At 70.3% G+C, this 57,671-nt stretch carries 47 protein-coding genes and 6 pseudogenes (1 of these 53 running past the window's edge); 31 read left to right on the forward strand and 22 right to left on the reverse strand.

Annotated features, from left to right (window positions below; translation table 11 throughout):
* Positions 1-82: 82 nt before the first annotated feature.
* Positions 83-556, reverse strand: a complete 474-nt coding sequence (locus AB0R04_RS31340) for a winged helix-turn-helix domain-containing protein (RefSeq protein WP_363377027.1) — start codon at positions 554-556, stop codon at positions 83-85.
* A gap of 71 nt (positions 557-627) precedes the next feature.
* Complete coding sequence (locus AB0R04_RS31345) at positions 628-789, reverse strand: hypothetical protein (protein ID WP_363377028.1); 162 nt, start codon at positions 787-789, stop codon at positions 628-630.
* Positions 790-803: 14 nt separating this feature from the next.
* On the opposite strand from AB0R04_RS31345, the gene AB0R04_RS31350 reads away from it, so the two are divergent.
* Positions 804-2,570 carry an IS1182 family transposase gene (locus tag AB0R04_RS31350; protein WP_363377029.1) on the forward strand — a complete coding sequence of 589 codons (1,767 nt, stop codon included), beginning with the start codon at positions 804-806 and terminating at the stop codon, positions 2,568-2,570.
* On the opposite strand, the pseudogene AB0R04_RS31355 reads toward AB0R04_RS31350, so the two are convergent.
* A pseudogene (locus AB0R04_RS31355) lies at positions 2,538-2,783 on the reverse strand (integrase core domain-containing protein); the annotation flags it as partial. The gene AB0R04_RS31350 and the pseudogene AB0R04_RS31355 overlap by 33 nt on opposite strands.
* 47 nt (positions 2,784-2,830) lie before the next feature.
* On the opposite strand from AB0R04_RS31355, the pseudogene AB0R04_RS31360 reads away from it, so the two are divergent.
* The 3 genes and pseudogenes from AB0R04_RS31360 to AB0R04_RS31370 all read left to right on the forward strand — a co-directional run bounded on the left by AB0R04_RS31360 (position 2,831) and on the right by AB0R04_RS31370 (position 5,595).
* Positions 2,831-4,229 (forward strand): annotated as a pseudogene (locus AB0R04_RS31360) (IS30 family transposase).
* Positions 4,230-4,269: 40 nt separating this feature from the next.
* On the forward strand, positions 4,270-4,566 hold the full coding sequence (locus tag AB0R04_RS31365; RefSeq protein WP_363377030.1) for an IS3 family transposase: 297 nt from the start codon (positions 4,270-4,272) through the stop codon (positions 4,564-4,566).
* A gap of 33 nt (positions 4,567-4,599) precedes the next feature.
* Positions 4,600-5,595: an IS4 family transposase gene (locus AB0R04_RS31370; protein ID WP_363377031.1), complete on the forward strand. Its 996-nt coding sequence runs from the start codon at positions 4,600-4,602 to the stop codon at positions 5,593-5,595.
* Positions 5,596-5,835: 240 nt separating this feature from the next.
* Here the strand turns inward: AB0R04_RS31370 and AB0R04_RS31375 are convergent, their stop codons facing one another.
* Complete coding sequence (locus AB0R04_RS31375; protein ID WP_363377032.1) at positions 5,836-7,299, reverse strand: transposase; 1,464 nt, start codon at positions 7,297-7,299, stop codon at positions 5,836-5,838.
* Between the two features lie 325 nt (positions 7,300-7,624).
* On the opposite strand from AB0R04_RS31375, the pseudogene AB0R04_RS31380 reads away from it, so the two are divergent.
* The 14 genes and pseudogenes from AB0R04_RS31380 to AB0R04_RS31445 form a co-directional block, all read left to right on the forward strand.
* Positions 7,625-7,828 (forward strand): annotated as a pseudogene (locus tag AB0R04_RS31380) (IS630 family transposase); the annotation flags it as partial.
* A 1,034-nt stretch (positions 7,829-8,862) separates the two neighbouring features.
* Positions 8,863-9,006, forward strand: a complete 144-nt coding sequence (locus AB0R04_RS31385) for a hypothetical protein (protein ID WP_363377033.1) — start codon at positions 8,863-8,865, stop codon at positions 9,004-9,006.
* A 91-nt stretch (positions 9,007-9,097) separates the two neighbouring features.
* The gene (locus tag AB0R04_RS31390) at positions 9,098-10,318 is read left to right on the forward strand and encodes a hypothetical protein (protein ID WP_363377034.1); all 1,221 of its coding nucleotides are present in this window, start codon (positions 9,098-9,100) and stop codon (positions 10,316-10,318) included.
* Positions 10,308-11,696, forward strand: a complete 1,389-nt coding sequence (locus tag AB0R04_RS31395; RefSeq protein ID WP_363377035.1) for an MATE family efflux transporter — start codon at positions 10,308-10,310, stop codon at positions 11,694-11,696. The genes AB0R04_RS31390 and AB0R04_RS31395 overlap by 11 nt, the downstream gene beginning before the upstream one ends.
* The gene (locus tag AB0R04_RS31400; RefSeq protein WP_363377036.1) at positions 11,693-12,889 is read left to right on the forward strand and encodes a PQQ-binding-like beta-propeller repeat protein; all 1,197 of its coding nucleotides are present in this window, start codon (positions 11,693-11,695) and stop codon (positions 12,887-12,889) included. The genes AB0R04_RS31395 and AB0R04_RS31400 overlap by 4 nt, the downstream gene beginning before the upstream one ends.
* A complete protein-coding gene (locus AB0R04_RS31405; RefSeq protein WP_363377037.1) occupies positions 12,886-14,664 on the forward strand; it encodes a M3 family metallopeptidase in 1,779 nt (592 codons plus the stop codon). Before AB0R04_RS31400 ends, AB0R04_RS31405 begins: the two co-directional genes overlap by 4 nt.
* A 36-nt stretch (positions 14,665-14,700) precedes the next feature.
* Entirely contained in the window at positions 14,701-15,345 is a 645-nt protein-coding gene (locus AB0R04_RS31410) for an O-methyltransferase (protein ID WP_363377038.1), read from the forward strand.
* A gap of 8 nt (positions 15,346-15,353) precedes the next feature.
* Positions 15,354-16,109, forward strand: coding sequence for an SDR family oxidoreductase (locus AB0R04_RS31415; protein ID WP_363377039.1), 756 nt, complete (start codon positions 15,354-15,356; stop codon positions 16,107-16,109).
* A 13-nt stretch (positions 16,110-16,122) separates the two neighbouring features.
* A complete protein-coding gene (locus tag AB0R04_RS31420; RefSeq protein ID WP_363377040.1) occupies positions 16,123-17,202 on the forward strand; it encodes an aldo/keto reductase in 1,080 nt (359 codons plus the stop codon).
* Positions 17,199-17,699: a hypothetical protein gene (locus AB0R04_RS31425; RefSeq protein WP_363377041.1), complete on the forward strand. Its 501-nt coding sequence runs from the start codon at positions 17,199-17,201 to the stop codon at positions 17,697-17,699. The genes AB0R04_RS31420 and AB0R04_RS31425 overlap by 4 nt, the downstream gene beginning before the upstream one ends.
* Before the next feature lie 28 nt (positions 17,700-17,727).
* Positions 17,728-18,372: a DUF6445 family protein gene (locus tag AB0R04_RS31430; RefSeq protein ID WP_363377042.1), complete on the forward strand. Its 645-nt coding sequence runs from the start codon at positions 17,728-17,730 to the stop codon at positions 18,370-18,372.
* A gap of 16 nt (positions 18,373-18,388) precedes the next feature.
* Positions 18,389-19,048 carry a pentapeptide repeat-containing protein gene (locus AB0R04_RS31435; RefSeq protein WP_363377043.1) on the forward strand — a complete coding sequence of 220 codons (660 nt, stop codon included), beginning with the start codon at positions 18,389-18,391 and terminating at the stop codon, positions 19,046-19,048.
* Between the two features lie 180 nt (positions 19,049-19,228).
* Positions 19,229-19,624: pseudogene (locus AB0R04_RS31440) on the forward strand (3-isopropylmalate dehydratase small subunit); the annotation flags it as partial.
* Positions 19,625-20,560: 936 nt separating this feature from the next.
* Positions 20,561-21,724: a protein-L-isoaspartate O-methyltransferase gene (locus tag AB0R04_RS31445; protein WP_363377044.1), complete on the forward strand. Its 1,164-nt coding sequence runs from the start codon at positions 20,561-20,563 to the stop codon at positions 21,722-21,724.
* A gap of 142 nt (positions 21,725-21,866) precedes the next feature.
* Here AB0R04_RS31445 and AB0R04_RS31450 read toward each other — a convergent pair whose 3' ends face one another.
* Positions 21,867-22,166: a hypothetical protein gene (locus tag AB0R04_RS31450; RefSeq protein WP_363377045.1), complete on the reverse strand. Its 300-nt coding sequence runs from the start codon at positions 22,164-22,166 to the stop codon at positions 21,867-21,869.
* A 364-nt stretch (positions 22,167-22,530) separates the two neighbouring features.
* On the opposite strand from AB0R04_RS31450, the gene AB0R04_RS31455 reads away from it, so the two are divergent.
* Both AB0R04_RS31455 and AB0R04_RS31460 read left to right on the forward strand, forming a co-directional pair.
* Positions 22,531-23,004 carry a hypothetical protein gene (locus AB0R04_RS31455; protein ID WP_363377046.1) on the forward strand — a complete coding sequence of 158 codons (474 nt, stop codon included), beginning with the start codon at positions 22,531-22,533 and terminating at the stop codon, positions 23,002-23,004.
* 224 nt (positions 23,005-23,228) lie between these two features.
* On the forward strand, positions 23,229-24,938 hold the full coding sequence (locus AB0R04_RS31460) for an FAD-dependent oxidoreductase (protein WP_363377047.1): 1,710 nt from the start codon (positions 23,229-23,231) through the stop codon (positions 24,936-24,938).
* Here AB0R04_RS31460 and AB0R04_RS31465 read toward each other — a convergent pair.
* Together AB0R04_RS31465 and AB0R04_RS31470 are read right to left on the reverse strand one after the other, a co-directional pair.
* On the reverse strand, positions 24,922-25,962 hold the full coding sequence (locus AB0R04_RS31465) for a polyprenyl synthetase family protein (protein WP_363377048.1): 1,041 nt from the start codon (positions 25,960-25,962) through the stop codon (positions 24,922-24,924). The genes AB0R04_RS31460 and AB0R04_RS31465 overlap by 17 nt on opposite strands.
* A 151-nt stretch (positions 25,963-26,113) precedes the next feature.
* On the reverse strand, positions 26,114-27,094 hold the full coding sequence (locus tag AB0R04_RS31470) for a helix-turn-helix domain-containing protein (protein ID WP_363377049.1): 981 nt from the start codon (positions 27,092-27,094) through the stop codon (positions 26,114-26,116).
* A gap of 71 nt (positions 27,095-27,165) precedes the next feature.
* Between AB0R04_RS31470 and AB0R04_RS31475 the strand changes: the two genes are divergently transcribed.
* The gene (locus AB0R04_RS31475) at positions 27,166-27,840 is read left to right on the forward strand and encodes an HD domain-containing protein (RefSeq protein WP_363377050.1); all 675 of its coding nucleotides are present in this window, start codon (positions 27,166-27,168) and stop codon (positions 27,838-27,840) included.
* 68 nt (positions 27,841-27,908) lie between these two features.
* A complete protein-coding gene (locus AB0R04_RS31480) occupies positions 27,909-28,331 on the forward strand; it encodes a RidA family protein (protein ID WP_063351808.1) in 423 nt (140 codons plus the stop codon).
* A 407-nt stretch (positions 28,332-28,738) separates the two neighbouring features.
* Here AB0R04_RS31480 and AB0R04_RS31485 read toward each other — a convergent pair whose 3' ends face one another.
* A complete protein-coding gene (locus AB0R04_RS31485; protein ID WP_363377051.1) occupies positions 28,739-29,287 on the reverse strand; it encodes a YceI family protein in 549 nt (182 codons plus the stop codon).
* Between the two features lie 253 nt (positions 29,288-29,540).
* On the reverse strand, positions 29,541-30,188 hold the full coding sequence (locus AB0R04_RS31490) for an NAD(P)H-dependent oxidoreductase (RefSeq protein WP_363377052.1): 648 nt from the start codon (positions 30,186-30,188) through the stop codon (positions 29,541-29,543).
* A gap of 101 nt (positions 30,189-30,289) precedes the next feature.
* Here AB0R04_RS31490 and AB0R04_RS31495 point away from each other — a divergent pair, with 101 nt between their 5' ends.
* The 3 genes from AB0R04_RS31495 (at position 30,290) to AB0R04_RS31505 (ending at position 32,708) form a co-directional block, all read left to right on the forward strand.
* The gene (locus AB0R04_RS31495) at positions 30,290-30,697 is read left to right on the forward strand and encodes a helix-turn-helix domain-containing protein (RefSeq protein ID WP_063351805.1); all 408 of its coding nucleotides are present in this window, start codon (positions 30,290-30,292) and stop codon (positions 30,695-30,697) included.
* A 575-nt stretch (positions 30,698-31,272) separates the two neighbouring features.
* Positions 31,273-32,481 carry a cytochrome P450 gene (locus AB0R04_RS31500; protein WP_363377053.1) on the forward strand — a complete coding sequence of 403 codons (1,209 nt, stop codon included), beginning with the start codon at positions 31,273-31,275 and terminating at the stop codon, positions 32,479-32,481.
* Complete coding sequence (locus AB0R04_RS31505) at positions 32,478-32,708, forward strand: ferredoxin (RefSeq protein WP_363377054.1); 231 nt, start codon at positions 32,478-32,480, stop codon at positions 32,706-32,708. The genes AB0R04_RS31500 and AB0R04_RS31505 overlap by 4 nt, the downstream gene beginning before the upstream one ends.
* 65 nt (positions 32,709-32,773) lie before the next feature.
* On the opposite strand, the gene AB0R04_RS31510 is transcribed toward AB0R04_RS31505, so the two are convergent.
* The 5 genes and pseudogenes from AB0R04_RS31510 to AB0R04_RS31530 form a co-directional block, all read right to left on the reverse strand.
* Positions 32,774-33,388 carry a TetR family transcriptional regulator gene (locus AB0R04_RS31510; protein ID WP_363377055.1) on the reverse strand — a complete coding sequence of 205 codons (615 nt, stop codon included), beginning with the start codon at positions 33,386-33,388 and terminating at the stop codon, positions 32,774-32,776.
* Between the two features lie 127 nt (positions 33,389-33,515).
* Positions 33,516-35,144, reverse strand: coding sequence for a thiamine pyrophosphate-binding protein (locus tag AB0R04_RS31515; RefSeq protein ID WP_363377056.1), 1,629 nt, complete (start codon positions 35,142-35,144; stop codon positions 33,516-33,518).
* A 131-nt stretch (positions 35,145-35,275) separates the two neighbouring features.
* Positions 35,276-36,253 (reverse strand): annotated as a pseudogene (gene speB / locus AB0R04_RS31520) (agmatinase); the annotation flags it as partial.
* 114 nt (positions 36,254-36,367) lie between these two features.
* Positions 36,368-37,192, reverse strand: coding sequence for a class II aldolase/adducin family protein (locus AB0R04_RS31525; protein ID WP_363377057.1), 825 nt, complete (start codon positions 37,190-37,192; stop codon positions 36,368-36,370).
* A gap of 11 nt (positions 37,193-37,203) precedes the next feature.
* Positions 37,204-38,688, reverse strand: a complete 1,485-nt coding sequence (locus AB0R04_RS31530) for a sodium:solute symporter (RefSeq protein ID WP_363377058.1) — start codon at positions 38,686-38,688, stop codon at positions 37,204-37,206.
* 254 nt (positions 38,689-38,942) lie between these two features.
* Here AB0R04_RS31530 and AB0R04_RS31535 point away from each other — a divergent pair, with 254 nt between their 5' ends.
* The gene (locus AB0R04_RS31535) at positions 38,943-40,505 is read left to right on the forward strand and encodes a PucR family transcriptional regulator (RefSeq protein ID WP_363377059.1); all 1,563 of its coding nucleotides are present in this window, start codon (positions 38,943-38,945) and stop codon (positions 40,503-40,505) included.
* Between the two features lie 50 nt (positions 40,506-40,555).
* Here AB0R04_RS31535 and AB0R04_RS31540 read toward each other — a convergent pair whose 3' ends face one another.
* The 8 genes and pseudogenes from AB0R04_RS31540 to AB0R04_RS31575 form a co-directional block, all read right to left on the reverse strand.
* Positions 40,556-41,233, reverse strand: a complete 678-nt coding sequence (locus tag AB0R04_RS31540) for a hypothetical protein (protein ID WP_363377060.1) — start codon at positions 41,231-41,233, stop codon at positions 40,556-40,558.
* Complete coding sequence (locus AB0R04_RS31545) at positions 41,221-41,505, reverse strand: HAD-IA family hydrolase (protein ID WP_363377061.1); 285 nt, start codon at positions 41,503-41,505, stop codon at positions 41,221-41,223. The genes AB0R04_RS31540 and AB0R04_RS31545 overlap by 13 nt, the downstream gene beginning before the upstream one ends.
* Positions 41,506-41,536: 31 nt before the next feature.
* Positions 41,537-41,872: pseudogene (locus tag AB0R04_RS31550) on the reverse strand (HAD hydrolase-like protein); the annotation flags it as partial.
* 752 nt (positions 41,873-42,624) lie between these two features.
* Positions 42,625-43,407 (reverse strand): helix-turn-helix domain-containing protein, encoded by a 783-nt coding sequence (locus tag AB0R04_RS31555; protein ID WP_363377062.1) that lies wholly within the window; start codon positions 43,405-43,407, stop codon positions 42,625-42,627.
* Positions 43,408-43,873: 466 nt separating this feature from the next.
* The gene (locus tag AB0R04_RS31560) at positions 43,874-45,229 is read right to left on the reverse strand and encodes an AAA domain-containing protein (RefSeq protein WP_363377063.1); all 1,356 of its coding nucleotides are present in this window, start codon (positions 45,227-45,229) and stop codon (positions 43,874-43,876) included.
* On the reverse strand, positions 45,219-46,730 hold the full coding sequence (locus AB0R04_RS31565) for a hypothetical protein (protein ID WP_363377064.1): 1,512 nt from the start codon (positions 46,728-46,730) through the stop codon (positions 45,219-45,221). The genes AB0R04_RS31560 and AB0R04_RS31565 overlap by 11 nt, the downstream gene beginning before the upstream one ends.
* Positions 46,727-47,866, reverse strand: coding sequence for a hypothetical protein (locus tag AB0R04_RS31570; RefSeq protein ID WP_363377065.1), 1,140 nt, complete (start codon positions 47,864-47,866; stop codon positions 46,727-46,729). Before AB0R04_RS31570 ends, AB0R04_RS31565 begins: the two co-directional genes overlap by 4 nt.
* A 44-nt stretch (positions 47,867-47,910) precedes the next feature.
* Positions 47,911-48,744 (reverse strand): hypothetical protein, encoded by an 834-nt coding sequence (locus AB0R04_RS31575; protein WP_363377066.1) that lies wholly within the window; start codon positions 48,742-48,744, stop codon positions 47,911-47,913.
* Positions 48,745-48,881: 137 nt separating this feature from the next.
* Here AB0R04_RS31575 and AB0R04_RS31580 point away from each other — a divergent pair, with 137 nt between their 5' ends.
* The 5 genes from AB0R04_RS31580 to AB0R04_RS31600 form a co-directional block, all read left to right on the forward strand.
* On the forward strand, positions 48,882-50,204 hold the full coding sequence (locus AB0R04_RS31580) for an exonuclease SbcCD subunit D (RefSeq protein WP_363377067.1): 1,323 nt from the start codon (positions 48,882-48,884) through the stop codon (positions 50,202-50,204).
* Positions 50,201-53,404, forward strand: coding sequence for an SMC family ATPase (locus tag AB0R04_RS31585; protein WP_363377068.1), 3,204 nt, complete (start codon positions 50,201-50,203; stop codon positions 53,402-53,404). Before AB0R04_RS31580 ends, AB0R04_RS31585 begins: the two co-directional genes overlap by 4 nt.
* A 745-nt stretch (positions 53,405-54,149) precedes the next feature.
* Positions 54,150-55,784: a DUF2397 family protein gene (locus AB0R04_RS31590; RefSeq protein ID WP_363377069.1), complete on the forward strand. Its 1,635-nt coding sequence runs from the start codon at positions 54,150-54,152 to the stop codon at positions 55,782-55,784.
* Positions 55,781-57,166 (forward strand): DUF2398 family protein, encoded by a 1,386-nt coding sequence (locus tag AB0R04_RS31595; RefSeq protein WP_363377070.1) that lies wholly within the window; start codon positions 55,781-55,783, stop codon positions 57,164-57,166. The genes AB0R04_RS31590 and AB0R04_RS31595 overlap by 4 nt, the downstream gene beginning before the upstream one ends.
* On the forward strand, positions 57,163-57,671 hold the start of the coding sequence (locus AB0R04_RS31600) for an SbcC/MukB-like Walker B domain-containing protein (protein WP_363377071.1). The gene runs 3,724 nt beyond the window's last position; 509 of the gene's 4,233 nt are visible here — the first part of the coding sequence; it begins with the start codon at positions 57,163-57,165; the stop codon falls past the right edge of the window. The genes AB0R04_RS31595 and AB0R04_RS31600 overlap by 4 nt, the downstream gene beginning before the upstream one ends.

Below are 57,671 nucleotides of genomic sequence, written 5' to 3' on the forward strand. Positions count from 1 at the left end.
GCCGGGTAAGCGTGCTGTGGGCCCTCCTGCGCGACAACCGGACCTTCACTCCCGATCCAGTTGCGCAGACGGCTTGACTCGGTCATTGAGACTCCCTCCACGCGGTCACAACCTGCTCGTCGCGCTCGGCGGCCCGCCGCGTGGGGACCTGCGGCGTGAAGCCGAGCCGGCGCATCAACCGCGTGGCCCCCGAGACGCTGTACGACACGTGGAACTTACGGCCGATCAGCGTCGCCACCCGCGCACCGGTCCACACCTGGTCCTCGTCCCAGCCGTGCACGGCCGGCCCCTGCTCGAGGCATTCGGCCAGCTTCTCCTGGCACCGTGCCGACAGCTTGCACCGCTGCCCACCCGGTCCCCGTGAGGCCAGCGCGCCGACCCCGCCCTCCCGCCAGGCCAGCTGCCACTGGTAGGCCGATTTCACGGTCACCCGCAACCTGCTGGCAACTTCCCTCGGCGGGACACCCTCGTCGAACAACGCGGCGGCCTCCAGCCGCACCGCCTCGCGGCGCTGACGTGCCTTCGCCGTCAGTCCGCCCCCATCCGCATAGCGCATACCAACGGCATAGCGCGCAAATGACCGCCAGTCAGCTACACAAACAGGCCAATCACCTCGAAGCGCCAAGGTCAGTAGCTGGTCAGGACGGGTTCGGGTGGTTGGACGGCCACTGGTTCGGCGGTCGCCTGGTCGGCGTAGTGCTTCGCCTCGTACTCGTCGGGGCTGAGCCAGCCGAGGCGCTTTTGGATGCGGGGGGTGTTGTACCAGCCGTCGATGACCCGGTTGCCCAATTGGGTGAACCTGCGTGATCTCGCTGCCGCGCGGCCGCGGTGAGCCGGAGCATTCGTGTCAGCGGCCGGGGTTTCAGGTCCGTCGTGCGGCCGCGGGACGGGGTGGAGAGATGTCGATGGGTGGCGGTTCGGGCCGGGAGGTTCCCGAGGAGACGCGGGTGGTCGCTTGCGCGGCGTTTCCTAAGGGGTGTCTGGCGATGCGGGTTCGGGACTCGCTCGGCCCGCTGTTCGAAGACGAGGTCTTCAGGTCCGCGTTCGGTGTTCGCGGCCGTCCGGGGATCTCGCCCGGGCAGTTGGCGCTGGTGTGTGTGCTGCAGTTCGCTGAGAACCTGACCGACCGCCAGGCCGCGCACGCGGTGCGGGCAAGGATCGACTGGAAGTACCTGTTGGGCCTCGAACTTGCGGATCCAGGCTTCGACTTCACTGTACTGACTGGGTTCCGGGACCGGCTCCTGGCGCACGGTTTGGAGGAGAAGGTTCTGGATCTCCTGCTGGGGCGGCTGATCGAGTTGAAACTGGTGGACTCCGGGAGCCGGCAGCGCACCGACTCCACCCATGTCCTCGCTGCGGTAAGGAACTTGAACCGTCTTGAGTTTGTGGGCGAGACGCTTCGGGCGGCGTTGGAGGCGATCGCCGTGTTGGCGCCCGGGTGGCTCGTCGCGTGGATGGATCCCTCGTGGCAGGAACGCTATGGGGCCAGGGTGGACTCCTACCGGCTGCCGAGCGAGGAGGACAAGCGGGTCCAGCTCACCCAGCGCATCGCGGCTGACGGATACATTCTGCTCGAAGCGGTGGTTTCCCCCGCGGCTCCGGGCTGGCTGCGGGAGGTCTCCGCCGTCGCCACTTTGCGGATGGTGTGGCTGCAGCAGTTCAAGCGCACGGTGATCGACGGGGTGCAGGAGGTGGCCTGGCGGGGGAAGGACGATCTTCCGCCCAGCAGAGTCAGGATCACCTCGCCGTACGACCCGGACTCCCGCAACGCGCTGAAGCGCGGATCGGTCTGGGACGGCTACAAAGTCCACTTCAGCGAGACCTGCGACGCACCCGACTCCGGTCGCCCGCACGTGATCACCCATGTGGTCACCACGGACGCCACTGTCGGCGACTCGGTGGTCGTCGACGAGATCCACGACCGCCTCGACGGCAAGGGCCTGCTGCCCTCCGAGCACCTCATGGACGCCGGCTACATCTCCGCCGAGCTCCTGCTGGCCGCTCCGATCGACCATCAGGTCTGTGTCATCGGCCCGGTCAGACCCAATACCACCCGTCAGACGGTCCAGGCCGCCGACTTCGGCAAGTCGTCGTTCGCCATCAACTGGGCTTCACAGCACGCAACTTGTCCGAAAGGGGCTATCAGTCGCTACTGGACCGAGGGCCACGACCACAATCAGCGGTCGGCGATCCGCATCCGCTTCGCCACTGAGACGTGCGCTCCCCGCCCGGTGCGTGACCAGTGCACCAGCTCCACTCGCTACGGTCGCCAGCTCACCGTCCGCCCGCAGGCGCAAGACGCCATCCTCGAGCGCGTCCGAGCAGAGCAGGCCACCGACGAATGGAAGGACCGCTACGCGGTCCGCGCGGGCGTCGAAGGCACGATCCACCAGGCCGTCGCGGCCACCGGCGCCCGCCGGACCCGCTACATCGGCCTGTCGAAGACGCACCTCGCGCACGTCTTCACGGCCACAGCCATCAACCTCATCCGCCTTGATGCCTGGTGTAACGAGAAGCCACTCGCCCGCACCCGGACATCACACCTCGCCGCTCTCGACCTCGCCGCATAGGGCAATTGGGCAACGGGGTCCGTCGATGTAGGCGAACAGCGCCAGGTCGGCGTCCGTGCGGGTCGCGAACGTCGTGCGGCGCACGCACTCGGTCTTCAGGACGCTCCAGAAGTTCTCCGCCAGGGCGTTGTCGAACGAGTCGCCCACGCTTCCCATACTCGGCTCGATTCCTGCCTTCAGCAGGCGGGTTGTGAGCTTGATGGACGTGTACTGGGTGGATTCAATTGATCGTCGCAACACCTTGATCAAGGTGGTGTTGCATGGGACGGCCAGCAAGGTGGATCACGGCGCTGACGGGGCGTCCGGCGATGCGTTCGCCGGGGAGGCCCCCGATCCGGCGCGGCGTGGAGCGGGAGTTCTGGGTGCGGATCGCAGAGGGGATGTCCAGCGAGGAGGCGGGGATCGCGTGCGGTGTCTCGGGCGTGGTCGGCTCGCGATGGTTCCGCGAGAGCGGCGGCATGCCCGCGCTCGGATTGGGGCCGGACTCGGGCCGGTACCTGTCCTTCGCCGAGCGCGAGGAGATCGCGCTGCTGCGAGCTCAGGATGTCGGAGTTCGAGAAATCGCGCGCCAGCTGGGCCGGTCGCCCTCCACGATCTCGAGGGAATTGCGGCGCAACGCGGCCACCCGCGGTGCCCGGCTGGACTACCGGGCCTCGATCGCCCAGTGGAAGGCCGAGTTGGCGGCTCGGCGCCCCAAGATCCCGAAGCTCGTGGCAGACGAACGCCTGCGCGGCTACGTCCAGGACCGATTGTCGGGCGAGGTCCAACTTCCGGATGGGTCAACCGTGTTCGGTCCACAGACCCCGCGGTGGAACGGACGCAACAAACCGCGCCGTGAGGACCGGCGGTGGGTGACGGCCTGGAGCCCTCAGCAGATCGCCAACCGGCTCCCGGTCGACTTCCGGGACGACGACTCCATGCGGATCTCCCACGAGGCGATATACCAGGCGCTCTACATCCAAGGACGCAGAGCGCTCGATCGGGAGCTGGTCACCTGCCTGCGGACCGGACGGGCGCTGCGGGCTCCCCGGGCGCGCTCCCGGCAGCGTGCCGTCGGCCACGTCACCCCCGAGACCGTGATCGCCCAGAGGCCGGCCGAGGCCGACGGCCGAGCCGTTGCCGGCCACTGGGAGGGCGACCTGATCATCGGCACCAACCAGTCCGCGATCGGCACCCTCGTAGAACGCACCACACGGTTCACCATGTTGCTGCACCTTCCCCGCCTTGAGGGCTACGGAGTCGAACAACGCGTCAAGAACGGCCCGGCCCTCGCGGGACACGGTGCCGGAGCCGTCCGCAACGCCATCGCCACCGCGTTCGCGGCTATGCCGGAGCACGTGCGCCGCTCGCTGACCTGGGACCGCGGCAAGGAACTGGCCCAGCACGTGCAACTGAGCGCGGCCACGGGGATGAAGGTTGTTCTTCGCGGACCCGCGCAGCCCCTGGCAGCGCGGCACCAACGAGAACACGAACGGGCTGCTGCGACAGTACTTCCCGAAAGGAACGGATCTGTCCCGATGGACCGCCGACGAAATCAATGCGGTCGCCGCTACCCTCAACGACAGGCCTCGCAAGACCCTCGATTGGCGGACACCTGCCGAAGCCCTCGATGAACAGCTAAAGTCGCCGGTCAGAGCCGGTGTTGCGACGACTGGTTGAACCCAAGCAATACACGTCCATCAAGCTCACAACCCGCCTGGTGCGAGCTGGAGTCGAGGCGTCCATGGGATCCGTCGGGGACTCCTACGACAACGCTCTGGCGGAGAACCTCTGGACGCTGCTCAAGTCCGAGTGCGTGCGGGGCCGCACATTCGTCACCCGGGCCGAGGCGAACCAAACCCTGTTCGAGTACATCGACGGGTTCTACAACACCCGCCGCATCCAGAAACGACTCGGCTGGCTCAGCCCCATCGAGTACGAGGAGAAGTACTACGCCGAACAGGGAACCACCGAACGAACGAACCCGAACACCAACCAACCCACCCTGACCTGCTGATCAGCACCTCCCACCCACCGGGGGAGCCTCAAGGTGGTGCGGCTGCTATCCGAGGGACTGCACCGTGGTGGCTGGGACGTCCCGTGCACCGCGGCGATCAGCCGGGCCCGGGTCCGGCTGGGGCCGGAGCCGTTGCGGGAGCTGTTCGAGCGGGTCTGCCGTCCGGTCGCGACGGCCGAGACGTCCGGCGCGTGGTACCGGCGGTGGCGGCTGGTGGCGATCGACGGGACTGCGCTCGAGGTTCCGGACACGTCGGCGAACGCCGAGCACTTCGGGCGGGCGGTCTCCGACCGCGGCGCGGGGGCATTCCCGCAGGTGCGTCTTGTGGCGTTGGCCGAGTGCGGCACCCATGCCGTGTTCGCTGCGGCGATGGGGCCGTTCACGGTCAGCGAGGTCGCACTGGCGGAACAGCTGTGGGACCGCATGGAACCGGGAGTGCTGGTCCTGGCGGACCGGAACTTCCCGGCCTTCCCACGCTGGCGGGCCGCCAAGGCGGGCGGGGCAGATCTGCTGTGGCGGGTCAAGAGCAACGCCGTCCTGCCGATGTGCAAGCAGTTGGAGGACGGCTCCTACCTCTCACAGATCTTCGCCACCAAGGACTACTGCCAGTGCTCCGACCCGGAACACGTCCGCGTCATCGAGTACACCCTGCAAGGCGGCGACGAGGTCTACCGACTGATCACTACCGTCCTCGACCCCGACCAGGCACCCGCCCGCGAACTCGCAGTGCTCTACCACGAGCGCTGGGAGATCGAATCGTTGCTGGACGAGTTGAAGGTCCACCAATCCGGCGCGGGATCCGTCCTGCGCTCCAAGACGCCGGACGGAGTGACACAGGAAGTGCACGGCATGCTCCTGGTGCACCATGCACTGCGACAACTCGCCCACCAGGCGGCACGATCACGACAGGTCGACCCGGACCGCATCTCGTTCACCCGCACCCTGCACGCCGCCCGCCGACAGGTCCCCGCCCAGGCGGGCTTTTCCCCCCGGACGACTGATCCGGGCGCTGGATCGGGCACTCGCTGAGATCACCCGCCGGCTCCTGCCCGAGCGCCGTGTACGCTCCTGTCCCCGCGTGGTGAAACGGAAAATGTCCCACTGGCTCATGAAACGACCTGAACACCACAACTGGCCACAGAGACCAGCATCGACACCCGACACGGTCACCATCACACCGGCATCCCGAACCACCTCGAAGGCCAAACGCAAACTCCCACAAAGCGCCTAAAGTCAGCAGCATGACTCTGTTGGCGATCTTGTGACGCGTCAGCCAGCGGCCGTGCAGAGGGCGTGGAAATGGCTGGGGGCTCGGCGGGGGCGGGTCGGGTCGGCGATCCAGTCGGTGACGCGGGTGACGTTGCAGGCCAGACCGGTGAGTACGTGCTGGACATGTGTTCTTGGCAGGCCTCGGTAGCGTGTCCGGCGCAGGCCGCAGGTGCGGACGTTCTGGGAGAGGGTGGCTTCGATGCCGGCGCGGATCGCGTATCGGCGCTGCCAGTCCTGGGTGTGCTGGTCGAGGCGGTTGCGTTGCTGGATCTCGTGCAGTTCGCGGGTGGGTAGCAGTGCGAGCGCGCGCGGGCCGCTGGCCGCGTTGGTGCACTGGGGGCGGACGGGGCAGGCCAGGCAGGTGGCTTTGTCGAATTTGACCTGGATGTAGTCGTGGCCGTTGATGTGCAGGGGGCGCCACTCGCGGCTGAGGTTGCCCTGGGGGCAGCTGGCCCGATGGTGGTCCCAGTCGACGGCGAAGGCGGCCTTGTCGAACCCGGCCCCGCTTTTGGCCTGGTGGCTGTGGTCGGGAACGACGGGTCCGAGCAGGGTGATGCCGTGCACCCGGCGGGCGCGTTCGATGTGCGCGGGGCTGGTGTAGGCGGCGTCGACCACGTGCTCGGCCGGGGTCAGGCTGATCGCGGCCAGGTCGTCGTGGATCACGGGGGTGAGTTCGCCGTCCTGTACCGGGGCGATCGTGGTGGCCACGTGCACGACCACCTCCGGCAGCTCTGACGTGCACGTCTCGGTGAAGTGGGCGCGGTAGCCGGACCAGGCGGTGTCACGTTTGACGCAGTAGTGTGCGTCGGTGTCGTACGGGGAGTCGAACCGCAGCGAGGCGGGCGGCAGGGCGTGGCCGTCACGCCAGCGCAGCTGCCCGCAGGCGTCCCAGACGTAGTGGTGGACCCAGACCTGGCGCAGGATCTCCACCTGCGCCAGCGTCCGGAGCCGGGGCGGAGCGTCGGCGGTCCAGGCTGCGGTGAGGATCTTCTGCCCGTCCCGGCCGAAGGTCTCGGTCAGGTCGGTGACCCCGGCCTTCCCGCCGGGGACCCTGCCGATCTCGACCTTGCGACCGTAGCGCTTGTCCCACTCCGGCTCGATCAGCGGCAGCAGCCAGTCCGGGGCCGCCTGGGCGAGCTGTTCGAGTGCGGCGCGCAAGCTCTCGCCTACCAGCTCCAGCCGGCTGAGCGTACGCACGCCTGCGAGCACGTGGGTGGCGTCGGTCCGCTGTCGGCCGCCGGCCTTCAGCAGTCCAACCTCCACGAGCCGACGCAGCATCACCCGCAGCAGCCGGTCTGCCGCGTCGCCCTCGGCCAGCCGGGCCCGGAACTCGCACAGCACAGAGTGGTCGAGCCCGGGATCGTCCAGGTCCAGGCCCAAGGCGTACTTCCAGTCGATCCTGGTGCGGACCGCGTTCGCGGCCGCGCGGTCCGACAGGTTCTCCGCGAACTGCAGCGCCGACACCAGCGCCAACTGTCCGGGTGACAACCCCGGACGACCGTCCTTCGGATACAGGTCGGCGGACGACCGTCCTTCGGATACAGGTCGGCGAACTCCCCGTCCTCGAACACCACATCCAGCCGGTCCCGTATCAGCATCGCTGGCGTGCCCTTCGGGCACGCCGCCCACGCCGTCACCACCGTTCGCCACGGAATGCCCTGGAAACTCCCGACCCGCAAGGACATCTCCGCCCCTCTCCCCGAAACCACCCCGCTCCACTCCAGCGAACCGCCGAACGAACGACCTGTCAGCACCCCACACAAGATCGCCAACAGAGTCGCAGCATTGCGCCTACGCGCCGGACCTGAACCCCGTGGAGTGGCTCTGGGCGCACGTCAAGCACAGCCTGGCCAACCTCTCCTCGGTCGCCGTGGACCGTCTCGAAACCCTCGTCCGCAACCGCCTCAAACGGCTCCAGTACCGCCCCGACATCCTCGACGGCTTCCTCGCCGGGACCGGCCTCTCCCTGGACCTGCCACCACCATCACCTTGAAACGCCGAAGTCAGTAAGTGCTTCATGAACGCCAACGCTTAACTGATCGTTACCCGGACGCGCCTCGGAGATCACCGGGTATCGCCACGACAATCTGACCACCCATCTGCTCGCGGCCGGCCTCAGCGCGATCACCGACCTGGGCTTCGTCGGCCTCGACGACAGCGGCCCGGACGCGGACCTGGAGGTGATCACCGGCTACAAGGCATTCCGCGACCGGCCCCTGCCCCGGGGGCAGAGTCTGTCCAACAAGGCGCTGGCCGCGGTCCGGGCGCCAGTCGAGCACGGCTTCGCGCATCTGAAGAACTGGCGCGCGCTCGGCAAGGTCCGCACCGACCCGAGAGCGGGCGACTGCGCTGGTGCGAGCCCTGCTGGTCCTGACGAACCGGGAAGTCGCCCGCTGACCGGTGATCTTCACCGAAGTCACCCGCCCGCACCCAGCGTGAGCGCCCCAACGCTGGTGCACACCAGGCCCGCAACCTGCTACTTCACGATGCACACCGCTCAATGGTCGCCCACCCGCGGATCGCCGCCAACGACCCCCCGCCTGCACCGCGTCAACCTACTCAAGGAAGTCCTTCGCGCCGTCTACCGCATCGCGAAGGCCGAGGGGTTGGTGGCCGCCGTCGCCGCCCTGCGTTCGCTCGTGTGGGCCCAACACTCCGGCGGTCCTGCCCGGTTGCTACTGATGGCCGGCTGTAGCCGGGGTCACCGAGCCACAGGAAACATCCTCAGGCCCTCGCCGAAGATGAGGCCTGGCCAGCGAAGGTGCCGATGATTAAATTCGGATATGCCATCACCCTCTTGGGCGTAAAGCCCAGAGATGGATTGATCAATTCCATTTTCGCCTACGGAATATTTACATCCACATCCAGCGGGTCGATCCCACTTCAAGGTGCTGTTGACATGACAGGAGAAAGAGAGTTGTACTGGTGGCTCGATCGCCTGCCTGTCGGCTAGTTTGGCAGCAGCCAAGCTGCAGCGGTCCATCCGACGGGAAGGCTCCACTTGTTTCACAAGAAAGGAGTAAAGCGATGGCGAACTACCCGTTCGAGAAGAAGCCCGCCTTCTTCCCCGCACTCAATGCCGAGGTCTTCTTCGAGGCCGAGGCCATGGCAAACGGCCTGTTCGACAACGTCGAGGTCGACGCCGAACTGGACGCGCTGCTGAGCGAGTAACACGCACTGGGGGGTGCGGACTCGTTGCCGCGCCCCCCAGTCTTTGGGTCGTGCAGAATCGCCGGAATGTCTCGCCAAGAATGGAGCCAACATGTCCGATTGGATTGCAGCGCCGTTCGAGAACTCTTTCCAGAGTACGCTGCTCGGCCTCACCTATTCCGCGCACGCGGGGCCGTTGGCCGACCTTTTCTCCCAGGCGTGCGTCAATCAGTTCAACGAAGCGAACTGGTCGTCGTACGGCTACCTATTTACCCAGGTCTTCGAATCCGACGTACTGCGCGAGGCCGCACTTCTCGGCGGCGCCGACCATGCGGCCGTCGCGGATCTCCACAGTCTCCCCACCTCGGCGATGAAGCGGTTGGCGGAGATGCTCGAACACGCCGACGACCTGCCGGTCGTCGGCCGCGTCAATCTGGCTTCGGCCTTGATCAGCGTGTCGCGCTTCGATATCGCGGCCGGGGTGCTGCGGGAGATACCCCCCACGGAGATCGGGTCGCGGGACGCCTTCGAGGTCGGCATGCTCGACTTCATGATCTCGAACCGGCGCGACGACGGGGCCGGCTCGCCACAGGCGTTCTCCCGGATCCGGCACGCCATCGAGGCCGGTTCGATCCCCAGGGACCGTGTCCTGCACGCCTGCACGCAGGCGGTCGTCTGGTACCTGAAACGCCATGAGGCCACGGAGGCCGACTTCCGCTGGTTCGCGTCGACCGGAGTCGCGCTGGCCAGGTCGGACAGGTCCCTCAGCCCGGCTTCGCTCTCCTCGTGGTACCGGGGGATCGCCATGCTGCCCGCGGCGAAGGGCAAGGCCGACGCGACCCGGACCTACATGCGCCGTGCGCGGGAGACCGCGGAGGAGACGATCGCCAAGCGGCCCAGGGCCTTCGAGCGGAACCTCATCAAGACGTACTACGAGTCCACGCTCAAGGAGCACCTCTACCTGACGGGGGATCTGGAGAAAGCGGAACAGGCCGGCCTCGACCTGGTCGAGTTGGACCCCGTCTGGGCTCCGAGCCACGCGGAACTGGCCGAGGTCTACGAACGCTGGGAGCGCATCGAGGACGCCGCGCTATGGTATGAGAAGGCCGCGGCCGCGGGCCCGCCCTACGTCGGTCATCACCTACTGAAGGCGGCCCGCTGCCGCGAGGCGGCGGGCCAACACGATCTCGCCGTTCCGCACTACCAAGTCCTCGCCGCTCTCGCTCCCGCCAACGCGACCGTCCTCCAGGCCGGCCTCCACGCGGCGCGAACGTCCGGGCACGAGGCCACTGTCGACTTCGAGGAAGCACTGAACCTGATACATGTCCAGTAACACCACCACAACTGACGATCAGTCACCCGCCGCCCACACCCGGCTCACCGCGCGGAACTTCAACGGGTACGCCGCCGTGGTATTCATGCTCGGCACGGCAACCGTCGGCTTCGGCGCCGTGGACCTCGCCATGATCGCTCCCAAAGGGGTCGACCACGTCGCGGCCGTGGGGCAGGGGGACCTGCTGATCCTTGGGATCTACTCCTTCTTCCAGGGGGCGGTCGAGGCCTTCAGCAGTCGACTGTCCGTCGCGGAAGGGGCCGAGCGCACCGCACAGCGCCTTCCCGCCCTCCTTGCCGCCCTCCTGACCATCCTGATCATCAGTCAATTCCTGGGCTCCGCAATTGCATACGGCTCCGAGACCGTGATCTCCTGGTTCGGCCAGAGTCCGGACCAGGTACCGCTGGTGGGAGACTACGTCCAGGTGCGGAGTCATGCGGTCGCGCTGGTGATCATCTACTGGATCAGCAACGAGTCCCTGAAGATCTGCGGCGCCCGGAACCTGACGTTCGTCGTCCTGGGACTCGGCTTCGTGATCAACGCGGCCCTGGACTGGCTCTTCCTCTACACAAGTTGGGGTGTGGACCTGTTCGCCACTCCGGAGAGCGCGGTGGCGACCTCCACCGTGGCCGCGCAGGTGGTCATGGCGGCGTGCAGCGCATGGATGTTCGTCCGGCTGCTGCGGAAGCGAGGCATCCCGCTCGCGAAGCCCGAACGGAAACCGGTGTTCGAAGAACTCCGCGGGATGTCCCGCCTCGCGCTCGGCGTGGGAGCGCGGAACGTCAACGACTACACCGGCTCCATCGTCCCCGTGATGCTCATTGGCACCCTCGGCGTGCCGGTGATGGCGGCCTCACTCGTGGCGACCAAGATCTACACCCTGTTCTGCCGGGTCCCCCAGGCCTGCTTCGAAAGCTCCTTTGTCCATTACGGCTACTGGGCGGGAGGCTCCGCGGCCGAGGGACGCTCCGCCGCCGTACGGATCCTGCTGCGCCGCGCCGCGATCCCGACCGCGGTGGCGACGGTGCTCACCGCCCTGGCGTCACCATGGCTGGTCGGCCTGTTCTCCGGTGAGGGCCTCGACCGGACCCTCGCGGTCGTCCTGGTCCTCGCCTACCTGCTCTACGTGCCCCTCTACTTTGCCGAGCAATTCCTCGGCAAGCTCCTCGTGGTTCACCGGCTCGGCGGCGTGCTCTTCGCCGCATCGACGGCGGCGACCTACCTCCTGGTGATTCCCCTAGCCTGGTGCTCCGTGAACCTGCTGCACTCGCCCTTCGCCGCAGTCGCCTGCAAGGGGATCGCCTCGGCGGCACTCACCCTCGTCTTCTACCGCGCCTACCGGCGGTCCTCCCGGGCCATCACGGAGGGCACGGCGTGAACGTCAACCTGCCGGCCCACCGGCACGACCCCCGGAAGAACCTCCTGGTACTGCCCTCGGCGGATCCGCAGGCGGTGTTCTGGGACCGGGAGCCCGTCGTCTGCGGTTTCCGGCGGCTGACCCACCGGCCCGCCGGGCAGTCCCGGGCCATCGAGGTACCGATCAGTTCCAGTCCGGTGGTGGTCAGCGGCGCGGGCGTCGTCCTCGGAGCGAGCGACGGGACGGTCACCTTCTACGACCGGACGCTCGGCAAGGAGTACTGGAGTCAGCGCCTCGACAGCCCGATCTACGCCTCGCTCGTGGCCGATGCCCGGCGACGCAGGGTGATCGTGATCGCCACCAGTGGCCTAGCCGCCTGCTTCGACCTGCGCGGCCGACCGCTCTGGTCAGCACGGGTCGAGGATCCCGTCTACGCCACCCCCTTGGTGCTGCCCAACGCCGACCGGCTCGTCGTGGCCGCGTTCAACAGCCGGTGCACCGGATTGAACCTCGAAACCGGCGCGCGGGTGTTCGATCACCGGCTGCCCGAGCCCTGGCATGCAGCACACGGCGGCTCCGCCGCCCACCGCGACGCCTACGCGAGCCCGGTGGCCACCGGCGAGGGCAACGCCGTAATCGCCTGCGCGGAACACGTGCTCTGCCTGACGCCCGACGGTGAGGAACTATGGCGCACGGAGGTCGGCCACAGCATCAAGGCGTCCCCGGTCGGACTGCACGATCGGCACGAGATATTGGTCGCTCCCGTCGACGGCACCTGCCTCTTCCTCGACAGCCGGACCGGGCAGGTGCTCGCCGCCATCGGACTCGACGCCAAGGTCACGGGGAGCCCGGCCGCCTCCGGCGGACTCGTGGCTGTCGGCACCACCGACGGCACCGTCACCGCCCTGGACGCCCGCTCCCACGGCATCGTATGGCGCTCCGCGCAGGGCGCTCCCCGAGAGTACACCTCCGTGACCACGCTGCCCTCGGGCGACTTCGTTGCCACGGCCGGCAACGGCAACATCGTGTGCCTCGCGCGGGAGGACGGCAAGTTCCTGTGGGAGACCAGCCAGGTCCTCGGCCTGCCCGACCACCGCCCCGCCATGGACATCACGCCGGTAGCCGGAGTCGACGGAAGCATGTACGGCGCCTCGTACTCCGGCACCGCGTATCACTTCCGGTTCCGGCCCCGCGACAAGGAGTCCTTCGGATGACAACGGATCAGGCCCTGAACCCCCGGACCGAGACGCTGGCGACCATGCAGGAATCACTGGCCGGAATGATGGCTCGGCTTCAAGCACTGGTCGGCTGGCCGGCGCTCGGCCAGGACGACCTGGTCGAGATCATCGCCGTGTACAACAACGTCGCGTACCTGTTCCTCTATTTGGAGTCGAACGAACGTCACATCGACTTCCAGCCCCTGCTGCACTGGCGCGACGCGTTCTACGACGACCCGGCCCTGGACGCCGCCCTCAAGGACCGCCTCCAGCACCTACGCTGCTCCGACCCAGAGGCCGAGGAGTCCCGGCTGCTCTTCCTAGCGAAGCTGGAGGAGAAACAGGACGAGACCCGGCGCTCCGGCCAGAAGCGGTTGGACGCCCTCAACGCCGGGGCGAAGTCGCTGATTTCCAGGATCGGCCAAGACCAGCGCGGCCTGTTGCGGCGCCTCGGCATCGACCAGGAGAACGCGTCCCCCCAGGCGGTCTTCTACCGCATCGTCAGCGCGACGGAGGACACCGGCAAACGGGAGAAACTGACCGCCGCGTGGACGGTCCTCCGCGATCGACGCCAGGGCGAGCTGGGCGGGATCGTCGACTCGATGGTCGGTGAGCTGCGGGACCAGAGCCGCGCACGCGGCCACCGTACGGTCCTGGCGGAAACCCTGCAGCGCTGCCGGGTGAGCGAGGACCAGGTGGAGGACTTCCTCGCCCGCTACATGGAACAGTCGATCGTCTCGTACCGGGAGCTCAAGGAGGAGATCGGCGCCGCCGTCGGCGCCTCTGGTGATCTGATTCGCGATCCGATCGACCACTTCGGCTACTACCTGCGCACCGTGATCGGCTCCCGTACGGTGCCCCAACTTCCCCTGGACGGCTGCCTGGAGTTCATCACCGAGATCGTCCGGAAGGTCTTCGGACTGACCTTGAGCCGATCACCGGCCTCGGACCTGACGCTTCTCACCTTCAGGGTCCTCTCCGCCGGCCAAGAGATCGGAACGATCAACTGCGACCTCTGGGACGCGGACGGCAAGGCACTGCGCGCCAACCACACCAAGGGGATACGCAACCGCACGGACTGGTCCGGCATCGTCCAACGGCCCGTCGCCCACGTGTCCTGCCGGTTCACGCGCGACGGATCGGGGGCCGACCGCATCACCTTCCAGAACGCGCACAGCCTCTTCCACGAGCTCGGGCACGCCGTCAACCACCTGCTGATCCGCAAACGGATCTCGAACCAGTCGGGTTTGGACTACCTCCCCCTCGAACGGTTGGAGTACCTAAGCATGTGGTTCGAGAAATGGGTCTTCCACCCCGCGCTGGCCGACCGGCTCGACCTGACCGACGAGGAACGTGACGGGCTGGAACTGTGCCGCACGATCAAGCGGCTCGAATACCGCCGCACCTATCTGGACCGGGCCGTCACCGCAGCCCTCGATTTCGACCTCCACCGCCACACCGAAGGGGGACTGGCCGAATCGTTCGCGCGGCTCGACTCCCGCTTCGGCATCGGCGTCCACTGCGCCCTGGGGGACTTCACCGCCTACTTCACCTGGCCGATGCTCCAGGCCAATCCGGGCGCGTACTTCTCCTACCTGTGGGGTGCCGCGGACAGCGCCGAGAAGTTCGCCGAATTCCATGAGACCGACCTCAACCGGATCCCCACGGCCACCGATGCACCAGACCGCTTCGCGGTCTGCTTCGACTTCGACCTGCCGACCGAGCCCCCGCCCATCCAGCCGGCCTTCGCCTTCTACGACGGCACCCGCTGAACGACCACGGAAGCAGGAAGGTGGTAACAGCGACCGATGACGACTCTGCCGACCTCGTACATGCGCACCATACTCGGACCACGTGACCCCGCACTCGAAGCGGTGCTGCGGGAGTCCCTGCTCGAACGCCACATGCCGACGATCCAGATCGACGACAACGCCGGACGCGTCCTCCAACTGCTCACGACGCTCCGCCGCCCCCGTCGCGCGCTGGAGATCGGCACGCTCTTCGGATACTCGACCGTTCACATCGCACGCGGCCTCCCCGAGGACGGTCGGCTCACCACCCTGGAGATCGATCCGGAGGCCGCCGCACTCGCCCGCCGCAACCTGCGGGCCGTCGGGGTGGAGGACCGGGTGGACGTCGTGGTCGGCGACGCGCTGGAACACCTGGCCACGGTGCCGGAAGCGAGTCTGGGCCTGGTCTTCATCGACGGGGACAAGAAGTCCTATCCGGCCTACCTCAAGGCGGTGTACCCGTTGCTGGAACCGGGCGGACTGGTCATCGCCGACGACGCCTTCGCTGAGGGCGACTTCAGCGCTGAGTCCGAGGCCAGCGCGGACCCCGAACGCGAGGCCAGGGCCATCCACACCTACAACCGCGCGGTCTGCCGAAGCCCTCGACTGTTCTCGGCCTTCATCGGCACGGAGAACGGCCTCCTGGTCAGCTACAAAGGATGAACGCCCCCATGGAACCCAAACGCGCTTTGGTCCTCGGGGCCAGCCAGGGCCTCGGCGCCCACATCGCCGTCCGGCTGGCCGAGGACGGCTGGTCGGTCACCGGTGTGGGACGCCGCCCGCGGCAGGTGACCGCCCTCGACGGGTCCGTCGAGTACCTACAGGCGGACCTGTCCCAGGCCGAGACGCTCGTCGAGCTCCCGAAGCTCGTCGCCGGATGCCCGGACCTGATCGTCCACAGCGCAGTGACCTACCACGACTTCGGCGTCTCGGTCCCCACCCTGGACGAGCTGGAGCAGGTGTTCCGGGTGAACGCGCTGCTCCCGTACCGCCTGCTCCACCAACTGCTGTCGGACAAGCCCGGGGATCGGTTCTGCTCCTGCGTCGTCCTGAACTCCGACGCCATCTTCCACGCACGTCGGCTGTCGGGTATCTACGCGGCGAGCAAGGCGGCCCTGCGGGTCCTAACCACGATGCTCGCCGACACCTTCCGGGCCGACAACGCAAGCGTGTCCACCCTGCTCCTCGGTCCGTTGGCCGACGCCAAGAAGACCGCAGACCTACAACGGATCGCCACGAAGCGCGGCATGTCACCGGAGGAACTCACGAAGGCCTTCCTGCGCCGCTCGAACCCGGACCTCGTCATCGACGAGCTGATCGACTTCGAGAGCTGCTACCTCAGCCTCCGCCACCTCGTCGAGCTCGGCGCGGTGGCCAACGGTTCGCTCTACCGCCTCGACGGCGGCTCCGCCGGCTCGCTGATCTGATCCGGGAGCCGAGATGAACGAGATGAGGTACCGGCAGCTGGGCCGCACGGGACTGCTCGTATCCGCCTACTGCCTCGGCGCAGCGACCTTCGGAACTCGCTGGGGGCCCCGCTGGACGATGGAAGAGAAGGCGGCCGACTCACTCGTCGGCCAGGCGCTCGACCGGGGTGTGAACTTCTTCGACACCGCGAATGTTTACAACGGCGGCGAGAGCGAGATCTGGCTCGGCCGCGCATTGAAGTCCCACTCGGCCCGTGACCGCGTGATCGTGTCCACCAAATTCGGCTACCGCAACGACAGCCGCGACGTCAACAGCGGCGGCGCGACCCGGCGTACGATGCTGGCCTCCGTCGAACGCTCCCTCACCCGGCTCGGCACCGACCGCATCGACCTCTACTACCTGCACCTGTGGGACGGTGTCACACCGGTGGAGGAGACCCTGGCAGCCGCGGCGGACCTCGTTACTGCCGGCAAGATCCGGCACTTCGGACTGAGCAACGTCCCGGGCTGGTACGTCGGCTACGCGGACGCGCTGTGCCGGGAGCGCGGCTGGCCGATGCCGGCCGCCGTGCAGGTCAACTACAACCTGCTGGAGCGGTCGGCCGAGTACGAGTTCCTTGGCTTCGCACGGTACAGCGGCATTGCGGCGATCGGCTGGGGACCGCTGGCCAACGGCCTGCTCGCCGGCCGTTACCGCGTCGACAGCGACCAGCGCTCGGTGCAGGGCCCGGGCAGGCTCACCGAGTCCTTCGGGACCGGCAACGTGGACCCGTTCCGGGAACACGTTCCGCGGGTCCTGGACGCGCTCGACGAGATCTCCGCCCGCACCGGCTGGCCCCCGGCGCAGATCTCCCTCGCCTGGCTGCTGCGTCAACCACATCTGGCCTCCGTGGCGATTGGCGTCTCCGAGGAAAACCAACTGACCGACTGCCTAGCCGCGTTGGACCTGGAGCTGACGGCGGACGACTGCCGTCGCCTCGACCTCGCAGGCCGCCAGCCCGCGCCGTACCCGCACCACTTCCTGGAGCCAAACATGCAGAAACTGGTGCACCAGCACCACGCCGAGAACCAGACCCGCCCGGACAGTCGATGAGGAACAGGACCGTGGAGGTCGTCGACGACTTCCACCCGCGCCCTGACCGCGTGCGGCAGCTGCCAGCCGACGCGGAATGGATGCGCCTCGACGCCACCGGCGAAGGCGCCCTCCGCACTAGGCGGTGCTACCCCTCGGACGAGGCGACCAACGGCCTCACCGCCCTGCTCGGCCGGGCCCCCGAGTTCGAAGCCGGCACCGACGCCTTCGGCTTCTACACATTCGTGCCGGCCGACTCGACGACCCGCATCGAGGCCGAGACGGGAAGCGCGGACCTGGCCGCCGTTCTCTACCTCGCCCCACCACACCTGTGCGCCGGAGGCATCTCCTTCCTGAGAGAGACCCCGACCGGCACCCCGGAGGTGACCATGCAGGTGGCCGTCCGCTTCAACCGTCTGGTGCTGTTCCGCCCCGGCCGCGTGCTCCACCGCGCGGGCGCCGGTTTCGGTGCCGAACCGTCCCACGGACGCCTGGCGCAGGTCTTCCTGTTCAACTGACGCCCCCGGAGGAAGGACCCGGCAGGCAATGCTGCGCAAACTGATCATCGTCGACGACTTCTACGCGGATCCCGACAAGGTCCGTACCAGGGCCCTGTCGACCGACTACGCGGACATCACGCCCACCGACTACCCCGGTCTCCAGAGCCGTTACAGCCTGCGAACCGACGCCCTGGCCCGGGCCTTCAACGAGCTCGTCCAGGCACGCATCTGCTCCGACCCGGCGCGCTTCACGTGGGGGGGCTTCCGCTGTGTCACCGAAGCCAGCGGGCGCGGTACGAAGGTGCACGCGGACATTGCCATCGACTGGGCGGCCATGGTCTACCTCACGCCAGACGCGCCCATGGAGGCCGGAACGGGATTCTTCCGCCACCGGGAGACCGGCGTCGAGGCGCCGCCGACCGACCGCCAGGCACGCGCCCTCGGGTTCCGGGACGCCTCCGATTTCGACGACAAGGTCGTCCGCCGGGACATGGCCGACCTCTCCAAGTGGGAACAGACGGGATGGGTGGGCCCGGTCTACAACCGGCTCGTTCTTTTCCGCGGCAGCGAGGTCTACCACGCACCGCTCGCGGGCTGCGGCAGCGATGCCGCGACCGGGCGGCTGACGCACAACTTCTTCTTCAACGTAGTCACCGACCCCGTCGACGCGGTCCACCGGGTCGAGGTATGACCGCGGAGAGGAGAGCATGATGCGAACACTGCTCGAATGCGCGGTACAGGCGACTCGGGTCCAGCCGCGACCGACACAACGGTTCGCCCTCATTGGAGTCGAAGCAGCCGCCCTGGGCGCCACCGGCGCGCACAGGTTCGTCCGCGCGGCCATCGCCGCGGGCCACACGTACACGTCCGCCAAGGAGCTGGCCGACACCAGCCCGAGCCTGCAGACACTTGCCTTGGCCGCCCTGGCCGGGGTCCAGCAACTCGACACCTTGTGGCTCATCGACGGATGGCGCCTGCTCCGACTCCACGGGGCCGATGTCGACCTGCAGGGGGCTCACTTACGCGGGGCCCAGCTCCAAGGTGCCAATCTCTCCGGCGCGGACCTCAGGGAGGCCGACCTGGTGGGCGCGGATCTGGAGAAGGCTGACCTGTCCGGGGCCAATCTCAGCGGCGCCAATCTGGCTGGCAGCGTCCTCGCTCGGGCGAACCTGAGGGGTTCCGACCTCACCGAAGCCGAACTATGCAGAGCAGATCTTCGTCACTCCGACCTACGCGAGTCCCGATGTATTCGGACCGCCTTCCGCGGTGCCGATCTTTGGGAAGCTGTGACTTTGGGCCTCGATCTCTCCCAAGCCTTCGTCCAGAGCGTAGAGCTTGAACGGGTAGGCAGGTTCTCAGACAGTTAGCCTCCGCGTTTCGGTTGGGGCTGACTGAGCTGGGTTGATCTCCGGGCGGTAGCGCTCGACCTGCCGCGGTGGGATGGACATGCCGAGGGCCCGACGCGCGGTCAGGTGCTCCTTGGTCCTCGGGTCGTGGGCGGTCAGCGGTGACTTCGTCGAGTCAGGTCACCGGGCGGCAGCTCGCGCGAGACCGCGGTCTGGGCCCTGCGGGACTTCGGCATCCGCGCCGTCATCGCCCCCTCCTTCGGCTCGATCTTCGAGACCAACTGCCTGCGCAACGGCCTGCTGCCACTGCCCCTGCCGCCCGCCGAACACCGGCAACTCGTCGAGGCGGCCTTCGCCCCCGCGGCGAGCGCGCGCCTGCGCATCGACCTGGACACCTGCCGACTCACCACCGCGACCGGCCCCCAGCCCACCTTCACCACCGGTTTCACCATCGACGAACGCTCCCGCCAACAGCTCCTCAACGGTCTGGACCCCATCGGCGAGACCCTCCTCCTGCGCGAGACGATCACCCGCTTCCGTACCCGGGACCGCCGCCACCGGCCCTGGAACTACCCGGCCCCTCCGCCCCGCCCGTAGGCGGGCCGGTGGCCGGCTGACTGATCCCAAGGGCCCGGCAGCGGGGGAGTACGGCGGCCGGTCGTGACGCCTGCGGGCGGGTTCTCCTGATCGCCGCCAGCCGACGCCCCCACACGGCGGCGATCCCCCGACCGACTACCCTTTACCGACCCGGGCCTGACGGTCCAGGAACTCGATCAGTCGCGTTTCCGAACGAAGAAGCCGTTCCCGTTGCTCCTGGGGAAGAGAAGCGAGTGCGTCGGCCAGCACTTGCTTCCGTGGAACGTGCACCACGTTGCCGGAGTAGATCCTGCAGCCGGAACACCAGGCGAATCCGATGCAGCGCTCGAATCTGGAGGACTCGGGCGGATGGAAGCGGTACTGGTACGCGCGGACCGGCGCTCGGCAGGCTGCGCAGATCCGGCGTTCGTCGTCGATAGCGGCCCACCCGGTGATGACCTTGCGCCAGTGCTGCCGCCCGGCGGGTGCTCTTCAAGTCGTCATGCTGAGCATTCTCTCTCGCCGTGAGCCGCCCAGCACAGGTCTCGGTCAAGCTCGGACCGGCGACGGACCGTAACGGCCTCACGAGCCACTTCACGAAATCGGCGCCTGAATTCCTGATCTGACCCCACTTTTCCGAGGTGAGATCCAGACCTCGTTCGCAACGCAAGCCCCAAAGGTGTCGCAACGACCGCTGGAACCCAAGACCTGCTCGGCGCGGTGGACGCTCTCGTGCGCGCCCCCTGGGCGCTCCTGCACGCCGTCTACCGCGTGGCGTGGAGGTGCGCGACGATGGGCGGCCGACCGTGTCCGGCACACGACCGAAGGGGAAGTGACGATGGGTGAGCACGAGAAGCCGCCGCCGGATCCTCAGAAGGGCACACCACCTCCCAACAACGCCGACGGCGAGGTCCCCCCGGCTCCGCCGTCCGACGGCAAGCACCGTAAGTAAGAACGGTGGCTGACGAGGACTTGGCCGGGCGCCGGGCTCGCCTGGACGCGGAGATGGAGCGGTGCGGGGCGTGGCCAGCCGCTTCGCCGTGGCTGCGCAGCGCCTTCACCGCGCTGCCGCGCGACGCGTTCGCGCCGGACCGGCTGTGGCGGTGGGACAACCGGGCGTACGTGCCGCTCGACCGCTCGGCGGATCCGGGCGGCTGGGCGGCCGAGTTGTACTCCGGGATCTACTCCGCGGCGGTCACCCAGCTCGACGGCGGCTGGCCGTCCTCGTCGCTGTCCGCGCCCTCGGTGGTGGCGGACATGCTGGACAGCCTCAGGGTGGAGCCGGGGCACCGTGTGTGGGACATTGGCTCCGGCCAGGGCTGGACGGCGGCGCTGGCCGCCTGGCGGGCCGGGCCCGGCCTGGTCGTGACCACCGAGGTGGACGGGCACCTGGCCGGGTTCGCGCGCGCCCGCCTCGCGGCCGCCGGACTCGACGCCGAGGTCACCCTGGGCAACGGCACCCGCAGCGGCCCGCCCGGCGGCGGCCCGGTCGACCGGCTCCACGCCACCTACGCCGTGGAGACCGTCCCCTGGTCCTGGGTGGCGGCGGTACGGCCGGGCGGACGGATCGTCTATCCCTGGGGGTGGCTGGGCCACGTCGCCCTGACCGTGGCCGACGACGGACGGTCCGCCACAGGCTGGGTCCAGGGCCTGGCCCAGTTCATGGGCGACCGGCACGGCCCGGCACAGCCGAGCACCGGAAGCGCCGCCTTCGCACAGGTGCGCGGCAATACCGAGCCCGAGACCCGCCAGGCACTGGACCGTGACTCGCAGCTGCTCGACGACTGGGACCTGCGGTTCGCCCTGCGGGTGGCCGTCCCGGACGCTGTGGTGCTCACCGCCCGGGACGACGACGGCCTCAACGCCTGGATCCACGACGGCACCCGGTCGTGGGCCACGGTGACCGCGCGCGGCGACGGCGAGGCACCGCTGCTTCTTCAGGGCGGACCGCGCCGCATCGGGGACGAGGTGGTCGCCGCCTGGACCCGGTGGGAGGAACTCGGCCGACCGGACCGCTACGACTACGGGATCACCGTCACCCCTGATGAGCAGTGGGCATGGCAGGGCGGCCCGGACGGTCCCCGCTGGCCCATCGCGCAGGTAGCCCAGGCCGGACGCTGATTGGGGAAGCGCGGTGGGGACGCCGTTGCAGCGCCCCGAGGGCCTACTCGGTGACGGCGCGTCCGGCGTCCCCGCGGGCGACGGCCTCCGTTCCCCTGACAGTGCTGCGGCGGCCGTCCTCGACCACGGTTGCGGAAAACCCTCAGGCTCCGTGCTCCCGGGCCGCCGCGATACCCGCCCGTACCGCTTCCAGCAGGGCTTCCAGGCCCTGCGCCCGCTGCCATTCCTCGGCCGAGTGGTGCCATGTGTGCTGCGTCGCCGGGGCTTCGGGCGGGCCGGCGACGATCTCGACGGTCCGCCTCCCCTTCCGGTCGGGGCCCGTGACCCGCAGGTCCATGTTCTGGATGTGGAACCGCTTCGGACAGTTGCCGAAGACCTCCAGGATCCGGCCGTCGAACGTGTAGAACTCTCTGCCTGCCCTGGCCGTGGTCTCGTCGGTCATGCGGTGACGCTACAGGCGGGGACCGGCGGCTGCCAGGAGCGGCGGCCACGCAAATTCACATGACAGCTGCGGCCGGCTCCGCGATCCTTTGCCGGTGGCCACGGAACCGGATCTTCTCCGTCTGAGCATCGTCTGCCCACCGCCCGGCGAGGGCGGCGCGGAGGTCCGACCGTTCGTCAGTGGCCGGGATCTCCTGGCCGACCTGTCCCTCCGTAGCAGGGAATCGGGCGGCCCCCCGTTCGTGGGATCAGGCCCCCGGTATCTCCTGGGCCGGGGCGGGCCGTTGCATGCCACTGGAACTCCCCACGAGGTTCGGCTCGCTCGATCCGGATGCGGCTTTGAGCGGTGCTGCAGTGCTCTGTACGTGACGGTCACGCGCGACGAGGAGCATGTCGTCTGGGCGGGCTGGCGCGACCCGGTCGAGCGGGGCTTCGACCTGCCGGAGTTTCGGTTCGCCGCGGAGCAGTACGAGGCCGAGGTCCTGCGAGCCGAGGAGGACCGCGGCTGGGAGTGGCCGGCGGCAGTGGTCGCGACGCTGCTGGAGGCGGGGCTGAGGGGACGCGAGGACTGGCTCGCCAGGTGGGAGTGCGAGGTGGAGGCGGTCTGGGCCTTCCGGGGGGAACCCGATCGGATCGACGTCGTCCTGAGGCATCCCCCTGGCCGGGACGAGACGGATCTGCCTTGGGCCCAGTTCCTGATGACCCTCCCGATCTCCGCGGACGACCCGTCGGACCAGGCCGAGCACCTTGAAGCGCAGCTGACCGCAGGCGATCCCCGTGCCACCGCCGAGCTCTGCGGAGGCTACATGCCAGAGCAAGTGGGCTACCCGTGGCCGTAGCCGGCCGACCCGCTGTTCGTGTGAACGGCAGGAAGAGGCGAGGTCGGGCCTCTTTCTGCGGTGCCGGACACTCCCCGTGCTCGGTCGGCGCCTGACGACGCGGCCGCGGGGTGCCGGGGGTCGCGGGGAGGGCCCCGCCGGGGTGACGGCCACGACCTGCTCTATCGTTCCCGTACGGATCGGGTGGGACGGGTGAGCGGTCGTGGGCCGGGAAGGGGCGTGCGGTGTCGGGGAGTTCGGGCCGGACGGTCACGGTGTTGGGCGGCGGGGTGGCCGGGCTGACGGCGGCCATGGAGCTGGCGGAGCGCGGTTTCGAGGTGACCGTGGTGGAGCCCTCCGGGTGGGGCGGGAAGGCCCGGAGTGCCTCGGTTTCCGGGACGGGGACCGGCGGGCGGCTCGACCTGCCCAGCGAGCACGGGTTCCGGTTCTTCCCCGGCTTCTACCGGAGCCTGCCGGACACGATGCGGCGGATCCCCCTCCCGGGCTCGCCCTCGGGCGTGGAGGGCAACCTGCGGGAGGCACCGCAGATGCTGTCCGCCCGGTCGGGGAGGATCGGGGAGACGGTCGTCGACGTGTCCCTGGCCGCCGGTCCGAGGACGCCCCTGCAGATCCTGAAGGCCCGGGGCATGAAGCTGGGCGCCGAGGGGGAGCTGAACGAGGAACTGCTGTACTTCGCCAACCGGTTGCTGGTCTACATGACCAGCAGCACGCAGCGGCGGCTGGGGCAGTGGGAGCAGATGTCGTGGTGGGACTTCACCGCCGCCGACGGCGCCTCCGAGGAGTACCGGAAGGTGTGCGTCGTCGGGGCGACCCGTACGGTCGTGGCGGCCAGGGCGGAGGTGTGTAGCGCGCACACCGTCGGGGGGTTCCTGGAGGCCTTCGGCTACGGCTTCCTCGGCCGGGGCGAGGCCCAGGCCGCCGACCGGGTCCTGAACGCCCCGACCAGCACCGCCTGGATCGACCCCTGGGTGCGGCACCTGGAGCGGCTGGGGGTGCGGCTCGAACTCGGTTGGCAGGTGGAGCGCCTGACGGTGCGGGGCCGCGCCGTCGTCGGCGCCGTCCTGCGCGACCCGGGCGGCCGGCGGCGGGAGGCGGCCGCCGACTGGTACGTGTGCGCGCTCCCGGTCGACCGGATCGGGACGCTGCTGGAGCGCGGCCTGGCCGAGGCGGACCCGGAGCTGAAGAAGACGGCGCACCTGCGCACCGACTGGATGGTCGGCCTGCAGTTCTACCTCACCGAGCCCACCCCGATCACCCGCGGCCACGTCATCTACCAGGACTCCCCGTGGGCCCTGACCTCCATCAGCCAGGCGCAGTTCTGGGACACCGACTTCCGCGCCACCTACGGCGACGGGACGGTGGCCGACTGCCTGTCGGTCGACATCTCCTCCTGGGACACCCCCGGCATCCTCTACGGCAAGCCGGCCCGCGACTGCACCCGGGCCGAGGTCGTCGCCGAGGTCTGGGCCCAGCTCGCCGACGCCCTCGACGACGGCCGCCGCCGGACCCTCCACGACGGCCTGCTCCACTCCTGGCACCTGGACCCGGCCGTCAAGAACCTCGACGGCCCCGGTCCCGCCACCAACGACGAGGCGCTGCTGATCAACACCACCGGCTCCTGGGCGCTGCGCCCGCAGGCGCGGACGGCCGCGGTCAACCTGTTCATGGCCGGGGACTTCGTCCGCTGCCCGGTGAACCTGGCCACCATGGAGGGCGCGAACCAGAGCGGCCGGGCGGCGGCGAACGCGCTGCTGGAGGCCGCCGGGCACGGCGCCGAGCCGGCCGTGGTCCACGCCCTGTACGAGCCGCAGGAACTGCGCCGCCTGAAGGAGGTGGACGCCGCGCTCTACCGGCAGGGCCGTGCGCACATCCTCGACACCCCGGCGCCCTGGTCCTCCCGCGTCGGGGGCGACCGGTTCAGTACGACCGGTTGACGATCAGTTCGCAGAGCGCGTCGAGGTCGGCGACGGCACCGGGCACCGCACCGGGGCCGTCGGCGAGGCTCCGCAGACGGCGTCGGGCCCCGTCCGCGTGCTCGGCGGCGCGCTCCACCGTCCAGCGCCGGCCGCCGGCCTCCTCCACCAGCCGGGCCAGCTCCGCCTCCCCGGCCCGGCCAGGGCCGGCCGGCAGCGCGTAGCGGCGGGCCAGTTCGTCGCCCGCCGCGGTGTTCGAGGCCATCGCGGCCACCACCGGCACCGAGAGCTTGCGTGCCCGCAGGTCCGCGAACACCGGTTTGCCCGTGACCGCTTCGTCGCCCCAGATCCCCAGCAGGTCGTCCACCAGCTGGAACGTCATGCCCAGGTCGTGTCCGAACGCGGCCAGGGTCTCGACCTGCGCCGGCCCGCCGCCGCCGTGGAGGGCGCCCAGCCGGCAGGCGCAGGAGATCAGCGACGCCGTCTTGCCCGACACCATCTCCAGGCACTCGGACAGCTCGATGCGGGGCGCGGCCTCGAACAGCACGTCCAGGCTCTCACCCACCGCGAGCTGGATGAGCGTGTCCAGCAGGGCCGCCGACGCCTCGCCGGCGACGGCTTCGGCTTCGCCGTCGGGGCCTGCGAGCACCTCGAACGCCAGCATCAGCAGCGCGTCGGCCGACCGGGTCGCCGCGCCCGGCCCGAACACCTCCCAGGCGGCGGCCCGGTGGCGGCGGAGCGCATCGCCGTCCAGGACGTCGTCGTACAGCAACGACAGGTTGTGCACCATCTCCACCGCCACGGCGGCGGGCACCGCGCGCTGCGGGTCTCCTCCCACCGCCCGGGCGCAGCCCAGCGCCAGGGCCGCTCGAACGTTCTTGCCGCCGTGCCGCCGGTCCGGGGATCCGTCGTTGGTCCATCCGAACTGGTAGGCCGTCACCTGGCCGACCGCGCCGTCCAACTGCCCGACCCAGTGCCGCAGGTGTGCGTCACAGGTGGCAGCCGCGTCCTTGAGGACCGATTCGGCCCGCGCACGCTCCGACAACACCCACCCCTGCCTCCCGGGCCGGCCGCGCCCGGCGACCCGGCCGCCGCCTCACACCTTCGCGGCACCCGGGCGAGCGTACGCGACCAGGCCCCCGGGCGGTCCGGCGGGCCCGCCCCGGCAAGGACTTTCAGTGTCGTGGTGGCCGTTCTCAGTCCGAGGGCGTGACCGCTGGTGAACAGGCCGGACTGCGCGACGTCGAGCGTGTGAAGGTGCGGCGGTAGGTGGTGGGGGTGGTGTCCAGTGCGCGCCGGAAGTGCAGCCGCAGGTTGGCCGCCGTGCCCAGCCCGCAGTCCCGCGCCACCTGCTCCACCGAGCGGTCCGTGGATTCCAGCAGCTCCCGCGCCCTGCCCAGCCGGGCGTTGAGCATCCACTGCAACGGGGTCGTGCCCGTCTCCTCGGTGAACCGGCGCATGAAGGTGCGCTGCGAGAGGCCCGCGTGCCGGGCGAGCACGCGCAGCGAGAGCGGCTCGCCGAGCCGCTGCAGGGCCCATCCACGGGTACCGGACAGCGACGCCTCGCCGGCCACCGCGACGGGAGCCGGCACGTACTGGGCCTGCCCGCCGTCTCGGTGCGGGGCGGCGACCAGACCGCGGGCGATCTGGTTGGCCATCTCCGCGCCCAGGTCGCGGCGCACGATATGCAGGCACAGGTCGATGCCGCAGCACACCCCGGCCGAGGTGAGCACGTCGCCCTCGTCGACGTAGAGCACGTCGCGGTCGACCGAGACGGCCGGGAAGCTCCGCTCGAACTCGTCGATGTGCTTCCAGTGGGTCGTGGCGTGCAGCCCGTCCAGGACGCCCGCCGCGGCCAGCGCGAAAGCGCCCGTGCAGATCGACACCACACGCTTGCCTCGGTCGCGGGCTCCGGCCAGTGTCTCGAGCACGGCGTCCGGCAACGGGAGGACCAGGTCGAATCCCGGCACGATCACGGTGTCGGCGGTGCTCACCCGCTCCAGGCCGTCGTCGGCGACCAGGGCGAAACCCGCGCTGGTGGCCACCTTCGGCTGCAACGCGCACAGGGTCATCTCGTAGGGGGTTTCCGGCCGGGTGGTGAAGATCTGCGTCGGGATCGCCAGGTCGAGCGGGGTGACCCCGTCCAGCGCCAGGACCGCGACTCGATGCACTGCCATGGCAAGATTCTAGCGAAGTAAGGAAATTTTGCCTCTCACCAGGTCAGGGCGGTTCCGGCCAGGCTGAAGACATGACCGGACCTACCCACGAGGCGGCCGCCGACCTGATCACGCTGCCCGGCACACCGCTTGCCGACGCCGTCATGAACCTCATCCGACCGGTGGAAACGCCGTCCGTCTTCAACCACAGCATCCGCAGCTACCTGTTCGCCCGGCTGGTTGCCGGCCGCCTCGGCCTGGTCGTCGGTCACGACTACCAGGACGACCTGTTGTTCGCCGCGTGCGCGATGCACGACCTCGGCGTGGCGTCGGACGGCCCGCACAACCAACGGTTCGAGGTCGAAGGCGCCGACCGGGCCGCCACATTCCTCACCGACCGCGGAGTACCCGCAATCGATGCCGACCAGGTCTGGCAGGCCATCGCCCTCCACACCTCCCCGGGTATCGCAGAACGCCGCGGCACGCTGTGCGTGCTCGTCCGCGAGGGCGTCGCACTCGACTTCGGTGGCCCGATCGGCGCCGCCCACATCGACGCCGTCACCGACGAGCAGGCCGACGCCGTGCACACCGCCTATCCACGGCTGGACATGATCCGCTCACTCACCGACGCGATCGTCGCGCAGGCCGCGAAAGACCCGAAGAACGCACCCCGGTACACGATCCCCGGCGAATTCCTCCGTGAACGCGAGACCTTCGGCCGGACCCGGCTGGAGCACGCCTGCCGTTCGTCCCGCTGGGGCAACTGACTCCACGGACTCCACGACCGCGTCACCGAAGAACACGACCGCGTCACCAAAGAAAAGGAAGCACCGCAATGACCGTCCACACCGTCGCGATCCCCGAGGACAACGCAGTCTTCGGACAAACCACCAGCGCCTTCGCGAGCTTCGGCTATTCCGCCGCGGTCCGCGCGCACGGCCTCCTGTTCATCGCCGGAACGATCGGTCGCCGCGCCGACGGAACCATCCCGGACACCATCGAAGAGCAGACCGAGATCGCCATCCGGAAGATCGAAGAGATCCTTCGACTGGAGAACCTCGACCCGTCCGCCCTCGTCGACGTCACCAGCTACCACGTCGACATCCGCCGGCACCTGCCCGGCTTCATCGAGGCCAAGCAGCGCCTCGTCAAGGCGCCCTACCCGACCTGGACGATCATCGGGGTCAGCGGCCTCGCCAGTCCGGGACTCCTCGTCGAAATCCGCGCGACCGCCGCGTATCCCGCCGCATCCCGGTAGACCGCCGCTCCTGGGCCGGCGCCCTGGCCCAGGAGCTCGTCGCGACGGATGTGAGGTACTCACGGGACTGCGGCGGCACCGGGGAGACGACGGGGCCCTGCCCGGTCTGCAGATGGTGGTCGTAGAACGCCGCCAGCACCGACACCGCGTGGTTGACGGTGGCCGGGGCGTAGCCCGACCTCAGGTACGGCCTGCCGGTGGCGCGTTCAGCGGTCCCGGCACGGGCGCATCCGGTCGGCGCCGGTCCCGCGCCGGGTTGTGGCACGTCCGCAGCCACAGGACGAAGTCGCGTACGTCCACGCAACGCAGCCGGTGAGGTGCCGCGGAACCTGCGGATCAACCTCGTCAGCTCCGCTTCCAGGGCCCGCCCCAGTACGGGGCCGGGTCGGGGGGCGGGGACCGGTGGGTCAGCGGTGGGTGAAGCGGGTGGTGAGGGTGACGGTGGTGAGGCCCTTGATCATTGCGGCTCTGTTCCAGTTCATGCCGAAGTCGTTGCGGTCGACGGTGATCTCGCCGCTGAGGGTCACCTCGTGCGGGCCGGCGGCGGTGGCGCGGGCGGTGAAGGTGAGCGGGCGGGTGGTGCCGAGCACGGTGAGGCTGCCGGTGACCTTGGCGGTTCCGGCGCTGTCGGCGACGACGCGGGTGGCGGTGAAGGTGAACGTCGGATACCTGTCGACGTCGAAGAAGTCCGCGGAGCGCAGGTGGGTGTCGAGTTTGGCCTGCTTGCTGAGGATCGACGCGGCCTCGACGGTCAGTGTGCCGTGCGCGGAGCCGCCGGGGCTGATCTCGCCTTCGCCGCTGAGCTTGGTGAAGGCTGCTCTGATCGTGGCCAGTCCCCACATCGACTTGTGCTTGATCTCCACTGATGACGTGGCCGGGTCCAGGACCCAGGGGCCGGTGCTGAGGTCGGACAGCCTGGTGGAGGGCTGAGTGGGGTCGGTGGTGCGGCGGGTCATGGCGACCGTCTTTCGCGGTGGGGCAGGCAGTGGCGCTTGGGTGGGGTGTGGCGTCGCGGGCTGGTGAGTCGCGCGCTTGCTTCCGCCCGGTGGTGGTGTGGCGGGGCCTGGATTCGGGGGCGTTCGTCGTCGCGGGGGCGTCGCGGGGGCGGCCCTGCCCCGCCCCCGCGACGACATCAGCGGCGGCGGCGGCGGTGGTGGTGCGGGCCGGGTTCGGTCCGCACCGTGCCGGTGTACGGCCCGCAGGTGCTGGTCAGGCGGAGAGGCCGGCGGCGAGGGCCTTGGCCTTGGCAGCGGCCTGCTCGTGGGCCTGGGCGCGGGAGGCGTCCGACAGGTCGATCAGGTCGGCCATCGCGGGGACGGTGCGGGCCAGGGTCAGTTCGGGCGTGATGACGTCGACCTTGAGGCCGAGCAGGCCGGTCAGCGCCTTCTCCAGGTAGTTGGCCGCGAACTCGAAGTCCTCGCGGGGGGTGCCGGGCGCGTAGGAGCCGCCGCGGCTGGCGACGACGGTGACGGGCTTGCCCGCGACGGAGGAGTTCTCGCCGCCGGTGCGGCCCATGATGATCACGTGGTCCAGCCATGCCTTGAGGCTGGAGGGGATCGTGAAGTTGTACATGGGGGCGCCGATGAGCACCGCGTCCGCGTTCTCCAGCTCCGCGGCCAGCTCGGTGCGCAGGGCGAAGGCGGCCTTCTGCTCGTCCGTGTGGTCGGCCGGGTCGGCGAAGGCGGCCGTGATGCCGGCAGCGGTGAGGTGTGGCAGCGGCTCGGCCGCGAGGTCGCGGTAGACGACCGTGCCCTCGGGGTGCTGCTCCTCCCAGGCCTTGCGGAAGGTGGCCGTGACCTCACGGGAGGCAGAGCCGTGGGGCAGGGCGGAGGAGTCGAGGTGCAGCAGGGTGGCCATGGAGGGCTCCAGAGTTAGGGGCTGAGGTTTCTTACGTAGCTAGTAATAACATAGCAACTTACTTTTCTAAAGCTACGTAGGTCGAGGGCTACCCTGGTGGCATGGCGAATCACGGCGAGCAGGCATGCAGGAAGGCCGACGAGGGCATTGCGCGCGTCTTCCAGCTCTTCGGCAAGCGGTGGACGGGCCTGATCGTCGTCACCCTGATCCCGGGGCCCGTGTACTTCGCCGATCTTCGGCGGGCCATCCCGGGCATCAGCGAGCGCATGCTCTCGGAGCGGCTCACCGAACTCGGCGAGGCCGGCCTGATCCTGCGAGAGGTGGACGCCGGCCCTCCGCTGCGGGTCTCCTACCGGCTGACCGAAGCGGGCAACGCGTTGGAGCCCGCGTTGGCTGAGCTGGGGCGGTGGGCGGCCACGCACCTGAACGGCGGTGCACCCTGCTCCGGTGGGCCGGAGCGGCTCCCGCTCGACGTGGCCGGCGCGGCCGGCGGTGCGTCGGCGGGGTGACCGCCGGGCCGGTCGCGGGGCCAGCGGCGGAGCGGCTCCACCGCGTGCCGCACCAAGGACTGCGAGTCCCGCGGCGGCGTGCACGCCGGATGGCGCCACCGGCGCTTTCCGTCCGGCTTGTGTGAGGTTGCGAGGCTGAGCCCACCTGGGCCGGGGTGGTGTCCGACCCGCGTTTCGCGGCGCGGGTGTGGTGGGTGCGCGTGCGGGGTGGTGCCTGCGGTCACGCCCGGCCGGGCTGCGGGGCGGTGTGGAGGATGCTGCGCGGTCAGGTGTCGGAGCGTGGCGCCCAGGTCGCTGCTTCAGGCGCGCCGCTGAACCGGAATCAAGGCCCCCGCCGCCGCCGATTTCCGTTCGACTCTCCCGGGAGCCGGGCCCGCTACGTCACCGAACAGGCCGATCTCGCCCAGTGGCTGACTGTGCGTGCCGACGGTGTTACGCTCCCGAGAGAAGAGAGAGCTGACTCTCACTTGTTGGCCGGGGGCGCCGTTCGTCCGCCCTGGCCTGGACGTGCAGGAGAGGGCGGTTCTGCCAAGCGTTCGCTGCTCTTGTGGCCTTTGGCCGGTGAGGAGACCACCATGACCGCCCCCGCACCGCAGTTACCCTTCGAGCGCCCCGACGCCCTGGACCTGGCGCCGCTGTTCGCGCGTCTGCGCGAGGAAGGTCCGATCACGCGGGTGACGACACCCGCCGGCGACCCGGCCTGGCTGGTGACCCGCTACGAGGAGGCCCGGGAGGTTCTGAGCGACGCCCGGTTCTCCCGGCTGCGCCCCGATTCCGAGGGCGCGCCGAGGATCTCGGAGTCGGCGCTGCACACGCGCCCCGCCCCCACGCCCGAGGAGGAGGACCGCGAGCACACGCGGATGCGGCGGATGCTGGCGCCCGCGTTCAGCGCGCCGCGGATGCGCCGGCTGGGCGAGCGGATCGGGCAGCTCGCCGGATCCTGCCTGGACGCGATGGAGGAGGAGCATTCACGGGATCCGGAACGTGCCGTCAACCTGCACGACCACCTGTCGTTCCCGTTGCCGGTGATGGTGATCTGCGAGCTGCTGGGTGTGCCGGTCGCGGACCGGGCCCTGCTGCGCGGCTGGTCGGAGCGGATCGCCGCGCTGTACGGCGGGGCCGACGGCGCCGCGGCCATGGCCGAGTTCGAGGCGTACGTGGCCGGCATCGCCGAGGAGAAGCGGAAGCAGCCGGGGCAGGACGTGATCAGCGACATCCTGGCCGTGCAGGCGGAGGACCCCTCGTTCACCGAGGGGGAGATGACCCGGCTGGCGGTGGGGCTGCTGTTCGCCGGCCACGAGACGACGTCGGCCCGGATCGACCTGGGAGTCCTGTTCCTGCTGAGCGACACCGGCCGGCGGGACCGCTTCGCCGCCGACCCGGAGACGCTGGCCCGCGCCACCGTGGAGGAGGTCCTGCGGATGGCCTCGCCCGGTGGCCTGGGCCTGACCCGCTACGCCCGCGAGGACGTCACCGTCGCGGGGACCGCGATCGCGCGGGGCGAGGCGGTGCTGGTGGCGATCAACGCCGCGAACCGGGACGGGCGGGTGTTCGAGGAGCCGGACACCTTCGACCCGTCGCGTTCCCCGAACGCGCACCTGGCCTTCGGTCACGGCGGCCACTACTGCATCGGCAACGTGCTGGCACGCACCGAGATGCAGGTCGCGCTGACCGCGCTGTTCCGGCGCTTTCCCGACCTGCGGCTGGCGGTGGACGCGCGGAGCCTGCGCGACCACGACGAGCGGCTGGCGGGCGGCCTCAGCGAGGTCCCGGTCCTGTGGTGAGCGGGGAGCACCCGCGCGAGCAGCCGGTCGCGCGGGTGGAGGTGGACACCTCGCGGTGCGTGTCGTCGGGGCAGTGCGCGGTGACCGCGCCGCTGGTGTTCGACCAGGACGAGGCCGGGCAGGTCGTCGTGCTCGCCGCCGAGCCCGGCGCACGGGCGGCGGAACTGGCCCGCCAGGCGGCCGCCATGTGCCCGGCCTCGGCGATCCGGGTGCACCCGGCGCGCTGATCCGGTGCGCTAGCGGCAGGTGGTGCCGGCCGTCCCCGCGAGGGCGGCCGGCACCCGCCTCGGGGTCAGGGTGTGCGGGTGTGCAGTGCGGGGGCGGGGCAGGGCAGCGGGCGGGCCCCGGCGGGGGTGAGGCCGTCGAGGACGAGGGCCAGGTAGCGGCGCCAGCCGTCCTCGTGGGGTTCCATCGTCCACAGCACCGAGACCAGCATGACGACGATGCGGTGCAGGTCGTCGGGTACGAGGTCGGCGCGGATCACACCTGCGTGCTGGCCGCGCGCCAGGAGGGCGTCGAGGGCGGTGAAGAACTCCTGTCCGGTCGCCGGGGTCAGGACGCCGGCGGAGCGGGCGGCGGCCAGCACGTTGTAGTCGCCGGCCACCGATTCCAGTGCCGCTTCCAGTACGCGGGCCAGTCCGGAGGCGGGGTCGGGGTCGTGGGCGGCAGTCTGGATGACGGGGCGGACGTTCTCGCCGAAGCGCTCGTCCAGTACGGCCCGCAGCAGCGCGGCCTTGTCGGGGAAACGGCGGAAGAGCGTGGCGGCTCCGACGCCGGCCCGGCGTGCCACGTCGTCGAGGAGGGCGTCGGGGCCTTGTTCGGTGAAGACCTCCCGGGCAGCCCGGATGATCTTTTCCGCGTTGCGGGCGGCGTCGGCGCGCAGCAGTCGGGGGGAGTCGAGGGCCATTGCGGCAGCCTATCCAAGGGCCGGTGGAACGGCGTCGGACGGTCCGGGGGCGTGGTGGTGCGGGGCAGATGGGGGGAGTGCGCCGGGCGGCGGGGGCAAGGCCGGGCCGTCGCGCTCCCTCCGTGGTTCAGCCGTCCAGGTGGGTGGGCGCGAACATCCGCAGCAGGGTGGGCAGGACCAGCACGTTGGGACCCGGGGCGGCGAGTGCGGCGGCCAGGTCCCGTGCGAGGTCGTCGGGTGTGGTCAAGGCGGCCGGGACGCCGAAGGAGTCGGCCAGACGGACGAAGTCCGGGCGGGCCAGTTCGGTGGCGGTGGCCTCGCCGAAGGCGCCCGTCATGTACTCGCGCAGGATGCCGTAGCCGCCGTCGTCGATGATCAACCAGGTGACGTTGAGGCCGAGTTGGCGGGCGGTGGCGAGTTCGGCGAGTGAGTACATCGCGCCGCCGTCGCCGGAGACGGCGAGGACCGGGCGGCCGTCCGTGGCCACGGCGGCGCCCAGTGCGGCGGGGTAGCCGTAGCCGAGGCCGCCGGCGCCCTGGGCGGAGTGCATCGCTCCGGGGCGGCGGGCGTCGAAGGCGGACCAGGCCCAGTAGCCGAGGATCGTCATGTCGAAGAAGACCGGCGAGTCGTCCGGCAACGCGTGGCGAACGGATGCCAGCAAGTCCTGTTCGAGTTCCAGCCCCTGGCCGTCGATCCGCTCCTGGACGCGCTTGAGCAGTTCGGCGGCCACCGCCTCGGCCCGGCCGTCCGGTACGGCGGCCGGTACCGAGTCGGAGAGGGCGGCCAGGGCGAGGCGGGCGTCGGCGTGGATGCCGAAGGCCGGGTGGTTGGCCTCCAGCTTGCCCGCGTCGGCCTCGATCTGGATGATCCGGCCGCGCGGCGCCATGGTGTGGTAGTTGCTGGACAGTTCGCCCAGGCCGGAGCCGACGACGAGCAGGACGTCGGCGTCCTCCAGCAGGTCGGTGGTGTGGCGGTCCTCCAGCCAGGAGCGCAGTGACAGCGGGTGCTCCCAGGGGAAGGCCCCCTTGGCGCCGAAGGTGCAGGCCACCGGGGCCCGCAACAGCTCGGCCAGCCGCAGCAGTTCGTCACTGGCTGCGGCCCGGACCACGCCGCCTCCGGCCAGGATTACCGGGCGTTCGGCCTCGGCCAGCAGCACCGCGGCCTCGGCGATCAGCTCCGGGCGGGGGATCGGCGGCCGGGGTTCGGCGCGCAGCCCGGTGACCGGCGGTACGGTCACCGGCGCGAGCAGGATGTCCTGCGGGATCTCTACCCACACCGGCCCGTACGGCGCGCTCAGCGCCGACTCCCAGGCGGCGGCCAGCGCGGAGGGGATCTGCGCGGGGGTCCGGGCGGTGTGCACGGACTTCACCACGTCGCGGAAGCTGGCCTGCTGGTCGACGAGTTCGTGCAGGTAGCCGCGCCGTCGCCCACCCAGTCCGGCCGAGGGGATCTGGCTGGAGACGGCGAGCACCGGCACCGAGGCGGCGGCGGCCTCCTGGAGCGCGGCCAGCGAGGTGAGCGCGCCGGGCCCGGTGGACAGGAAGAGCGGGGCCACCGTCCCGGCGGTGCGGGCGTAGCCGTCGGCGGCGAAGCCGGCGTTGTTCTCCACCCGCAGTCCCACGTACCGCAGGTCGGAGCGGCGCAGCGCGTCGAACAGGCCGAGGGCGTGCTGGCCGGGCAGGCCGAAGACGCAGCGGGCGCCGAGCGTGGCGAGCGATTCGACCACCAGGTCGCCGCCGTTGCGGAGGTGTGTCATGCGCGCACCTCGCCGGTGGCGTCGTGGGATTCCGTGCGGGCGTCGGGACGGGCACCGGCGCGGCCGTCCGGTTGTCCGTCCGGTTGTCCGTCGGTGCGGTCGCCCGCGCCGGCTCGCGGGCCTGGCTCCGTCCGTTCGCTCGCGATCTGGCGGGCCATCAGCGTCGTCAGCTCGTAGGCGGTGTGCGAGGCGGCCACGGCGGTGATCTCGGCGTGGTCGTAGGCGGGTGCGACCTCGACCACGTCGGCGGAGACCAGGTGGCAGCCGCTCAGGCCGCGTAGGATCTCCAGCAGTTCGCGCGAGGTGAGTCCGCCGGCCTCGGGGGTGCCGGTGCCGGGGGCGTGCGCCGGGTCGAGCACGTCGATGTCGATGGAGATGTACAGGGGGCGGTCGCCGACCCGCTCGCGCAGCTGCTGGGCGACCTCGTCCACGCCGCGCCGCAGGACGTCGGCGGAGGTGACGATGCCGAAGCCGAGCTTCTCGTCGTCGGTGAGGTCCTGCTTGCCGTAGAGCGGCCCGCGGGTGCCGACGTGGGAGAGGGCGGAGGTGTCCAGGATTCCCTCCTCGACGGCCCGGCGGAACGGTGTGCCGTGGGTGTACTCGGCGCCGAAGTAGGTGTCCCAGGTGTCCAGGTGGGCGTCGAAGTGCAGCAGCGCGACCGGCCCGTGCCGGCGGGCCACGGCGCGCAGCAGCGGGAGCGCGATGGTGTGGTCGCCGCCGAGGGTCATCAGCCGGGCGCCGGTGTCCAGCAGTTCGCCGGCGGCTGCCTCGACGGTGTCGACCGCCTCGTGGATGTCGAACGGGTTGGCGGCGATGTCCCCGGCGTCGGCGACCTGGGCGAGTGCGAACGGCGAGGCGCCCTGGGCCGGGTTGTAGGGGCGCAGCAGCCGGCTGGCCTCGCGGATCGCGTTGCCGCCGAAGCGGGCGCCGGGCCGGTAGGAGACGCCGGTGTCGAAGGGCACGCCGACGACCGCGACGTCCGCGCGCGGGACCTGGTCGATCCGGGGCAGGCGGGCGAAGGTGGCGGGCCCGGCGTAGCGCGGTACCCGGGAGGAGTCGGTGGGGCCGAGGGGGCTGTGGGGGGCGTGGGGGTCGGGGGCGGTGCTCATGGCAGCTCCTGGAATCGGTCGGGTGGTCGGGCGGGGCGGCGTCGGGGCGTTGTCGGGGAGCCGGCGTCGGGCGTCGGGGTGTCGGCGGGCGGGCGTTGCGCCGGGTCGACGGGGTCAGTTCGCGTGGTCGGGGGAGATCCGGTCGGCGAGGCGCAGGAGGGCCGCCCAGGCCAGCTCGCCGGCCCGGTCGTCCTGGAGGTCGGAGCCGTGCCCCTGGCCGGTCAGCTGGCGGGCGGTGAGCTCGGCGGTCTCGCGGGACGGCAGGACGAGCGGGCCGCCGCCGGCCTGGGCGGCGATCTGGATCTCGCAGGCCTTGTCCAGGTAGTACATCCGCAGGAAGGCCTCGCCCGGTGTGCGGCCGACGGTCAGCAGGCCGTGGTTGCGCAGGATCAGCGCCGGGTGCCCGCCGAGGTCGGCGACCAGTCGTTCCTGCTCGGCCAGGTTGAGCGCGACGCCCTCGTAGCCGTGGTAGCCGACCCGGTCGTGGAACTCCATCGAGATCTGGTTGAGGGGCAGCAGCCCGTCCCGCTGGGCGGCGACCGCGCAGCCCGCCCGGGTGTGCGTGTGCAGCACGCAGTGGGCGTCCTGGCGGGCCGCGTGGACGGCGCTGTGGATCACGAAGCCGGCCGGGTTGACCGGATGGGGAGTCGGCTCCACTGGGTTTCCGGCCAGGTCGATCTTGACCAGGTCGGAGGCGGTGATCTCCTCGAACAGCAGGCCGTACGGGTTGATCAGGAAGTGCTGCTCGGGGCCGGGGACGCGGACCGAGATGTGGGTGAAGATCAGGTCGGTCATCCGGAAGTGGGCCACCAGCCGGTACACGGCGGCGAGTTCGCGGCGTAGCGGGGCCTCGTCCGGCGCGGGCGGGGTGGTCGGTACGGACGCAGTGGGCGGTCCGGACGTGACGGTCGGGACGGTCGGTGCGGCGGGCAGGCCCATGAGGCTTCCTCTCAGAGTGCGGCGGCCGGGGCGGTGGCGGCGGGAGCGGCCGGGGTCTCGGCCTGTCCGGCGAGCCGGCCGCGCCAGTGCTCCAGCAGGGTGGCGTCGGTCGGGCGGGTGGCCAGGCTGACGGTCAGGTAGGAGAGCAGGCTCACGGCGAGGCCGAAGTAGATCGGCTCGTTGGCGAGGACACCCTTGGCGGCCATCAGCGCGATCACGGTGCCGCCGCCCGCGACCATCGCGGCGAGCGCGCCCGGCAGGTTGCCGCGCCGCCAGACCAGCCCGCCCAGGATCGGCACCAGCAGACCGCCGACCAACAGGTTGTACGCGACGGTGAGCGCCGAGATCACGTCGTCCAAGACGCAGGCGACGCTGATCGACAAGACGCCGAGGGCCACGATCGCCAGCCGGTTGGACCGCACCTCGTCATGGTCCGTGGCCGCGGTGCCGGGCCCTCCCCGGCCGACGAGCGTGCGTACCCGGGCCCAGATGTCGTTGTTGGCCACGGTGGCGGAGGCGATCAGCGCGCCGCTCGCGGTCGACATCATCGCGGACAGCGCCGCCGCCAGGACCAGGCCGCGTACCCCGGCCGGCAGCGTGCTCTTCACGATGGTCGCGAACGCGCTGTCGGGGCTGGCCAGTTGGGGGTAGAGCGCCTTGGTGGCCATCCCGATCACCGCGCCGGCGACGGCGTACGCCAGGCAGTAGGCGCCGGCCACCGTGCCGCCGTACGTGGCCACCCGGTCGGTGCGGGCGGTGAACACCCGCTGCCAGATGTCCTGGCCGATCAGCATGCCGAAGGTGTAGATCAGCACGTAGGTGAAGATGGTGTCGCCGCCGATCGAGCCGAACGAGAAGTAGCCGGACGGCAGTTCGGCCTTCAGTCGGGCGAGGCCGCCGGCCTTCACGACGGCGACCGGCAGCAGCAGGAACAGCACCCCGATGCTCTTCACCACGAACTGCACCATGTCGGTGAGGGTGATCGACCACATGCCCCCGAGCGCCGAGTAGCCGACCACGATGGTGCCGCCGATCACCACGGCCGCCCAGCGGGGCACGTCGAACAGCACGTCGAAGACGCTGGCGTAGGCGATCGTCGAAGTCACCGCCAGCATCAGGGTGTAGACCCACATGACCACGCCGGAGATCACGCTCGCCGCCCCGCCGTAGCGCAGCGACAGCATCTCGGCCACGGTGTACACCCGCAGCCGGGCGATCCGGGCGGAGAAGAGGATGCTCAGCGCCAGCAGGCCGAGCCCGATGGCGAACACCATCCAGGCGCCCGACAGGCCGTAGGAGTAGCCGAGCCGCACGCCGCCGATGGTGGACGCGCCGCCGAGCACGACGGCGGCCATCGTCCCCGTGTACAGCACCGGGCCCAGGCGGCGGCCCGCGACGAGGAAGTCCGCCTTCGAGGAGGCGCGCCGCTTGCCCCACCAGCCGACGCCGACGATGCCCAACAGATAGCCGATCATCACGACGTAGTCGAGGGTCATGGGGGGTCCTCCGATCCGGCCGGACGCGCTGGGGGAGCGGGCCGGGCCAGGGCTGTGGGTGGGGGAGCAGGCGGGGCAGCGGGCGGGACTGGCAGGGCGCACAGGAAAGGCGGGGCGCGGGGGGCGAGCCGGGGGTGCCCGAAGGAAAACGCCGTGCGCTGAACCTAAACCGCCCCACCTGGCCTGCAGAAGTATCGGATTCATCCAATATCGTGGGGTCAGATGTGCAAAACCTCCGACGAAAGGCCGCCGGCGTGCCCAACCCAGCCCCCACTCCCGCCTCCGGCAGCCCCGCCGTCCCGCTGACCGCCCTGCTCGCCGACCCCGTGCTCGGACTGCGCCGGATCGCCGGACCGGTCGACGACCGGCTGATCGGCACCGTCGGCACCACCGAGGTCGAGAACCCCGGCCCCTACCTGCTCGGCGGCGAACTGCTGCTCACCGCCGGAGTCCGCCTCCCGAAGGACGCCGAGGGCATCGACGCCTACGTACGCTGCGTCGTCGAAGCGGGCGCCGCCGCACTCGGCTTCGGCGTCGCACCGGTCTACGACGAGGTGCCGGCCGACCTGGTCGCCGCCTGCGACCGGCACGGCCTGCCCCTGCTGCGGGTGCCCGACGGCACCCCGTTCGTCGCCGTCGGCCGGGCCGCCTACTCGGCGATGGCCGAGGCCGTCCACCGCGGCCTGCGGCAGATCTCCGAAGCCCAGTCCGCACTCGCCTCCGCGGCCGCCCGCCCCGACGCGCTGCGCGCGGTCGTCCAGCAACTCGCCGTGCACCTGGGCGGTTGGACGGCACTGCTGGACGGGCGCGGCGTCGAGCTGTTCAGCGCCGGAGCGCGCCCGCCCGTGCCGGTCCTGGCCGAACTGCGCGCCCTCGCGGAGCGGACCACGGCGCGCGCCGCAGGCCGCGCCCAGCCGCCGACCGCCGCCGCCCAGCACCACGCCGGGCGGCACCTGACCGTGCGGACCCTGCCCGGCTCGGACGGTTCCGGCGGCCCGCTCACGCTCGTCACCGCCGCCGAGGAGCCGCCGACCGCCGTCCACCGGTCCGTGGCCGGGGTGGCCGTGGTGCTGCTCTCGCTGCTCACCAGCCCGCGGCACGCGCTCGGTACGGACGCCCGCAGCGCGGGAGCCCTGGTGCGGCTCCTGCTCGGCGCCGCACCGGAGGAGGCGGCCGCCGCCCTGCTGCCGCCCGACGGCGCCTGGGTGGTCGTGCACGGCCGGCTGACCGGCCGGGTGGGTGGCGGCGGGGAGGCCGTCCAACTCGCCGCCCTCGGCACCGCCCTCGGTACACCGCACCTGAACCTGGACGGGACCTGGCTGCGGGCGCTGCTGCCCGGCTCGGCGGCTCCGGACCGGGTCGTGGACACCGAATCCGCCGCCCGGCTCGGCTGGACGCTCGGCGTCAGCGCGCCCGCCTCCACGGCGGAGCTGAGGATCGCCGACGCCCAGGCCGACCGGGCCCTGCGTCACGCGCTGGCCACCGGTGCCGCCGCCGTCCACCACCGCGAGGCCGTCGGGCCGAGCGTCCACTCCCTGGTCGCCCCCGAGGACGCCGCCGCCCTCGCCCGCAGCACCTTCGCCCCGCTGGCCGCCGCGGGCACCCCCGGGCCGGCCGTGCTCCGGGAGACCCTGCGCACCTGGCTCGCCCTGCACGGCAGCTGGGACCGCACCGCGGCGGCGCTCCAGCTCCACCGCAACACCGTGCGCCAACGCATCGCCCGGGTCGGCGAGTTGCTCGCCGTCGACCTCGGCGACGCGGAGGTCCGGATGGAACTCTGGTTCGCCCTGCGCTGGCTCCCGCCCGGCGCGAACTGACCGCGGGCCGCCGGCGCCGTCCGGCGGCGAGACGTGCGTGCGGGGCCCGGTCAACGGCGGGCCAACACGGCGACCTCCCAGCCGAAGCCCACCACCAGCCGGCCATCCGGCGCCACGGCCACCGCGCGGACCGGCAGCGGGAACACCAGTGCCGGGCCGGCCTGGCCGCCGGTGGTCAGGTCCCAGGTCCGCACGGTTCCGTCGTCGCCGCCGGTGACCGCGACCGGGCGGCCGCCGACCACTGCTGTCGCCACCGCCGTCACCCAGCCGTCGTGACCTACGAGCCGCTCGCCCACCTGGCCGCCGGTGGCCGGCTCCCGCACGCGCACCGTCCCGTCCTGGCAGCCGGTGACCGCGACGGGGCGGCCGTCGAGCACCGTCGTCGCCACCGAGTACACCCAGCCGTCCTGGCCGGTGAAGAGCTGGCCGGTCTGCTCGCGCGTGGTCAGGTCCCACACCCGCACGGTGCCGTCGCTGCCGCCGGTGACCGCGACAAGGCGGCCGTTGAGCACCGCGGTCGCCACGGCCCCCACCGCGGCCGCGTGGCCGGTGAGGGGCGGGCCGGTCTGCTGGCACGTGGTCAGGTCCCACACCCGCACGGTGCCATCACTGCTGCCGGTGAGCGCGACGGGGCGGCCGTCGAGCACCGCCGTTGCCACCGCGCACACCTCGCCGGTGTGGCCGGTGAGGGGCCGGCCGATCCGCCGGCCGGTGGTCAGGTCCCACACGCGCCGAATGCAGAGGTGTCGAGATCCTTGAGGGACTCCAGTACCAGAGTGGCAATCGCAAAGCGAGGATCGCGGCGATCAGCGGCCTCGGGAACGGCGACGACCGTCATCTGGGCTGACACGCCGGCGAGGACGCCGTTGAGCGAGTCCTCGAGCACAATGCATTCGTCGGGTGACGCGCCGAGGGCGGCTGCGCGGAGGTAGGCGCCCGGGTGGGGCTTGCCGTGTTCGTCGTCTTCGGCCGAGAACACGGCGTCGAAAAGATCGGTCAAGGCCGGTGCTCGCGAGCGCAGCCCGAATCACCGACTCCGGCGAAGATGACACGACGGCCATCGCCCTCGATACACGCGCGCACGCCGCGACGGCGTGTTCGGCGCCGGGTTTCAGCGCCACTCCCTCCAGCCCACGGCACACGGCGGCCACGATCTGCTGCTCGACGTCGTCGGGGTCGGCTTGAATGGTGGCCCGATCGAACCAGTAGGCCACCATGTCCCTTTGCCGCAGCCCGCGCGTCGCCGCCTGCATCTCCGTTGTGAGGTGCAGGCCAAGCGGACCGAACACTTCACGCTTTGCCGCGTCCCAGATCGGCTCGGAGTCGATCAAAAGGCCGTCTAGGTCGAATAGGACAATCGGTTGCATCGGTTGCTCTTTCGTTGGCGATCAGGCGAGGACGAGACTGATTCGCTGCCCCGCCGTGCATGAGCAGATGGTGCTGTGGTCGATGACGATACTCATGAGCCGCCGGCTGGCCCGGCGCCGAGCGTGAACCGTCCCGGGGTGGGCTCGTCGGCCCAGCCCCGGTCGGCCAGCCGCTTCATCTTCGACCGAACTCCTTCCGCGCGGGCGGAGCGGACGGAGACCCGGCTCGTACTCTTCGCTCATGCATCTTGGAAGATCCACAGCCTTGCTGATCAGCGCGTCGGTTCTGGTCAGTGCATGCTCAGCCACGTCTGCCCCGTCTTCTACGGCGGACACAAGTAGCTCCCCGACCAAGGCGGCGACCCCTCCAACGCTGCCCGCAGGAGGTACTCCCAGTACGCGAGCCAAACTGAGCGCCGCCGATCTGCAGGGCCACTGGTGGACCTGGGCAGCTTCGAGTGTCAGTGACTCGAACCCTGTCTCAGATCAGGACGGCCACCTGTGCGCTCAGGGCCAGACAGCCGGCATCTGGTTCCTCGCCGGCACCTTTGGCGGGACCGTGACGCGCTCGTGCACAGTACCTGCAGCGGTGCCAGTAGCCTTCCCACTGGTGAACACATACGGCAAAACAGGCGACTGCACCGCCTTCATGGCCTCCGCGCAGGGCAGCGCCACCCTCGACGACCAAGCTCTGGAACTCGAACGATACGAAGCGACAACCGTGCAGATCAGTGCTGTGGACGGCAACCCGCTCACCCAGGACGGGGGCCGCTTCCTAACCCGGGCCTGCGGCCTCTGGGTACAACTGGAACCGCTGGCCGGGTGCAGTCGTCGATCGCGGTGAACTGGTAGTACTTGGCCCGGCGGCGGGTCCCGGGGGCCGGCCCGGTGACCGGTGCCGGGGCAGTGGAGGCGGTCTGGGCCGGGGCGCCGATCGGCTCGATGAACTTGACGTCGATCTGGACCCGGTTGCCGGGCAGCTGCTTCTCGTAGCGGGTGTGGCGCTGATCGTGGCGCTTGTAGCGCTGGGACGCGGGCAGGCGGTTCAGACCCAGGCGCTTGAGGATGCGGTAGATGGCAGAGCAGGCGATGTCGATGTCGTGGTACCGCTTGAGGTACATCCGGATCTTCATCGGGCCGAAGTGGTAGTTCTGCCGCAGATAGACGATCTTGTTCACGATGTCGGCGTCGGTGGCGTGCGGGCAGTGGTGGGGCGCGCTGGAGCGGTCGCGCAGGCCTTCAAGCCCTTCCTCCTGGTAGCGCCGCTGCCACTTGTAGAAGCAGTTGCGGCTGATCCCGTAGTACCGGCAGGTCAGGGAGACGTTCCCGGTGACTTCCTCGGCGTGTCTCAGGACCGCGGCGGTCCTGCTGCTGTTGCGGCGAAGGGGGCATGGCAGATCTCCGTCATGGTCGGAGACCCATGTGTAACCAACGTCCGGCAGTTTTATACACGCCGACCGAGCCCACATCCGGGCCCCGCGCGGAGCAACCGTGATCACCTGGAACGGAACCTCGACCAGCTGGCGCACCAGCACCAGCACTGTCCTCGAGATCCCCGTACCCGGCTCCGCAGCACGATGATCCGTCGGCAGGGAAAATCGGCGCCGCCGTCTTCACGCGAGGGGACCGCACCACGGCTGGCTGGCCCAGCACATACAACAGAACCTCGGTTTGACCAGTACGGGAACGCGAACCAGAAGAGACCCAGACTCCCTTGGTCGGCCGTGTTGTCCGGTCCGGGAGCGTGTTGAGTCGAGCCGGAGCGAGTCGGAGCCACTGGTCGGTAGCTGACTGACCGGACCCGCGGCACCGGATAGCGCCCATCGCCCGCAACGCCGAAGAGGGGACGTGCCGGAATCGGCGGGCTGTACGACGGGTCGCATCTCAGCTGACACCGATCTGGGGCGGTGCAACGGATGGCTATCGGGTGAGACAGGCGTCCCGTCAGAGGTGGTCGGCGCGGTGCGATCTCGGCGACCTCTAGCGGATGCTCATGGGGTGTCACGTGGCAGGACGGTGCTGGGCGAGTTTTGCGAGCATGGCTTGGTTGGCTTCCCAGCCGTCGGGGAACTTGCCCGGCACGGACAGGTGGACAGGGTCGGTGGAGGGGTGGCTGTCGAGGAGGTCGGCGATTCCTTCACGGGTGACGATGATGCAGGCCTGCCGGTGGCGGGAAGTGAGGACGCACAGGCGTCCGGCTTCCAGGTGGAAGGCAGTGGCGTCCCGGCGTCCGGACAGAGGATGGACGACGATGACGATCTCGAACTCGCGGCCTTGGAGCCGATTCGCGGTGTCGACCGTCACGCGCGTGGAGGCGGGGTGGCCGGTGCGGGTCAGGGCTTGGCGGACCAGGTCGGTTTGGTCGCGGTGGGCGACGCCGATGGCGATGTCGCTGGCCCCCAGGTGGTGGCCGTCGCTGTAGCGCTCGCAGGTGGCGAACGCCCCGCGGGCGAGGATCCGGGCGGCGAGATCCGCGGCGGTCTGAAGGGTTTCGGTGTCGGTGCGCGGGACGTGACGGCGCGGCAGCTCGTGCAGGGCCCAGCCGGTGGTGAAGGCCGTTGCGATCGTCTCGTCCAAGTGCCCGCCGCCGAACCCGGCGGTGATGAGTTCCAGCGTGCGCGCCCCTTCACCGGTTCCGGCGGTGAAGCTGTTGAAGGGGTAGAAGGCCTGGGAGATGGCGGGGGCGGCGGACGCCGGCAGACGCCAGGACACCGGAAGCCGGTGCACGGGGATGCCCGGGTTGTGCTCCAGCATCACGGTGACGCCGTTCAGCGTCGGGTCGTACGGCAGCCCGATCCAGCGTTCGGCGCCGACGACCGTGAACGGGTCCAGCTGACCGGGGTCACCGACGAACAGACCCCGGTCGAAACGCTCGACGATCCGCAGCAGCATGTCGGAGCGCATCTGGTAGGACTCGTCCAAGATCGCCCACTCGAACGTGGCGTCGCGGACGGTGGCCCACTTGGCGGCGGTGCCGACGATGATCCGACAGCCGGAGAGGTCGTTCAGAGTGCGGCCGACGGTCAGGTTCGTCAGGTTGTTCAGGGCCGGTGGGGCGGTGTAGGCGCTGGAGCTCAGCCGACCGATGGGCATGCCCGGGTTGGCCTCGGCGAGCCGTTCGATCAGGTCATCGACCTGGTTGTTGGTCTGGGCAACGATGATGGGGCGTTCGTTACTGGTGGCGAGCTCACGGGCCGCGCGGACGACCAGGGTGCTCTTGCCGGCGCCGGGCGGGGAGTCGACGACGACGGCTCGCTGCGTGGTGCGGGCAAGGTCGGTGAGGATTTGCGCGGTGGTGGCGTTCGCGGCGGCGATCGGATCCGGGAGCGGGCCGGGTGTGGTGGTGTCAGTCGTCATGGCCCCATCCCTCTGCGGCGGCGTTCTCGTCTTCGGTGGCGTCGGCGTCTGGCGCCCGGGCCGGGGAGTGATGCGTCCACGGGGTGCTGTCGGACGCGGGGAACTCCGCCGCCGGACGCCAGCCCGGGTCGGGCAGGTAGGCGATGTACTGGTCCAGGACCGGAACACTGCCCGGCTTCGGGACGAGGGCACGGCCCATACCGCCAGTGATCTCCACGGTGACCAGAGTCGAGTCGCCGTCGGGCAGGACGGAGACGATCTCGGCCTTGTGACCGTCCGGCATGTGCGGGCTGACCAGCTCGGTGTCGGCGGTCAGGCGCACGGGGTCGTCGGTGCGGATGGTGACGAGCGGCCGCAGCACCCGCCGGGTGCTGGCCTTGGTGACAACCCGGCCGGGATCGGCTGCCATCACCGTCCCCGCGAACGCCTCCCCGGCGCTGCGCCGGTCAGCCAGCACGAACGGGTCGTCGAAGGCCATGTCGAACTCGAACTCGACCAGCGCCTGCTCAAGCCGGTCCAGACGCCGTGCCGCGCCGATCGCGGTGTCCTTCTTACGCTGCGGGAGCCCGCCGACGTCCCGGTAGTCGGAATAGGAGGTGAAGGCGGCGCAGTCGCGCCCGAAGCGAGCGGCGGCCCTTGGCGCCTCGGGGACGGAGCGCAGCAACGAGATGGCGTCCCACATCATGCGCCAGGTGGGCTGGATCTGTTCGGCGATCAACTCCCGCAGTTCCGCCTGGGCGGCGGCCAGGGCCACCGGGTCCCTGGCGGTGTGTGCGGCGTCAAAACGCTTGATCGCCGGTGCCAGGTCACGGTTGTCGAACTGGGGGGATGTCGTGGGGCCCGCGGGCGGGCAGATGTCCGGGCTCTCCGCGTCGGCCGTGGCCTGCGCGACGTCCGTTCCGGGAGGCGGGGAGATCCAGGCCATGAGGGAGGCGAGGTTCTGGTCCTCCAGGGTGCTCTGGCCGGTGGCCCAGTGCTCGGTGAGCATACCGGTGACAGGCAGCAGCAGGCAGGTGCCTTCCTGCTCGGCCCGCTCGACCAGGAACGTCAGCCACATGCCGAACTCGGGCACGACGTCCGCGACCGCGTACGGTCCGGTGGTCGATCGGAAGCGGCACATGCGCCCGAGGTCGGCCAATGCCTTGATCCCACCGGTGTTCGGGACCAGGAGCTGAGGCGCGTCGCTGTACCGGGACCTCTCTCCCTCCCCGCGGCGGTCCTGCCGGAAGGAGTTGATGTAGTCCATCACGCGCTCGCCCAGTGCGGCGGCGAACGCGAACCGCTGGTCGCGGTTGCGGGGCTGCTCCACGACCAGCAGGGTGGCGTCCCTCTTGGAGGCACCGACCATCGCCGCCAGCGGCGCCCCCGTTTCCCCGGCCATCGTCAGAGGGATGACCACCAGCGGCCGGTCCGACAAGCGCCGGTGACGGTAGGCGGTCACCGTCACCGCCGTCATCGACTCCATCGCCTGCACCCGCGCCAACGCCGACACCATGCTCATGCCGCACCCCTGAACGTCTGGTCCAACTCGGCCCGTAGCCGGGCGGCGTGCCGCAACGCGACGGCCATCTCGCTCTGGTCGGCGGTCGGCGTCAGCTCCCCGCGGGCCAGCCCCATGACCATGGTCGCGGTGTCGATGCCGCCGAACTGCTCGCGCGCCGCCGGTCCCAGGACATCCAGCGAGGCCTGCTCACGGGCGCGGGAGCGGCAGTAGAACGCCATCTCGCAGTGGTTCAGGCAGTCCGGACGGTACGCCGCCTCCACCTGGCCCAATGCCTCGGTCAGCTCCTCGACGGGACGCTGCGCCTTCTTCCCGTCGGAGTCGAGGTCGAAGGTGAGGCCTTCGGGCAGCAGGTCCACGAGGTCCTTGATGCGCTCGAGGCGGGCCAGCTGCCGGGTCAGGGCGGCGACCTGCTTGCGGGCGTCGACGAACGCCGCCGTGGGGCGGTTGGTGAAGTCCTTCGGCGCGACCAGCACGATCTGGTCGGACACCGCTGCGGGGCCGATCCCGGCTTGGGCGAGCATGTCGCGCAGGGCGATGACGTAGGCACAGGCCTGCATGGTCGCCGACTTCACCTGCACCGGGTCGGCCTGGCCGTCGATGATCGGGAAGCTCTTGATCTCCACGATGTAGAAGCGATCGTTCACACGGAAGGCCACCAGGTCCGGCTCCAGGAACACCGCGTGCCCGCCGACCGTCAGGCGCAGCATCGGGTGGTCGTACAGGGCACTGTCGCCGGTTCCCTGGGCGGCTTTCACCAGCAACTGTGTGGTGTGGGCATGGCGGACCTCGTGCCGGCCGTCGCCGCCGACATCGTTCAGGTCCCTGTTGCCCACCTCCGCCACCGTCAGCCCCAAGGTCTCGCGCAGGACGCGAAGGAGCTCGGCGTAGCCGTTGGCCTTCACCAGCGCCTCGAAGACGTTGCCGCGGGCGAGGGCGAAGGAGGACTGGCCGAAGGCGGACGGGTAGCCGGCGTGCTCGGCGATCGCGGCCTTGTCGGAGCCGGAGGCGTCCAGCAGAGCCCGCAGTGTGCAGCGCGGGTTGTTCTCCAGAGCGGCCAGGGACCTGGCGTTGTAAGCCCGGCGCTGCGCGGAACCGCGCAGCGCCGTCAGGCGGTCATCGACTGGTGCGTTCACGGTGCCGGAAATCCTTGCGGGGGAGATGAGGTGAGGGACGGCCGTCAGGCTCGCCGGGCCTGCAGCCGGGTGACATTGTGGGGCGGGGCGCCGAACAACTGCTGGTCATCACTGAGCGACTTGCGGGCCCGCCGCGCAGCCTCGGCCCGGGTGGCGCGGTCGGCGTCGGCGTGCACGTCCAGTTCCGCCTGGGCCGCCTCGATCACCCGCCGAGGGTCCGGTGCGCTCTCAAGGCCGGAAATGTACTTCGGTGTCGCGTCGGGGATGTTTGTGGCGAGCCGCCACATGAGCTGTACGGCTGCCGGGGTGGCTGCTTCGCCCGAGGTGCGCACCGCCTCGGCGATGCCGATTGTGCCGGTGAGGTAGTCGGCGCGCTGCGACAGGGGGCCGATGATGCGCTGCTCCAGGGGCCAGGTGCTGATCGTCACCAAGGCGCGCACCGGTGAGAGCAGATCGTGCGCCAATGCCGGGCACAGGTAGTACGGGCGGGCTCCGGGGCTGGAGCGGTAGGAGCGTTCCTCGTCCCGGCGCAGGCTGGAGAGCTTGGAGGCGGACAGCTCTCCGGAGAAGAACGCCTCGTGCGCGCTGACGATCAGTTTCGGTGCCGCCGGGGTCCCCAGCAGCATCAGGGCCCGGTGGACGTGCTCGCGCGCCGGAAGCCGGGACCCGTGGACGACCGGGGCCGCCTGCGGTGCTGGCCGGGGAGGCGGAGTGGCCGGCTCACCGGTGTCGATGAGGGTGTCCCAAGCTTTCTCGGCGCGGCGCAGTTGCGCCCGCAGTTCGCCGGCCCGTTCTGTGTCGCCGGCGGTGGCCGCGTCGCGGATCGCGCGGCGCAGGGTGCTGATGCTCTTCTCCAGTGCGTCCAGCGGATCACTCATGTTCCCTACGCTACCAGAGTTCCAGAGTTTTCCAGACTTCTTCCTGAGATGCGGTGTACAGTCGGCAGAGCCTGACCCACTCCACCGCTGCGGCGCGGACCACACCGCCCCGCGCCACCATTTCCGGGAGGCGCCCCGTGACAGGACGCGTATTCCACACCTCCGACTGGCACCTCGGCCGCCAGATCGGCCGCTTCCGGCGCGACTCCGAAGTCGATGCCGTCCTGGACGAGATCATCGAGATCGCCGTCGACTGCGCCCCAGACCTGATCGTGCACAGCGGTGACCTCTTCGACAGCTCGCGACCGGGTCTGGAGGATATGCGTCGTGCAGCGCATGCACTGCGCCGTCTCGGCACGATCGCCCCGGTGGTCGTCGTTGCCGGCAACCACGACACTCCCCACGTCCTGGCATTCCTGGAATTCGTCCTCAACGACATGGGCACCCGCGCAGGAAACCAGGCCAGGGTCCGCTTCGCTACCGACGCCCGCCCCGACGGACTGCTGGTGGCCGAATACCCCACCAAGAACAGCGAGTCGACCTTGCGTATCGGAGCACTGCCCTACCTGCACCCCAACCGCTTCACCTACGACTTCACCGATCCGGCTCTGCTGACCGCGGCCTACGCCGAGCGGATGCGTGCCGTCCAGGCCGACGTCTACCGCCGCATGGCCGCCGGGCGCCGCGCCCAGGACATCCTCGTCTTCGCCGCCCACCTGTTCGTCGAAGGGGCCACCCCCTCCTACTCGGAACGGCAGATCTCCATCGCCGCCGACTACGCGGCCGCGCCCGCGGACCTGCCCGCCGTCGCCTACGGAGCCCTCGGTCACATCCACAAGCCGCAATCCGTCGGCCGGGCCGGATTCCCGGCCCGCTACGCCGGCAGCCCGCTGCAGATGGACTTCGGCGAGGCTGGCGACACCAAGAGCGTTGTGCTGGCCGAGATCGGCCCGGGTGCCGCGCCGAGCATCGAAGTTGTACCGCTGTCCTCCGGCCGCCGCCTGATCCGCCTGGAGGGCACCTTGGAAGAGATCGCGCAGCGCGCCGGTCGCGTTGGCGACGCCTGGGTGAAAGTGGCGGTGACTGTGGACGCCTTCAACCCGGCCCTGTCCGACACCCTCGCCAGGATGCTGCCCAAGGCGACGATCGTCGACATCGACGAGCGCCGCGCCACGACACCCAACCACATCCTTGCCCAGGAGACCCCCGCCAAGGAACTGCCCGCCACCGAGGACCTGCTGCGCGACTACCTCTCCGGCCGCGGCACCACTGGCCCGGCCCTGGACCGTGCCATGGCCGCCTTCTCGCACCTGCGAGCCGAACCCGACCCCGACGACCCCGCACCGTGCTGCGAGGAGACCCTGCTTACCGCGGCCATCGTCGGCCAGCCCCTCGATGCCATCGACCGCTCAGGCCTGCTGACCGGTACCGACACCACCGCAACCAAGGCGACGGCATGAAGCCACTGACGCTCGACCTCACCGGATTCCGCAGTTACCCCAGCCGGACAACCATCGACTTCACCGGCAAGAGCCTGATCGCCGCCCTCGGCGACACCGGCGCCGGCAAGAGCAGCCTGTTCGACGCCATCACCTACGCCCTGTTCCGCAAGAGCACCTGGACCGCCAAGGAGTCCAGCCAGCTCATCGCCGATGGCGCTAAGGCTATGAGCGTCGAACTCACTTTCCTCCACGACGGACAGCGCTGGCACGTCCACCGCACCATGCACGCCACCAACCCGAACGCCGGCCGCCACCACCTCACGAACCTCGACACCGGCGAGGAGTTCGACGGCGCCAACGCCGTCGACGCTCGCATCCGGGCCGTGCTGCAGATGAGCTACGACACCTTCCTGCGCGTCGGGCTGCTCCCGCAGGGCAAGTTCGACCAACTCCTCACCGGCACCGTCAAGGAGCGCAGCGAGCGGCTGCGCGAACTGTTTGGCACCGATTCACTCTCACTGGTGTCGGTCCGCCGGATGGCCGACGACCGTACCCGCACGCTCCAGGCATTGCTGGGTGATGCGAAGGCCAAGCGTGCCGGGATGCCGGACAACCCCACACAAGCCGCCACACAGGCTGCCGTGGCCGCCGACGTGGCCGCAGCCCGCGCCGAACGCCTGAACGCCGCCATCGGCGGCATCACCGCGCTGAGGGACGAAGCTGCTGAAGCCCGCCATGTCGCGTCCGCCGCCGCCACCTCCGCGCAGAACCTGTCGAAGCGCACGGTGGCCCACGCCGAGGCCCTCCTCGATGCACTTGAGCCCGTCGCCGCCGACATCGCCGCGCGGCGCGACGCCCTGGACCAGCGCGTCGCCCAGGCCGAAGCCCGAGAAGGCGAACTGACCGCAGCGATCGCGGAGACGGACGCCCAGGGAGAAGGCCGCGACCGCCTCACCAAGGCCGCCCTGATCCTGGCGACCCTCGCGGCGGACGCCGAGGAACACCGCCACGAGGATGACCGGCTCGCTGCGCTCACCAACCAACTCGACGACGAACACACCGCCATCGCCATGGCTGAAGCCGAGCTGGCCGAGCGCGCCGAGCGCGGTGAACCACTGGCAGAAGCAGCCCGCGCCGCCGCTGAAACGAGCAAGCGCATCCGCGCACGTGCCACAACCGTCCGCACCTTGCTGGCCGAAGCCCTCTCTGCAGCCCGCCGTATCGCGGATGCCGCAAGTGCTCACACCACCGCGGTAGGCAGATGCGATTCCGCCCACGACGCCCTCGGCCCGCTGGAAGAGGAAGTAGCCACCGCGAGCAGCGGCCTTACAGCCGCCCAGGCGCATCTGGAGGCACTCCGACTACGCGACAACGCCGCCGCTATCGCTGCCGAACTGCACCCCGACGGCGACTGCCCCGTATGCCACCAGCAACTCCCGGCCGACTTCGAACCCGAAGCCGCAACCGACGCGGCCGCTGCGGCCGACGCGAAGGCACAGTTGAGCCAGGCGCACGCCGCGTATGATGCGACCTCCCACCGCCTCACCAAGGCTCGCGCTACTGCGACCGCGGCCGAAGAGATGGTGCGTGAACGCGGACGCGACCATCGGACCGCCCAGCAGAACGCTCAAGACGCCACCGCACGAGCCGTACACGCCTTCGCCGAGTTCGTGGCTCTCGCCGCCGAAACCGGCGCCGGACTCGACACCGAGTCGGCTCCGACGAAGCTGGCCGCGGCTACCGCGCCCCTGGCAGACCGTACCGCCGCCGGCGACGAACACCCCGACCACTTCGAGCGGGACACAACCCTGATCACGGACACGATCACCGCATGCGAAGAGGCAGCCGACAGCCACGCGGAGGAACTGCGGGCCGACATACACCGCCACACTGCCCGGATCGAAGCAGACCGCAAGACCCTGACAGCGCGCAAGAACTCCCACCAGCGCGACGCTGACGACGCCACGAAGACCACCGAACGGCACACCCGCGCCGTTGCCAAAACCGCCGCCAAGGTCAGCGCACTTCCCCACCGTATCCAGGGGATGCTGCCGCACGAGGCGATCGACGTGACCGCCGACCAGGCCAACGCCGCTGCCGCCGCCGTCACCGCCCGCCAAGCCGAAGTCCAAGAGCTATTCGACCGCAGGGAAACCGAACGCGCGGAGAAGACTCGAGCAGTCGCCGACCAGCGCGCCCTCGACCAGGAGACCCACACCAACCTCGAGCGCCCACTGACCGAGCTGCGCGGCAACCTCGACGCCTGGGCCCAGGCCGCCGCCGAGGCCATCACACACCTCGACGAGGCCGACCGGCACCAGGTGCCAAGAGCCCCGGCAGAGCCGACCCTCGCCGAGATCCGCCAGTACGCCGCCGAACTGTCAACGACCACCTCGACACTGGACGGCAAACTCGCCGACCGCGCTAACACCGCCACCGACCGCGCAGCCGCCGCGCAGAGCAGCCTCGACCAACACGCCCACGCACTCGCCGACATCGAAGGCTTCGATCCCGCAACCGACCTGACCGCACCCCAAGCTCTCCACCCTCTCGTCGCCGCAGAGGCACAGGCAACGAAGGAAGCCGAGGACCAGCGCCACAAGCAGCAGGTAGCGCAGAACCTGATCAAGCCAGCCGCCGACCTCGAGTTCGCCATCGACGCGGGCACCGCCCGCTACGAGGCGCTGGAAGTCCTGCGCCGCGAACTGGTCGACGCCAAGTTCCTGGGCCACCTCACTGCACTGCGCACCCGCGCACTGCTCGGCGTGGCCAGCGATCTGCTCGGTCAAATGTCCGAAAATCGATTCGGCTTCGCCGACAATCTCGACATCGTCAGCCGCAACTCCGGGGTCGTCCATCATCCGAACCGACTGTCCGGTGGGGAGAAGTTCCTCGCATCGCTCGCCCTGGCGCTGGCCCTCGCCGAGCTGCACTCCCGCAGCGGCCCAACCCTCGGTTCCCTGTTTCTCGACGAAGGCTTCGCAGCCCTCGACACCACCGCACTCGACTCGGCCCTCGAGGTGCTGCGTACCCAGACCGGTGGCGACCGGCTCGTCATGGTGATCAGCCACCTGCACGCCGTCGCCGAAGCCGTCGATGACGTGCTCTGGGTGGAACGGTCCTCTGCCGGGTCGTCCGCTCGCTGGCTGACACCGGCCGAGCGCGACGAACTGGTGCAGACCGACCTAGCAAGCGGCCTACAGACACTGACTCAGTAGTGCGGAGCGATGCCGAGCCCGACTGCGGTGATATCCGGACGGCGGGAGCCGCCCCCCGCACGCGCGGAGCAGGCGTCCCAATCGCCCGGATGTCCGGTCAGCAGGAAGGGGCAGGCCGATTGGCCGAGGTTGGAGCTCTCGATTCGGTCCCGGCTCGACTTGACCCTGGGGCCTGGCAGTTGGCGCAGCGCCAGTGTGACTCCAGGGCAGAGCGGGGGGGGGGGCATGGCGGTTGTCAGACCTGGGTTCTCGGCGCAGCCGTCGAACTGGGCGGCGAGGGCCGGGTACTCGGCCTGCAGCGGTTGCCCCTGGCGTACGCGGCCTGGCGCACTGGGCGGCTTGGGCGGAGATGGGGCTGTCTGATTGATTAATATAGAACGCATTATCGAATTAGTGGCAAGTTTCTCTGGCATGCTAGCCACTGCCGGGGCGCTCGCGGGAATGGCCGAATTTGGTGAGGTAGCACTGCGGCGATTCCGTGCGCCGAAGTGCGCTCCAGCTTCGGATGTCGGTGCGTTCGGGTTGGGTAAGCGCAGCTCATGTACAGATCTGAGGCGTCCCCGGCGTAGGTGCGGCCCGGTCGCAGTCCTGTGTTCCGCTCCGAGCGTCGAGCACCGCATTCCAGTCATGTAAGGCGGCGGAGATTTGTGTGAATTGACGGGAACCCCGATGCGCTGTCAGGGGAGGGGGCTACTTTTTCGTCGGGAGATCGGGCATGTGCTTGTTGGGCGCGGCTGGGGGAGTGGTGACAGTAGACGAACAGAGTCCCGATGCGGGCAGCGATGCGGGCGACGCGCGCCAGGTCGTGGGATACCTGGTACGGCCGGAGTCCGGCGACTACATCGCGATCATGGATGTGTTGGAGGGGTCGGTCACCGACCTGACGGTCGCTGAGGTCACGGCTGCGCTGGCGGCGACAGGATTGCGTATGGAGGCGCGTCTGGTCGAGGTACGCCTGGACGCGCTCAAAGCGATGGGGGCGGTCTCTGTGCGGTCCGACACCACCCGGGCCCGCCATTACGTCGAGATCCTCGCCCGGAACTGGCGCTACACCGCCAGTCCCGCAGGCCGCCACGTCCAGCGCTTCTACCGGCAGGTCCTGGCGGGGACCGCGACCGTGCGCGAAATCCCGATCGTGTCATTGAGTCGCATCGTCACCCACCTCGAGCAACTCGCCGCTGCTCTGGGCACAGGGGAGCCGGCCGCCACACGCCTCGATACCGCGATGCTGGACGCGGTCAGCACGGTATTCACCAGCCACGACGACCTCGACGCCGCTCTGGTCGGTGCGGAGGACGCGCTGGTGGGCCTCGCCGACCGGTTCGATTTGGACGAAGAGCGCACCAACGACCTCAAGGGCCTGCTCGTCGACTACGCGACCCGCGTCGCCTCCGAGCTCGACTCCGGTTCCGCACGGGCAGCCGCAGCGCTGGCGGTGCTCCGCCCGTGGTTCGGCCTGCTGGCCCAAGCCACCGTGGACGCCTCCCAGGCCCGCGACCTCATTGCCGCCGGTGCTCTCAGCGCATCCCGGGGAGGCCGCGCGGAAGACTGGCAGGGACTGTGTGCCTGGTTCGACGTCCGCGGCGGACGAGCGGCCCGGTTCTCGCTGCGCCTGGTCCGGGCGCTGCCGAGCATGCACGCCAACCTGCGCCGGCTCCACTCGTCGTCAGGGGTTGTCTCCACCCGCACCCGCGCTCTGAGCCTCGCCCGGGCGGTGCTGACACCGGAGATCGGCGTGCAGATCTTCCAAGCCGCAGTGGGCGACCATTCCTGGCGCAAGCTCTACGGGCAGGCCGACGAGGACGACACCGGCCGCAACCCGTCCTGGCGCGGCGGGCCGCAAGTCCCGGTACCGACCCTGCTGCGCACCACCGGCCGCTCGGGCCCGCGAGGCGGGGGCGCCAAGCCGCGTGACGACACTGCGGCCAGGGCGCAGGTCGCCCAGGCGCGGGCACGGCGGCAGGCCGAGCACACGGATGCCGTCGCCAGGGTCCTGGCCTCGATTCCAGGACAACACCTGGACGAGGCCGCCGCCCGCGCCGCATTGGCGGCTCTCATGGCCGCCGCCCGAACCACCGCAACAGGCCCCAGGCGCACCGGGACCAGCGACGGGCTCGCCTGCACCCTCGTCCACACCGGCCGCGATACCGGCGCCCTGACCGCCCCCACCTGGCGCGTCCTGCTGCCCGGCCGGATCGCCCTGTTCCACCAGCCCGGCCGCCGTCCCTCGGCCGCTGCCCTCGCCGCAGTCGTGGGTACCGCGACAACACACGACACCGCCGCGCGCGTCACGCTGAGCCTCACTCCGCGCCCCGGCCCACTGATTCCCGTTGCGGATGGGGCCCCCGACACCGTGATTCGGCAGGAAGGCGCAGCATGAGCGAGAGGACGGATTCCGGGCCACTCGACCCCGCACCAGGGCCGGATGGCAGTCCCGCCCGCCAGCCGCTGCGCAGGCGAAAAGCCTGGCGACCCGAGGCCGACACCGAGGTCGCCACGCTTCTGTGCCGCCTGGCCGCCACGCCGTGGCTGGTCGGCGGCCGCCAGGACGACCTGATCGCCGCAGTACGCCGCAACGCGCCCGCCCTGCGCTCTGCGGTGGCCCGCATGGGCTGGGTCCTGATCATCGAACGCGACCTGGTGCGGCTTCGGAAGAGTCCGCCCCCGCGCCCGCGGGAATGGGCGACCCAAGGGCCGAGCCCCGCCGTCTGCTCCTGGTTCTTCCTGCTGATGGCGGCTGCCGAGTCGATGCTGCCGCGCATCTCCGTCGGACACCTCGTCACCCAGGCCCGCGCAGCTGCCGCAGAAGCCGGACTTCCCGTCGCCTACGATATGGCCGAGCGCCGTGCGATCCTCGCCGGCCTGCGCATGCTCGACGAACGCGGCGTCATCGAGCGCCTCGACGGCGATCTCGACAGCTACCTGCACGACGAGCAGGCCCCTGTGCTGCTCGCCGTCCACCACACCCGGCTGGCCTACGTCATCGTCAACCCCGGCACCCTCGATCCGGCTTCCGACCCGCGCGCATGGCTTGAGCAGGTGCAACGCGAACCGGACGCGGCCCGCCGGATGCGCCGTGCGCTCGTCGATGACACCTGCGTGCACACCGCGCTCCTGGACGACGCCGAGGCACAGTGGCTGAGCCAGCGGGTACGCGGCGACGACGGTGGGCCCCTGGCCGACGCCTTCGGGCTCGTCCTGGAGCGCCGCGCTGAAGGCGCCGCGTTCGTCGTCCCGGACGATGCCTTCCGGAACTTCCGCGAACTTGGCCCCATCCCCTTCCCCGCACCGGGCACCATCGCGCACGCCGCACTGCTGCTGCTCGACTACGCCGCCCTGGGCGGCACCCGCGACGGCGGCCCCGGACCAGGCTGGCGCGGCCTGGCCGAGGACCAGGTGCTGGCCGCACTGGCAGGCTTCGCGGACAACAACGCCTCCGGGAAGGGCGGTTGGGGAGCCGAGTACGCGCAAGACCCGGCCCTGCTCGCCGGGAAAGTCCGCGACCTGCTGACCGGCGCCAACCTCGCCCGACTCCCCCCGCCGCAGCCCGCAGCAGGCGAACAGGCCAGCTTCACCTGGTGGTTCGCCCCCACCGCCGGCCGCTGGGCGGCGGAGGGCACCGCGGTCCCCAAGACCGCGCGGTCCCGCAACACCCCGACCCGTCGCCGAACCGCCACGAAGAACAGCGGGCCCGTCCAAGTCCAGCAGGGACTGTTCAGCGAATCCGCAGCCGACGAGACCCCGGAGAAGTACCTCCTGTGAGCGACATCCTCGACCTGGACTTCAGCACCCCACCGACACCTCCGCCAGCCGGAGACGCAACCCGCTTCGGCGGCCGCTGGCGCCTGACCGGCGCAGGGCTGTCGAACGTATGGCGCTACGGCGATCTGGACCTGCCAGCCGCCTCAGGACGGCTGCTGCTGCGTGGCCCCAACGGGACCGGCAAGACCACCGCGCTGGAGGCCCTGTGGCCGTACCTGCTCGATCTGAACGCGGCCAAGCTCGCGGCCGGCAAGGCACGTCCCACCACACTGAAGGGGCTGATGAGCGAAGGAGCGCTCACCAAGGGCCGTCGCTACGGATACCTGTGGCTGACCTTCGCCACCCCGGACGACGAGCGAGCCGCGAGCGCCGCGCAGGGGACCGCCGATCCCATGGTGAGCTTCGGCGTCCGCCTCCAATACTCGCCGAGCTCCACACCTGCCGTGAACGTCGTCCCCTTCACCGTGCCCGGCCGCCCGCTCAAGGAACTGGCGCTGCGCGGCCC

Source organism: Kitasatospora sp. NPDC056731 (assembly GCF_040687675.1).
Lineage (GTDB): Bacteria > Actinomycetota > Actinomycetes > Streptomycetales > Streptomycetaceae > Kitasatospora.

Bases quoted from the DNA above. Each gene is read 5' to 3' on its own strand.
- AB0R04_RS31340 (WP_363377027.1), bottom strand. From the start codon at position 556: ATGCGCTATGCGGATGGGGGCGGACTGACGGCGAAGGCACGTCAGCGC.
- AB0R04_RS31385 (WP_363377033.1), top strand. From the start codon at position 8,863: ATGGCGAACTACCCGTTCGAGAAGAAGCCCGCCTTCTTCCCCGCACTC.
- AB0R04_RS31390 (WP_363377034.1), top strand. From the start codon at position 9,098: ATGTCCGATTGGATTGCAGCGCCGTTCGAGAACTCTTTCCAGAGTACG.
- AB0R04_RS31395 (WP_363377035.1), top strand. From the start codon at position 10,308: ATGTCCAGTAACACCACCACAACTGACGATCAGTCACCCGCCGCCCAC.
- AB0R04_RS31405 (WP_363377037.1), top strand. From the start codon at position 12,886: ATGACAACGGATCAGGCCCTGAACCCCCGGACCGAGACGCTGGCGACC.
- AB0R04_RS31410 (WP_363377038.1), top strand. From the start codon at position 14,701: ATGACGACTCTGCCGACCTCGTACATGCGCACCATACTCGGACCACGT.
- AB0R04_RS31415 (WP_363377039.1), top strand. From the start codon at position 15,354: ATGGAACCCAAACGCGCTTTGGTCCTCGGGGCCAGCCAGGGCCTCGGC.
- AB0R04_RS31420 (WP_363377040.1), top strand. From the start codon at position 16,123: ATGAACGAGATGAGGTACCGGCAGCTGGGCCGCACGGGACTGCTCGTA.
- AB0R04_RS31425 (WP_363377041.1), top strand. From the start codon at position 17,199: ATGAGGAACAGGACCGTGGAGGTCGTCGACGACTTCCACCCGCGCCCT.
- AB0R04_RS31430 (WP_363377042.1), top strand. From the start codon at position 17,728: ATGCTGCGCAAACTGATCATCGTCGACGACTTCTACGCGGATCCCGAC.
- AB0R04_RS31435 (WP_363377043.1), top strand. From the start codon at position 18,389: ATGATGCGAACACTGCTCGAATGCGCGGTACAGGCGACTCGGGTCCAG.
- AB0R04_RS31450 (WP_363377045.1), bottom strand. From the start codon at position 22,166: ATGACCGACGAGACCACGGCCAGGGCAGGCAGAGAGTTCTACACGTTC.
- AB0R04_RS31470 (WP_363377049.1), bottom strand. From the start codon at position 27,094: ATGGCAGTGCATCGAGTCGCGGTCCTGGCGCTGGACGGGGTCACCCCG.
- AB0R04_RS31475 (WP_363377050.1), top strand. From the start codon at position 27,166: ATGACCGGACCTACCCACGAGGCGGCCGCCGACCTGATCACGCTGCCC.
- AB0R04_RS31480 (WP_063351808.1), top strand. From the start codon at position 27,909: ATGACCGTCCACACCGTCGCGATCCCCGAGGACAACGCAGTCTTCGGA.
- AB0R04_RS31485 (WP_363377051.1), bottom strand. From the start codon at position 29,287: ATGACCCGCCGCACCACCGACCCCACTCAGCCCTCCACCAGGCTGTCC.
- AB0R04_RS31490 (WP_363377052.1), bottom strand. From the start codon at position 30,188: ATGGCCACCCTGCTGCACCTCGACTCCTCCGCCCTGCCCCACGGCTCT.
- AB0R04_RS31495 (WP_063351805.1), top strand. From the start codon at position 30,290: ATGGCGAATCACGGCGAGCAGGCATGCAGGAAGGCCGACGAGGGCATT.
- AB0R04_RS31500 (WP_363377053.1), top strand. From the start codon at position 31,273: ATGACCGCCCCCGCACCGCAGTTACCCTTCGAGCGCCCCGACGCCCTG.
- AB0R04_RS31510 (WP_363377055.1), bottom strand. From the start codon at position 33,388: ATGGCCCTCGACTCCCCCCGACTGCTGCGCGCCGACGCCGCCCGCAAC.
- AB0R04_RS31515 (WP_363377056.1), bottom strand. From the start codon at position 35,144: ATGACACACCTCCGCAACGGCGGCGACCTGGTGGTCGAATCGCTCGCC.
- AB0R04_RS31525 (WP_363377057.1), bottom strand. From the start codon at position 37,192: ATGGGCCTGCCCGCCGCACCGACCGTCCCGACCGTCACGTCCGGACCG.
- AB0R04_RS31530 (WP_363377058.1), bottom strand. From the start codon at position 38,688: ATGACCCTCGACTACGTCGTGATGATCGGCTATCTGTTGGGCATCGTC.
- AB0R04_RS31560 (WP_363377063.1), bottom strand. From the start codon at position 45,229: ATGACGACTGACACCACCACACCCGGCCCGCTCCCGGATCCGATCGCC.
- AB0R04_RS31565 (WP_363377064.1), bottom strand. From the start codon at position 46,730: ATGAGCATGGTGTCGGCGTTGGCGCGGGTGCAGGCGATGGAGTCGATG.
- AB0R04_RS31575 (WP_363377066.1), bottom strand. From the start codon at position 48,744: ATGAGTGATCCGCTGGACGCACTGGAGAAGAGCATCAGCACCCTGCGC.
- AB0R04_RS31585 (WP_363377068.1), top strand. From the start codon at position 50,201: ATGAAGCCACTGACGCTCGACCTCACCGGATTCCGCAGTTACCCCAGC.
- AB0R04_RS31595 (WP_363377070.1), top strand. From the start codon at position 55,781: ATGAGCGAGAGGACGGATTCCGGGCCACTCGACCCCGCACCAGGGCCG.